Below are 57,671 nucleotides of genomic sequence, written 5' to 3' on the forward strand. Positions count from 1 at the left end.
GCCGAAGCCGCCCGCGCCGCCGCCGGCCGCACGGCCGCGACCGCCGCCGCCGCCGGCCTTGCCGCCATAGGGCTTCTTGCCGCGGCCGTCCGGATTGCGGTGACCGCTGGGGCCGGTTTCCACGCCTTCCGGCACGTACCAGGTGCGGAATGCGGCGGGGTTGCCGTCCGGCAGCGGCTTGGGACCCTTTTCCTTGCGCTGCTTGAACGGCTTGTGCGACTGCTTGGCCGCGGCTTCGCCGCTGACCGTCAGGCCGCCGTGCTTGCGCGGGCCGCCGCGGCCGTTGCGGTCTTCGCGCACGTGATCGAAGCGGCGCAGTTCGCGGCCTTCGTCGGCGGTGTTGTGGCCGCCGACATAGCCGTGCGAGCGCTCGCCGCCGGACAGGTGCACGGTCGACTTGGTGGCCTTGCGCTGGCCGATCACCGGCTGCAGGGTCAGCGCCGACGGAGTGCCGTCTTCCAGTCCGAGTTGGTTGCGCAGGGCCTCGACCTTGTCGGCCGCCAACTCCTGCGAATGGCCGCGCAGCAGTTCGCGCGGCAGCGCGACCTTGCCATAGCGGATGCGCTTGAGGCGGCTGACCTGGCAGCCTTGCGACTCCCACAAGCGGCGTACTTCGCGGTTGCGGCCTTCCTTGACCACGACCCGGAACCAGTCGTGCGAATCGCTGCCGCCGATGCGTTCGATCTCGTCGAACTTGGCCGGGCCGTCGTCGAGGGCGACGCCGCGGGCGAGGCGGTCGACCAGGTTGTCCGGCACGGTTTCCTGGCCTTCCGGCGCGCGCACCCGGCAGACGTACTCGCGCTCGACCTCGAAGGAGGGATGCATCAGCGCATTGGCGAGTTCGCCGTCGGTGGTCAGCAGCAGCAGGCCGGTGGTGTTGATGTCGAGGCGGCCGATCGCGATCCAGCGCGCGCCCTTGAGCGCGGGCAGCGAATCGAAGATGGTCGGGCGGCCTTCGGGGTCTTCGCGGGTGGTGACTTCGCCTTCGGGCTTGTTGTACATCAGCACGCGCGAGGGTTCGGTCAGGGCGCTGGCGACGAAGCCGCGGCCGTCGAGCTCGATCTTGTCGCCGCTTTTGATGCTGACGCCGACTTGGGCGACTTCGCCGTTGACCTTGACCAGGCCGTCGGCGATGCGTTGCTCGAGCGCGCGGCGCGAGCCCAGGCCCGCTTGCGCCAGCACCTTGTGCAGGCGTTCTTCCAGTCGCGGCGCCTCGTTGGCGACGCTGTCGTTGCCGCGCTTGAGGGACAGCTTGCGGCGGGTTTCTTCAGTCATTTCTCTTGCTCCGGCCGGTCGTCTTCGGACTCGGCCTCAAGTTCCGGAACGGTCGTCGTCTCGACGGCGTGTTGGTCTTGCTCGTGATCGTTCGCGTCCGCCGCGCGCTCGCCCGGCGCGGCTTCGGGGTCGTCCGACAGGACGGTGTGTTCGGGGTCTTGCACGGCGTCGGCGGAGTCGCCGGCGGCGTCGGTTCGGTGAATCTGTTCGGCGGCGCCGCCGGCTTCGTGCCCGGCCGCGGCGGGTTCGTCCGCGGCGCTGTCGGCATTGGCCGCGTCCTGCGCGTCGCCGTCGGCATCGTTGCCGGCTTCGCCCTCGGCCGTGGCGATGCCGCCGGCGGCGATCGGCGCGCCGTCGAGCGGCAGCTGCGGCTCGAGTTCGCCGATGTCCTTGATTTCGGACAGCGGCGGCAGGTCGTCCAGGCGCTTGAGGCCGAAGTAATCGAGGAAGGCCTTGGTGGTGCCGAACAGGGCCGGCTTGCCGGGTACGTCGCGGTGGCCGACGACGCGGATCCATTCGCGCTCTTCCAAGGCCTTGATGATGTTGCTGCTGACCGCGACGCCGCGGACCTGCTCGATCTCGCCGCGGGTGATCGGCTGGCGGTAGGCGATCAGGGCCAGGGTTTCCAGGGTGGCGCGGGTGTAGCGGGTCTGGCGCTCGGTCCACAGTCGCGCGACCCAGGCGTGCACGTCGGCCTGGACCTGGAAGCGGAAGCCCGAGGCCACCTCGACCAGCTCCACGCCGCGCCCGGCGCAGCCTTCGCGCAGGGTCTGCAGCGCGGTCTCGACGCTGTCCGGCGGCGGCGGCTGGTCTTCCGGAAACAGCGCATGCAGTTGCGCCAGCGTCAACGGCTGGTTGGCCGCGAGCAGGGCGGCTTCGACGATGCGGGTGACGAGAAGTTGGTCCATTCGGGCCGGGATTCGGGAGTCGGAAGTCGGGATTGGAAAAACGGTGGAACCTTAATGGCGAAGGCGCGCGGCGGGCCGGCCGACGGCGGTCACGAAGCGCTCTCGTCGTTGGCCGCGTCGTCGAACTCGCTGCTGAGCTCGATTTCCTCGGGATCGGTCATCAGTGCCAGCGACTTGACGTAGATCGGCGCCAGCGGTCCGTCCTGGACGATTTCGATCAACTGTTCCTTGGCCAGGGTCAGCAGGCCGAGGAAGGTCACCACCACCCCGAGCCGGCCCTCTTCGGCCGTGAACAGGCTCTCGAAACGGTGGAACACGCCGTCGGCCATGCGCGTGAGCAGCTCGCCCATGCGCTGACGCACGCTGAGGGCATCGCGCTTGATCGCATGCTGGGTGTACAGCTCGGCGCGCTTGAACACGTCGTGCAGGGCCAGCAGCATCTCGCGCAGTTCCACCGGCGGCGGCAGCTTGATCGCGGCCCGGTCCGGCACGAAGGCCTGCACCGGCGCGGTGTCGCGGTCCTGGCGGGGCAGGGTGTCGATGTCCTCGGCCGCCTTCTTGAACCGCTCGTACTCCTGCAGCCGGCGCACCAGCTCGGCGCGGGGGTCTTCCTCGATGCCTTCCTCGTTGGGCGCGCGCGGCAGCAGCATGCGCGATTTGATCTCGGCCAGCATCGCGGCCATGACCAGGTAGTCGGCGGCCAGCTCGAAACGCATCTCGTGCATGGCCTGGATGTAGTCGACGTATTGGCGGGTGATGTCCGCCACCGGAATGTCGAGGATGTCCAGGTTCTGCCGGCGGATCAGGTACAGCAGCAGGTCGAGCGGGCCTTCGAAGGCCTCCAGAATGACTTCGAGCGCGTCCGGCGGGATGTACAGATCCTGCGGGATCTGCAGAACCGGCTGGCCGTGGACCACCGCCAGCGGCATCTCCTGCTGCTGCGGCGGCATCGGCGCTGGCGTGGGTTCGGGCGCGGCGGGCGCGGATTCGTTGGTCATTCGAGGCCGGCCCCTCCGGGCCGTGGGCACTGCAGTTGCGACGAGGCTTGCGGCGCAGGGCCGCATCGGGAGGCCGCCCCGGGTCGTGCGAAGACCGGATCGGGTTCCCTACGGGTGCTACGGACCACTGTAAAAGTCGTGTGCTTTGGCCCGAACGGTCCCGGCCTGCCGGCGCGCGGGGCGACGGTCTCAGGCAGAGGAGGTTGCGGGCGCCGGCCTGTGGGCTGCAACTTGGCATGGCGTACCGGCGCACCGATGGTGTGCGTGGGAGTACGGATGCTGAACGTGGCGACGGGGTGGGGCCGGTCGCGACGGGCCGCTGCAGCTGGCCTTGGGGCAATTGACAGTTAGGGTAAGGGCTGGGGCCGGTACTGTCCAGCGTCCGGCCTGAACGCCGCTGCGTTCGTGCGGGCGCGCCGGGCCAGGCGGGGCGGGGTTTCCCGGGCGAGCCTTACTGCGTTTAGACTGTGCCGCGGGGAATAACCTACGGACCGGTACTGAGATGAAGGAAGTCACCACGCTCGCCCTGGCGCTGGCCGCGGCGCTGAGCCTGGCCGCCTGCGGCCAGGGCTCGACCCCGCAAACCGCGCCGCCGCCCGCCGCCGACACCGCCGCTGCCGCGCCGGCGTCCCCGGAGGTCGCCACGACTCCCGCGCGCATGGTCCTGCCGGCCGAAGCCTGCCAGCGCAGCGAAGACGGTTTCGGCGCCTTCTTCGAGCGCTTCGTCCAGGACCCGGCGGTGCGCGAGGCCTATACCGCCGCGCAACTGCAGATCGGCGACCTGCGCGACCCGGCCAAGCCCATGCAGACCATGCCGCGCGACCAGGCCGGCCCGTTCCGGATCGCCCTGGTCGACAGCCAATGGGTCTACGACGAGCCGGGCAAGGACGCCGATCAGCTCGAACGCATCGACAGCCGGCGCACGCTCGACGGCGACAGCATGCGGGTCGACTACGTGCGCGCCGAGTTCACCCCGGACGACGACGTCGCCAACACCAAGGGCGCGCCCGAAGCCTATGTATTCAAGTACGAACAAGGCTGCTGGCAGCTGAGCCAACAGCTGCGTTGACGCCTGCCGCCGCTGTCGCCGGCAACGGCAGCGGAAGCCCGGAACCACCATCGACAAGGAGAAGTTAGATGCCCAGATATTCGATCGTCGAATCGGTCGGCCGTAATGTGGAACACGTCCACGATTACCAAGACCTCGAACGCCACCACCCCAGCCGCGGCAACGAGCGCGGCCGCGTCTACGGCACGGTCAACGGCGAGCGCGAAGAGTTGCTCGGCAACTACCGCGGCACCCCGACCGTCTCCCGCGACGGCGATTACTACGTCTCCAAGGACTTCGTGCTGCAGGCCGGCGGCTCCAGCTCGGTGGCCGTGCCCGCGGTGGCCAGCGGCTACATCGGCCGGGTCGACCCCAGCGACGGCATCGTCCAGATCTACGACCGTCCGGCCAGCGACCCGAACCGCGAGATGATCGCCCAGTACCGTCACCTGGACCTGCGCAACACCCATCTGCAGGCCGGCGACCGGATCGAGTACGGCCAGTCGGTCGGCATCCAGGGCGGTTTCAACAACGGCAACCCGAGCGCGTTCGGCAAGCACGTCCACATCGACATCAACACCAGCTACCTGCCGCAGATGGAGCGCTATGTGCGCGACATCGACAGCGGCGCGATCACCACCGACCGACGTCCGGCGGCGCAGGACAACCTGACCGGCCGGGCCCAGGTCAGCGACGTGTCCGGCAACGGCCGCAGCGTGCACAACCCCGGCGGCAACGGTTCGCAGCCGCGCCCGAACGCGATGGCCGACGGCGTACTGCGCAAGGACGAGCGCGGCCCGGAGGTGCAGAACCTGCAGGACCGCCTGAACCAGCTCGGCTTCCGCGATGCGGCCGGCCACGCCCTGACCGCCGACGGCAAGTTCGGCCAGCGCACCAAGGAGGCCGTGCAGGCCTTCCAGCGCGCGCACGGCCTGGAAGACGACGGCATCGTCGGCCGCGACACCTTCAACGCGTTGCGCAACGCCCAGCGCGCCGACGCGCCGGCGCGTTCGGCCGACGCCGCGCGCTCGCCGCTGCTGTCCGACGCCAACCACCCCGACAACGCCATGTACCGGCAGGCGGTCACCGGGCTGGAGAAGCTCGGCGGTTTCCGCAATCACCAGGATCTGGAACGCGCCGCGGCGACGCTGACTTACGACGCGCGGGTCAGCGGCATGAACCGGATCGACCATGTCGTGCCCAACGCCAGCGGCACCGGCCTGTTCGCAGTCCAGGGCGAGCCGACCGACCCCAGCCATCGGCGCGCCTTCGCCGACCGCCAACAGGCGGTGCAGCAGACGGTCGAGCAATCGACCCAGAAGCTGCAGCAGGACGTGCCGGCGATGGCGCCGCAGGTCGCCCAGCCGAGCCAGGCGCAGGCGCAGCGGCCGATGACCGCTTGAGGCCCTGAGTTCGTCGCACTCGCGATGAAGCGCGGCCCGCATCGGCGACGATGCGGGCCGTGTCGTTTGGAACAGGGCGGCCCTCACCCCAACCCCTGTCTCACAAGCGGGAGAGGGGCTCAGGCGGCGCGGCGGTCTGTTCCCAGCATGTGGGAGGAGGCTCAGGCGGCGTGGCGGTGGGTTCCCCGCATGCGGGGACGGGCGGCGGACGGCGTAACAGGCTCTTCCCGCGAGCGGGACAGAACTGCGTTCTGCTGCGCCGCCCTTCTACTTGCGGGGGGAGGTGCCCCGAAGGGACGGATGAGGGGGCGCGGCGATGCGCCGCATCCGGCATCGTCGGTCGCGCTTGCGACGCCGTTAGAATGCGGGCCTCACGCCGCTTACGAGGTCGCTGGTCGCCATGTGGTATCTGATCGAGGGTTACGACGTCGCCGATGCGCTGCCCAAGCGCGGCCAGGCGCGCCCGGCGCATCTGGCGCGGCTGGAAGCGCTGCGCGACCAGGGCCGCCTGCTGCTGGCCGGGCCGTGTCCGGCGATCGACGCCGAAGACCCGGGTCCCGCCGGTTTCAGCGGCAGCCTGATCGTGGCCGAGTTCGAATCGCTGCAGGCGGCGCGCGCCTGGGCCGACGCCGACCCGTACGTGGAGGCCGGCGTGTACGCGCGGGTCGAGGTGCGGCCGTTCCGCAAGGTGCTGCCGTGAGCGCCGGGCCGCTGCCGCGCGAGCAGCGCGTCGCTGCGATCCGCGCCGCGATCGAGGCCGCGCTGGCGCCGCAGGCGCTGGAGATCGAAGACGAAAGCCATCGCCACGCCGGTCACGCCGGGGCTCAGGACGGGCGCGGGCATTTCCGCGTCGCGGTGGTCAGCGAGGCTTTCGCCGGACTCAGCCCGATCGCGCGTCATCGCGCGGTCTATGCCGCGGTCGGCGAACTGATGAACACCGATATCCACGCGCTGGCGATCAGCGCGCGCACGCCGGAAGAGGCCGCGCGCTGAGCGCAGCGGTGGCGCGGGGTGCGAAGCTGCGCCCGATTCCGCTAGAAGGGCCGGATGAGCCTGCTTCTGGCGGTCGACGAGTTTGCCGCGGCGCAGCATAATGCCCGTGATCGAGCGCGGCTAACGCGCTCTTTACACTCGCGGCTGAAAACGTTTACAGTCGGCCCACTTTCCCACCGCGAGAGGGGCGGTCCAGGAACGTGGTGAGCGTGACGATCAAAGACGTCGCCCGCGCGGCGCAGGTGTCGGTAGCGACCGTGTCGCGTACCTTGAACGGCCACGGCAACGTCGCCGAAGAGGTGCGCCGGCGGGTGCTCGCCGTGGCCCGCGATCTGCGCTACACGCCCCACGCCGCGGCGCGCAGCCTCAGCAGCCGGCGCACCCAGACCCTGGGCGTGGTCCTGCCGGACCTGCACGGCGAATTCTTCTCCGAACTGGTGCGCGGCGTCGATCAGATCGCGCGCGAACATCGCCTGCACCTGCTGGTGTCGAGCTACCACGGCTGTCCGGAAGAGCAGGTCGCCGCTTTGCGCGCGATGCGCGGCCGGGTCGACGGCCTGCTGGTGATGTCGCCGTACGCGCAGGCGCAAAGCACGGTCGCCGAGGAGCTCGACAGCGCCTTGCCGGTGGTGCTGATCAACTCGCAATGCGCCGTGCCGGGGCCGATGTCGTTGAGCATCGACAATTACGGCGGCGCACAGGCGATGGTCGACTATCTGATCGACTGCGGCCATCGCCGCATCGCCTTCATCGCCGGCCCCGAAGCCAACTACGACGCCCATGAGCGCCTGCGCGGCTATCGCGAAGCGCTGGCGCGACGCTTGCCCAAGGCTGCCGAATGGGTGCTGCCGGGCGAGTTCGACGAAGCTTCCGGGCATCGCGCCGGCTTGGCCTTGCTGGCCGCGCCGCAGCGCCCGGACGCGGTGTTCGCCGCCAACGACATGATGGCCCTGGGGTGTCTGTTCGCCTTCGCCCAGGCCGGGCTGAAAGTGCCCGACGACGTCGCGGTGGCCGGCTTCGACGACATTCCCTTGGCCCGCTATGTGCACCCGACGCTCACGACCATGCGGGTCAATATCGCCGAATTGGGCGCGCGGGCGGCGCGCCTTTTGTTGAGCAAGCTCACCGCCGAACAGGCCTCGCAGGAAGCGGCGCCGGACACCGACGAACCGCGGCAAAGCGAACTGCTGCAGCCGGAACTCATCGTTCGCGAATCGGGCATGCGTCGAGGGGGCGACGGCTGATCCGCGCGGAAAAAAATTTGGCTGCGGCTGTAAGCGATTACATAAAGGCCGCTCCACCGCAACGACTTGCAGTACGTGCTCCTTGGAGGGAGGAAAGCATATGAACCGAAGCACCCCGCGTTACCCGATGCAACGCCCCGGCCGCAGCCTGTTGGCCTGCGCCCTGGCCGGCTGCCTGGCGATGGCCGCGCCGGCCGCGCTGGCGCAAAGCACCGCCGCGACCATCCGCGGCGTGGTCAGCGGCGACGCCGGCCCCGCCGCCAACGCCAGCGTGACCGCGACCAACCTCGCCAGCGGCCTCAGCCGCAAGGTGCAGACCGGCGCCGACGGCAACTACACCCTGGCCGGCCTGCCGCCGGGCGCGTATCGCATCGACGTCGACGCGGGCGGCAAGACCAATTCGCGCAACGTGACCGTCGCGGTCGGCCAGTCGGCCACGCTCAACGTGTCCACCGGCGGTCTCGCCGAGACCGCGCCGGCGGGTGAAGCGACCGAGCTGGACAAGGTCACCGTGACCAGCGAAGCGCTGGCCGAGGTGCGCACCTCGGAGAACGCGACCTACATCAGCACCAAGCAGATCGAATCGCTGCCGCAGGGCACGCGCAACTTCCTTGCCTTCGCCGACACCGTGCCGGGCGTGCAGTTCATCCAGTCCGGCAACGGCTCGACCTCGATCCGCAGCGGCGCGCAGAGTTCCAACGGCGTCAACGTCTACATCGACGGCGTCGGCCAGAAGAACTACGTCCTGCCCGGCGGCGTCAGCGGCCAGGACGACACCCGCGGCAACCCGTTCCCGCAGTCGGCGATCGGCGAGTACAAGGTCATCACCTCCAATTACAAGGCGGAGTTCGATCAGCTCAGCAGCGCTGCGATCACCGCGGTGACGCGCTCGGGCGGCAACGAATTCCACGGCGACTTCTTCTGGGACTACACCTCCGAGAAGTGGCGCTCGCCGACCCCGGCCGAGGAGAAGGCCGGGCGCAAGACCGATTCCAAGGAAGAGCAGTACGGTGTCTCCTTCGGCGGCCCGATCCTGCGCGACCGCGCGCACTTCTTCGTCGCCTACGAGGCCAAGGAGTACAACACGCCGTTCACGATCAAGCCGGGCGAGGGCGTCAGCGCGGCGCAGCTGCCGGCCCAGTTCCAATCGCTGATCGGCGGCGTGAACGCGCCGTTCAAGGAAGACCTGTACTTCGCCAAGATCGACTGGCTGCTCGGCGAGAACCACTATTTCGAGCTGACCGGCAAGTACCGCGACGAGACCGAGATCACCGGCGTCGACGGCATCAGCACCGTGCCGTTCGGTACCGCCAAGGACAACACCGACAAGCGCGTCGACCTGCGCTACCAGTTCACGGGCCAAGGCTGGCTCAACGACGCCCACCTGACCTATGAGGACGCCAGCTACAACCCGCGCGCCAACGCCTTCGGCAACGGCTATGTGCTGACGCGCGCCGACATCGATTCCAACGGCGGCAAGCGCGTGCTCAACGCCGGCCCCGGCGAGAATTTCCAGAACAAGGCGCAGAAGGGCTGGTCGTTGCAGGACGATCTGACGCTCACCGATTTGCAGTGGCACGGCTACCACACGGTGAAGATGGGGGTGAAGTACAAGGTCATCGACATCAGCGCGGCCGAGCAGATCCCCTACAACCCGCAGTTCTTCTACGACATCGACCGCGATCTGGGCGCGCCCTACCTGGTCCGCTTCGGCGCCGGCCTGCCGGGCATCGCCGACGGCAGCGTCGAATCGCGCAACAAGCAGTTCGGCATCTACATCCAGGACGATTGGGAGGTCAACGACAAGCTGACCCTGAACCTGGGCATCCGTTGGGATTACGAGACCAGCGACGTCTACACCGACTATCGCACCCCGGCCGACGTGATCGCCGCACTCGACAGCCAGGACCCGCGCGCGCCCGCCGGGCAGAGCTATCGTCAGACCCTGGCCCGGGGCGGCATCGATCTCAACGACTACATCAGCAACGGCCGCCAGCGCAGCAATTTCAAGGATGCGTTCCAGCCGCGCCTGGGCTTTTCCTATGATCTCAACGCCGACCAGCGCCACGTGATCTACGGCGGCGCCGGCCGAGCCTACGATCGCAATATCTTCAACAACCTGCAGCTGGAAACCACCAAGGGCACGTTCCCGACCTATTCGTTCCGTTTCAACCAGCCCGGCCACGCCTGTACGCCGGGCGTCGGCGACTGTCTGGCCTTCGATCCGCGTTACTTCGATCGTGCGGCGCTGGAAGCCTTGGTCGCGGCCGATCCGAACAATGGCCGCGAAGTGTTCCTGCTCAACAACGATCTGAAGACGCCGTATTCGGATCAGTTCAGCATCGGCATGCGCAACGCGATCACCCTCGGCGAGACCGAATGGCAGACCGACATCGGCCTGTCGCGCATCGTCAGCAAGGACGGCTTCGCCTTCCTGCTCGGCAACCGCCGCCCCGACGGTTCGTTCTATCCGGCGGGCGCCCGTTGGGGCGCGCCGTTCGGCAACGGCATCCCGGGTTTCGGTCGCGCCCTGATTCTGGGCGTCAACGGCATAGAGACCCGGGCCAATTCGCTGCTGGTCAAGGTCGACAAGCCGTATACGCGCGAGTCGGGCTGGGGCGTGACCCTGGCCTACACCCTGACCGATGCCGAGGAGAATCGCGAGAACGGCGAGTCGTTCTCGCTCGATCATCCCAGCCTGTCCGGCTTCGGCTGGCACGACGCCAAGGGCGTGCCGCGCCACCGTTTGGTCGCGACCGGCATCTACGACGGTCCGTGGGGGCTGACGTTCTCGGGCAAGCTGACCCTGGCCAGCCCGACCGGCTACTACTTCGTCAATTGCTCGCAGGCGCCGGCCGGCAACGACGGCCAGTGCTTCACCGATCAGTTCAAGCCCGACGACACGGTCGGCTTCAAACAGCTCGATCTGGCGGTGAGCAAGGAATTCGATACCGGCGCCGGGATCAAGTTCCGCATCCGCGGCGACCTGCTCAACGTCACCAACGAACGCAACTACAACCAGTACGAAACCTACGCCGGTCGCCTGGGCGCGCCGAACGCCAAGTTCGGCGAGCATCAGGACGGCATTATCCTGCCGACGCGGATGTTCAAGCTGTCGATGGGCTTCAGCTGGTAAAACCGCGCGCGCCGGCCGCCGATGCGGCCGGCGTCGCCCGGTCGCGCCGCGCCGTCGCGGCGCGGCCGACTTGGATTCAATCAAAGACACAGGGGTCTTGGGTTTTTCATGCGACGCGTCAAGCCGGCAACACGAGCAGTTTCCTTCGCGATCCTGGGCACGCTGTTGATCGCGCTGGCCGGCTGCAAGAAACCCGAGACCGAGTCGCAGACCCAGCCCATCGTGACCCCGGAGCCGGTGGTGGTGGAGCCGCTGAAGCAGGAGCGGCTGGAGCTGCCGCCGCTGTTCCGCGACATCGAGAAGCGCACCTTCCAGTTCTTCTGGGACACCAGCAACGAGCAGAACGGGCTGACGCCGGACCGTTATCCGTCGCGGCCGTTCGCCAGCATCGCCTCGGTCGGCTTCGCCCTGACTGCGTACCCGATCGGGATCGAGCGCGGCTGGGTCAGCCGCACCCAGGCGGTGGACCGCACCCTGACCACGTTGAAGTTCCTGCGCGACCTGCCCAGCGGCCCGCAGGCCAGCGGCAAAGGCAGCTACAAGGGCTTCTACTACCACTTCCTCGACATGCAGAAGGGCCAGCGCTACGACAGCTGGGTCGAACTGTCGAGCGTGGACACCGGCCTGCTGATGATGGGCGTGCTGTTCGCCCAGTCCTACTACGATCGCGACGACGCTCGCGAGAAGGAAATCCGGGCGATCGCCGACACCCTGTACAAGCGCGTGGACTGGCAGTGGCTGCAGCAGAACAAGCCGCTGATCTCGATGGGCTGGTTCCCCGAGTCGGGCTTCATCAAGCACGACTGGATGGGCTACAACGAGGCCATGCTGCTGTACGTGCTGGCGCTGGGCTCGCCGACCCATGCGGTCGAGCCGGAGGCGTGGACGGTGTGGACGCGCACCTACAACGATGTCTGGGGCGTGTACCAGGGCGAGGAGTTCCTGGCCTTCGGCCCGCTGTTCGGCCACCAGTACAGCCACGTCTGGATCGATTTCCGCGGCATCCAGGACGATTACATGCGCGAACGCGGCATCGACTACTTCGAGAACAGCCGCCGCGCCGCCTACGCCCAGCGCGCTTATGCGATCGCCAACCCGATGAAGTGGGAGGACTACGGCCCGGAGCTATGGGGCCTGACCGCCAGCGACGGCCCGCAGCAAACGCTGCAGGAGTATCGCGGCGAACAGCGCCAGTTCCGCCACTACTCGGCGCGCGGCGCCGGCCTGCGCGAGAACTTCGACGACGGCACCATCGCCCCGACCGCGGCGATCGCCTCGTTGCCGTTCGCGCCGGAGATCGTGATCCCGACCACGGTGTCGATGCACGAGCGCTACGGCGAGTTCATCTATTCCAGCTACGGCTTCCTGGATTCGTTCAACCCCAGCTTCAAGTACGACATCCCGCTCAAGACCGGGCGACTGGTGCCGGACCAGGGCTGGGTGGCCAGCGACTACATCGGCATCGACCAGGGGCCGATCCTCACCATGATCACGAACTACCGCAACGAGTTCGTGTGGAACGTGATGAAGCGCAATCCCTACATCCGCACCGGCCTGCAACGCGCCGGGTTCAAGGGCGGTTGGTTGGAGCCGAAGGACGCCGAGGCGGGCAAGGACGGGGCCAAACCCGGCGACGCCAAGCCGGCGCCTGCGGCCAAGCCCTCCGGCACCATCGACCCGGCCACGGCGCGCGCGCTGGGCGAGGCGGAGTCGCGCGCCAATCGCGGCAACGCGCCGGCGACGCAGAATGCGCCGAAGCCGGAATGAAGACGTGAGCGCGGGCGCGGCAAGCGTCGGGTGGGGGGGCGGTCCGGCGCTCGTCGGGCGACGTGACGCGTCACGCAAAATACGCGCTCCTCTGGCCCGGCTGTTCCGACGGCGAGCAGGCGATGGGCGGGCGGCGTCGGCGACGGGACGGTTGCGCGCGGTTGCGGCGGCGGTTCTGGCGATATTGCTGGGGAGTTGCTCGGCGCGCGAGGACGGGCGCACGGTGGTGAAGTTCTGGGCGATGGGCTTCGAAGGCGAAGTCGTGCAGCGCCTGATTCCCGAGTTCGAACGGCGCAATCCGCAGCTGCGGGTCGAAGTGCAGCAGCTGCCGATCACTGCCGCGCACGAGAAGCTGCTGACCGCGTTCGCCGGCGATTCGCTGCCGGACGTGGGCGCGATCGGCAACACCTGGATCTCCGAATTCGCCTTGCTCGATGCGCTGGAGCCGCTGGATCGTCGCCTGGCCGATACCGCGACCTTGCGCGGCGACGACTATTTCGCCGGCGCCTGGGACACCGGCGTGATCGACGGCCGCACCTATGCGGTGCCGTGGTACGTCGAAACCCGTTTGCCGTATTACCGCAAGGATCTGCTCGCTCAGGCCGGGGTCGAGCGGCCGCCGGCCACCTGGGCCGAATGGCAGCAGGCGATGGCGGCGATCAAGCGCGAGGTCGGGCCGGATCGCTACGCGGTGCTGTTTCCGCTCAACGAGCCCGAGCCCTTGCTCAACTTGGGCATCCAGTCGCCGGACCCGCTGCTGCGCGACAACGGCCGCTACGGCAACTTCCGCAGTCCCGGTTTCAAGCGCGCGCTGGCGTTCTACCGCGAGGCCTTCGACCGCAAGTGGGCGCCGCTGGCCAGCAACACCCAGATCGCCAATGTCTGGAACGAATTCGGCCGCGGCTATTTCAGCTTCTACGTCAACGGCCCCTGGAACATCGCCGAGTTCAGGAAGCGCCTGCCGGCGGAACTGCAGGACCGCTGGATGACCATGCCGCTGCCGGGCGAGCACGGTCCCGGCGCGTCGGTGGCCGGCGGCGCCAGCTTCGTGCTGTTTCGCGGCTCCCAGCGCGCGGACGCGGCCTGGAAACTGATCGCTTATCTGTCCGAACCCGGGGTGCAGGTGCGCTTTCACGGCCTGAGCGGCAATCTGCCGCCGCGGCGGGCCTCCTGGAACGCGCCGGCGCTGCTCGCCGACCCGTACGCGCGCGCGTTCCGCGACCAGCTCGAGCGCGCGCGGCCGACGCCGAAAGTGCCGGAGTGGGAGCGCATCGCGATGGAAATCAAACTGGTCGGCGAGCAATTGGCCAACGGCCGCCTCAGCGTCGACCAGGCCGCGGCCGAGCTCGACCGCCGCGCCGACCGGATCCTGGAGAAGCGGCGCTGGATGCTCGACCATCACACGATCGGCGAAGCGGCCGGGGAGGGCGGATGAAGCCGTCCACCGCCGGCTGGGTGTTCGCCGCGCCCGCCTTGAGCGTGATCGGCGTGTTCTTCGCCGTGCCGGTGCTGGCGGCGCTGGCGCTGAGCCTGACCGATTTCGACATCTATTCCCTGGCGCATATCGAGAACCTGCGCTTCGTCGCGTTCGACAACTATCTCAACCTGCTGCGCAATCCGCTGTTCTGGAGCGCGCTGGGCAACACCTTGTACTTCGTCGCGGTCGGCGTGCCGCTGTCGATCGCCGTGTCGCTGGGCGCGGCCTTGCTGCTGCATTCGCGCCTGGCCTGGTTCAAGCCCTTGTTCCGCACCGCGTTCTTCGCTCCGGTGGTGACCACGGTGGTCGCGGTGGCGGTGATCTGGCGGTATCTGCTGCATACCCGCTACGGCCTGATCAACTGGGGCCTGGCCCAGCTCGGCATCGACCCGGTCGATTGGCTGGGCGATCCGGACTGGGCGATGCCGGCGATCATCCTGTTCGCGGTGTGGAAGAACTTCGGCTACAACATGATCATCTTCCTGGCCGGCCTGCAGGCGATTCCCGAGGACTTGTACGAGGCCGCGCGCATCGACGGCGCCAGCCCGGCGCGGCAGTTCCGCCACATCACCCTGCCGATCCTCGGCCCGGTGCTGCTGATGGTGAGCATCCTGACCCTGGCCGGCTATTTCCAGCTGTTCGCCGAGCCCTACGTGATCACCCAGGGCGGCCCGCTGCAGAGCACGGTCAGCGTGCTGTACCTGATGTACGAAGAAGGCTTCAAGTGGTGGAACCTGGGCAACGCTTCGGCGGTGGCCTTCCTGCTGTTCGTGCTGATGACCGCGACCACCAGCGCGTTGATGTGGATCGCGCGCCGCAAGGGGGTCGAATGAACGATGCGGGCATGCCGGCCTGGCTGGCCCGGGCCATCGTCAACGGCCTGTTGATCGCGCTGGCGGCGCTGAGCGTGGCGCCGCTGCTGTGGATGCTGGCGGTGTCGCTGATGCAGCCGGGCGAGGCCAGCGCGTTTCCGCCGCCGCTGCTGCCGGCGAGCCCGACCCTGCACAACTACGCCGAGCTGTTCTCGCGCATGGGCATGGGCCGCTACCTGCTCAACAGCTTCCTGATCTCGACCCTGGTCACGGCGATCGCGGTGCTGCTGAACACGCTGGCCGGTTACGCCTTCGCCAAACTCGCCTTCGCCGGGCGCGAACGGGTGTTCCGGCTGCTGCTGGCGGCGCTGGTGATCCCGGCCCAGGTGTCGATGATGCCGCTGTTCCTGATGCTCAAGCAGATGGGCCTGATCAACAGCTATGCCGGCGCGGTGGTGCCGGGCATGGCCGGGATCTTCGGCATCTTCCTGGTGCGCCAGTACGCGCGTTCGATTCCCGACGAACTGCTGGAGGCGCCGCGCATCGACGGCGCCGGCGAATGGCGGATCTTCTTCCAGATCGTGTTGCCGGTGCTGCGGCCGATCCTGGTGACCCTGGCGATCTTCAGCTTTCTCGGCGCCTGGAACGATTTCATGTGGCCGCTGATCGTGCTCAGCGACGACAGCCTGCAAACCCTGCCGGTAGCGCTGGCTTCGCTGTCGCGCGAGCACGTGCAGGACAACGAAATGATGATGGCCGGTTCGGTGGTGACCGTGGTGCCGGTGCTGTTGCTGTTCCTGGCGCTGCAGCGTTACTACCTGCAGGGCCTGTTGGTGGGCAGCGTCAAGGGCTGAGGCCGACGCTGCCGCGACCGCGCCGCGTGCGCGAAACATGCCGCGCGGGCCGCGGCCCAGAGGTGCGAACGATGGCGAAACCCTGCAGCGCGGCGGCGGCCGCGCGCCCGGCCGCGGTGCGGCCGCTGCGGATCGGCGCTGCGGCGCTGCTGATCGCGATGTGCTCGCCGCTGCCGGTTTTCGCGCAGGCCGCTTCACGCCTGCTCGACGGCTTCGAATCGGCGGCGCCGTGGACGGTGGTGGCCTCGAACCAGGTCAGCGCGAGTCTGCGCCCGGTCGAGGGTGCCGAAGGGCGCGGCCTGTGCCTGGACTACGACTTCAACGGCGTGTCCGGCTATGCCGGTTTGCAGCGCGAGCTGCCGCTGGAGTATCCGGACAACTACCGTTTCGATGTCCGCCTGCGCGGCGATTCGCCGGACAACGACCTCCAGTTCAAACTGGTCGATGCCAGCGGCGACAACGTGTGGTGGGTCAACAAGCCGCGCTACGCCTATCCCAGGTCGTGGACGCCGGTGACCTACAAGCGACGCCACATCGGCCGCGCCTGGGGGCCGGCGCCCGATCCGCTCCTGCGCCGCAGCGCCAAGCTCGAATTCACCGTCTACAACAGCGTCGGCGGCAAGGGCTCGGTGTGCTTCGACGAACTGCGTTTCCAGGCCCTGCCCAAAGACGACGGCGCGCCGTTGACCGGTGCGGTCTCGGCGACGTCCAGCGCGGCGGGCAGCCGCGCGGCGTTCGCGGCCGACGGCGATCCGGCCACCGCCTGGCGTGCCGGCTTCCAGCCTGCGCCGCATCCGGCGCTGACCCTAGACTTGGGCCGGGTGCGCGAATTCGGCGGCCTGGCGCTGCAATGGGCGGCCGACGGGTTCGCCTCGGATTACCGGATCGAGCTGTCCGACGACGGCAAGCGGTGGCGCGAAGCCTATGCGGTGACCGCCGGCAACGGCGGCACCGATCTGCTGCCGCTGCCGGAGAGCGAGGCGCGCTATCTGCGCCTGCGGCCGCTGCGCGGCAGCGGTCCGGGTTTCGGCCTGGCGGAGATGAGCGTGCAGCCATTGGCGTTCGCGGCGACGCCGAACGACTACGTCCGGCAATGGGCGCAACGCGCGCCGCGCGGCGATTATCCGCGCGGCTTCATCGGCGAGCAGCCGTACTGGACCCTGTTCGGAACCGATGGCGGCGCGGTGCAGAGCCTGATCGGCGAGGACGGCGCGATCGAGCCGAACAAGGGCGGATTCAGCGTCGAACCCTTCCTGCTGACCGACCGCGGCGCGGGCGTTTCGGCGCACGGCCGGCTGCTGACCTGGGCCGATGCCCAGATCGGCCAGAACCTGCAGGACGGTTATCTGCCGATCCCCGGCGTGTCGTGGCAGGCCGATGGCCTGCGCCTGGACATCGTCGCGTTCGCGCCCGAAACCGGCGCCCCCGGCGAGGACCAACGCATCGTCGCCCGCTACCGATTGCGCAACGACGGCGCACAGGCGCGCGATGCGACCCTGGCCTTGGCGCTGCGGCCCTTGCAGGTCAATCCGCCGACCCAGTTCCTCAGCACCACTGGCGGCGTCGGCGCGATCGGCACGATCCAGCTCGATCTGGCGGCGGGCCGGGTGAGCGCGGACGGCCGGCCGGCGCTGCAGTCGCTGAGCCCGGTCGCGGCGGGTTTCGCCACCGCCCTGCACAGCGGCGAGGCGGTCGAACGCCTGCGCTCGCCGGCGCCGTGGCCGGACCAGGACCGGGTCGACGATCCGACCGGGCTGGCGTCGGCGGTGCTGTTGTACCCGATGCGGCTGGCGCCCGGCGAAACCCGCGAGGTCGCGGTGGAGCTGCCCAGGCGTGGCGACGGCTTCTGGCCGCAACGCGATCCGGCGCTGGCGGAGCAATGGCAGCAACGCACGGCGGCGCTGTGGCGCGAGAAGCTCGACAAGGTCCGCTTGCGCGTTCCCAAAGCCGGTCAGCACGTGGTCGACACCTTGCGCACCGGCCTGGCGCACATGCTGATCAGCCGGGTCGGCCCGCGCCTGCAGCCAGGCACGCGCTCTTACGCGCGCGCCTGGGTGCGCGACGGCGCGATGATCGGCGAAGGCCTGCTGCGCATGGGGCGCGAGGACGTGGCCGAGGAATTCCTGCGCTGGTATGCGCCGTACCAGTTCGACAACGGCAAGGTGCCGTGCTGCGTCGACGACCGCGGCAGCGACCCGGTGCCGGAGAACGACAGCCACGGCGAGCTGATCTTCACCGTCGCCGAGGTCTATCGTTACACCCGCGACCGCGCCCTGCTCGAGGCGATGTGGCCGCACGTGGCCGGCGCGGTGCGCTACATGGACGAGTTGCGCCTGAGCGAGCGCACCGAGGCGAACCGCGCGCGCAACCCGGCCTTCTACGGGATGATGCCGGCGTCGATCAGCCACGAAGGCTATTCGGCCAAGCCGATGCATTCGTACTGGGACAATTTCTGGGCGTTGCGCGGCTACAAGGACGCGGTCGACATCGCCCGGTGGCTGGGCAAGGACGAGCAGGCGCGCGCCTTCGCCGCATCGCGCGACGAGTTCCGCGCCGACCTGTACCGTTCGCTGGAAACCGCGGCGCAGGCGCACCGGATCGACTATCTGCCGGGCGCGGCCGAACTCGGCGATTTCGACGCGACCTCCACCACCATCGCGCTGGCGCCGGGCGGCGAGCAAGGGCTGTTGCCCGAGCGCTTGCTGCGCAACACCTTCGAGCGCTACTGGAAGGAGTTCGTCGAACGCCGCGACGGGCGCCGGCAATGGAAGGACTACACCCCGTACGAGCTGCGCACCATCGGCAGTTTCGTCCGCCTGGGCTGGCGCGAGCGCGCGCACGAAGCGCTGGCGTTCTTCTTCAAGGACCAGCAGCCGCGGGCCTGGAACCAGTGGGCGGAAGTGGTGTCGCGCACGCCGCGCACGCCGTTCTTCGTCGGCGATCTGCCGCATGCCTGGGTCGAGTCGGACTATGTGCGCTCGGCGCTGGATCTGTTCGCGTACACGCGCGATCGCGATCATGCGCTGGTGATCGGCGCCGGCGTGCCCGGGCCCTGGCTGGCGGGCGAGGGCGTGTCGGTCGAGGGGTTGCGCACGCCTTACGGCGCGCTGGGCTATCGACTGCGCCGCGACGGCAAGCAACTGCGGCTGAGTCTGGCGTCCGGGCTCGACCTGCCGCCAGGCGGGGCGGTGCTGAAGTGGCCGTATGCCGACGCGCCGGGAGCGACCAGGGTGAATGGAAAGGCCGCAACGTGGAACGGCGACGAATTGAAGCTGGAGCGTGCGCCGGCGGAGGTGGTGGTCGAGGTGCGTTGAGGCGTACGCGCGGTTCCGGCGATAGGTGAGGGCGTCTCAGGGGCCGCACGCGATTTCCGGTTGCGAGGCCACCAGACCGCCACGTTGTTGCCTGCAGGTGCGCGGTCGCGGTTCGCGCCGCTCCTATCCCTTGCGGCGGTGTTCGGTGTCGATCATTGGCGACGGCATCGGGCTCTGCGCGTTCCTTGTCGCGCCTCACGCCGCTCCTGCAGGAGGGCGGCGGCGCTCAGGGGGACCAATGCACGTCGAGCGGATTCGGGCCTTGCAGGCCGATCAGCACCGGCCAGCGTTGCACGTCGCCGCTGGCCAGTGCGTGCAGGAAGGCGTCTCGCTTGCTCTCGCCCTGGATCAGCAGGAACCGCGCCTGCGCCTGGGCCAGGCCGCGCGGGGTCAAGCTGATGCGGCGGCGCCAGTCGCGGGCGCCGGGGCAGCCTTCGGCATCGACCGCGACATAGGCCTGGCGCGAGGCCAGGGCGCGCTCGAGGCCGAGCATATCGGGAAACAATGAGGCGGTGTGGCCGTCCTCGCCCATCCCCAGCACCACCGCGCCGGCCGGTTGCAGCGCGTGCGCATTGGCGGCGGCGACCGCTTCTTCGATGCGCTGTCCGGGCCGGGTCAGTGACTCGAAACGCGCGGCGGCGGCGTTGTCGCGCAGCAGGTGCTGGCGCACCAGCCAGGCGTTGCTGTCCGGATCGCCGGGTTGCAGCCAGCGTTCGTCCACCAGGGCCACGTCGACACGCGCCCAATCCAGCGGCGCGCGCGCCAGGGCGCGGTAGACCGGCGCCGGCGTGGTGCCGCCGGACAGCAGCAACCGTGCGCGCGGCCGCCGTTGCAGCTCGCGCCGCAGCTCGGCGGCGATCGCCACCGCGCAGGCCCAGGTCCAGTGATCGACGCTGCGGTGCTCGTGCCAACGATACGGCGCGGCCACGGTCTGGGCCGGGTCGTGCGGGACGGGCTGGGTGTCCTCGAGCATGGGCGGATCTTCGCACGGCGTTCTTTAAAACGGCGTTTGCGCGAGGGCGCCGGCCAGCGGTCCGGGCGGGCCGCACGAACGTCCGCACCGTCGCCGCCGGAACCGGAAGCGCGCCGTCGTCGCAGTCGCGGCCGCCGCGGCTGGACGGTCCGGCGTGGAGACGAGCGGCCGGGCGGTCAGCCGCGGCCGTTGGGGACCTCGCCGCTCGCCGTTACACCGCCGGCGCCGGTGCGCGTTGCGCCGCCAGTGCTGCGGCGCCGAGCAGACCCGGCTGCGGATGGGTCACCGCCAGGGTCGGGATCCGCGCCATGGTCGGCGAGAACCGGCCCTTGTGTTCGAAGCGTTGGCGGAAGCCGGAGTGGGCCAGCCACGGCATCAGCTTGGGCACCAGGCCGCCGGGCAGGAACACGCCGTCCCAGGCGCCCAGGGTCAGCACCAGGTCGCCGGCGGCGGCGCCGAACACCGCGCAGAACAGATCGATCGCGCGCAGGCAGCGTTCGTCGCCTTCGCGCGCCATCGCGGTGATGTCGGCCGGCTGCAGCGGGCCGGGATCTTCGCCGGCGATCTGGCTCAGCGAGCGATGCAGGTTGACCAGGCCGCTGCCGCTGATCAGGCGTTCGTTGGAGACCCGGCCGAATTCGCCCGACAGGCGTTGCAGCACTTCGATCTCTTCCGGCGTGCCGGGAGCGAAGCTGACATGGCCGCCTTCGGTCTGCAGCGGGTAGTAGCGGCCGTCGCGGCGCAGCAGGCCGCCGACGCCGAGGCCGGTGCCCGGGCCGATGATGGCGTAGGTGCGGTCGCGGTCGTCGTCCCAGCCGTTCCAGCGCGCGCCGCCGATCGGCACCACGTCGGTGGGTTGCAGCAGCGACACCGCCATCGCCTGCGCGGTGAAATCGTTGACCAGGTCGATCCGGCTCAGGCCCAGGGCCTGGCGGGTGCGCTCGGCGGAAATCACCCAAGGGTGGTTGGTGATCCGCGCCTCGTCGCCGTCGACCCGGCCGGCGACCGCGAACACGCCGTGGCTCGGCGTCGCGCCGGTGCGGTCGAGGTAGTGGCGCGCCGCATCGGCCAGCGAGGGAAAGTCGGCGACGGCGAAGATCTGCACGCTGTCCGCGCACAACTGCGGGCGTGCGCCGTCGGTCGTCGACAGGGCGAAGCGGGCGTTGGTGCCGCCGATGTCCGCGAGCAGGGCGCCGCTCATGCGCGACCTCCGCGCTGACCGTTGACCGGGGGCAGGAAGGCCTCGGCTTCGGCCGGGCCCCAGGACCCGGCGGGGTACTCCAGCACCGGCTGGCGGTTGCGGCTCCAGGCCTGTTCGATGCTGTCGATCCACTGCCAGGCCGCTTCGATTTCGTCGTCGCGTACGAACAGGGTCTGGTTGCCGCGCAGCGCGTCCACCAGCAGGCGTTCGTAGGCGATGCGCCGCTGCGGCGAGGTCGACATCGACAGGTCCAGCGACATCGGCCGCAGTTCCAGCGCGCCCCATTCCGGCGCGGCCAGGCTGCCCATCAGGCCCAACTCGATGGTCTCGTCCGGCTGCAGGCGCATGCGCAGGTGGTTGGGGCGCTCGCGGCCGCGCTTGGGGCGGTCGAACAGCCAGTGCGCGACCGGGCGGAACGACACCACCACCTCGGTCGCGCGCTCGGCCAGGCGCTTGCCGGTGACCAGCCGGAACGGCACCCCGGCCCAGCGCCAGTTGTCGATCCAGGTCTGCACTGCGACGAAGGTCTCCACCGGTTCGTCATGGACGAAGCCCTTGACCGCGCGGCCTTCGACCACGCCGGCGCCGTAGCGGCCGCGCACGGTGTGCTGGGCCACGTCGGCTTCGCTCATCGGCCGCAGCGCGCGCAGCACCTTGCGCTTCTCGTCGCGGATGCTGTCGGCGTCCAGCGCCGAGGGCGGTTCCATCGCGATCAGCGCCAGCAACTGCAGCATGTGGTTCTGGACCATGTCGCGCAGCGCACCGTAATGGGCGTAGTAGCCCTCGCGGCCGTCGACGCCGGCGGTCTCGCCGACCAGGATGTCGACCGACTCGATCCAGCGGTGCTGCCACACCGCCTCCAGCAAGGTGTTGCCGAAGCGCAGGGCGAGCAGATTCTGCACCGCCGCCTTGCCCAGGTAGTGGTCGATGCGGAAGATCCGCGACTCGTCCAGGCATGCCTTGAGCGCGGCGTTGATCGCGCGCGCCGAGGCCAGGTCGCGGCCGATCGGCTTTTCCAGCACCAGCCGCGATTCGCCGTCGAGCAGGCCGGCGGCCTTCAGCCCCTGTGCGCAAGGCACGAACAGGTCCGGCGGCGTGGCCAAATAGCTGACGCTGGGGCGGTCGGCGTAGGCCGACAGCGCCTGCGCGATCGCCGCTTCGTCGCGCAGGTCGACCGAGACGTAGGCGATCCGCGCCAGCAGGTCCTCGACCACGCCGGCGTCGTCGGCGACCTCGGCCGCCATGCGGTCGCGCAGCCAGGCGCGGAATTCGTCGTCGCTCAGTTCCTGGCGGCCGACCGCGACGATGCGGAACGTCGTCGGCAGCAGCCGGTCGCGCCACAGATGGATCAGGGACGGAAACAGATAACGCTGGGAGAGATCGCCGGTGGCGCCGAACAACAGCAGGGTGTCGTGCATGGAACGCGCGGACCAAAGGGGGAAGGGGGAACTCGAAGGATCGCGGTGCGCCTTGCGAGGTGCCGCAGGCGCGGGCGCCGGGACGGGGTCAAGCATATCGCCGCCGGGGCGTCGCGCGACATAGCGGCCGATCGCTGCCGCGCGTCGCGCGCCGGGCGCGGCGACGGCGCATTCTTGTCGGCACATCTCGGCGGCGTTCCGCATCGTCGCCGACGATCGCGGCGTGGGAGGCGGGCAGCGCCATGGCGTGGCGGGCTCGGGCCATGCGGAGGGGCCACGAGCATCGGCGACGGCATGAAGCGGCGAGCGGGTTCACGCGCGACCCTGCGTGCGGGTACGGTGGGCGCGGCGGCGGCGAGGGGCGGACATGGAGCGCTCCCAGGATCGCGGCACGCCGTCGGGGCGTGCATGAAAACGGTTACATGGCAGAATAGCCCAGGGCGGCGCCGATTGCACCGCCGCGTTCGTCTTCGTCGGGAGAGTTCATGGCCAAGGTCACCCTGGATCGTCTGCGCAAGGTTTATCCGAACGGTTATGTCGGCGTGGCCGATGCCAGCTTCCAGATCGAAGACGGCGAACTGCTGGTGCTGGTCGGGCCGTCCGGCTGCGGCAAGTCGACCCTGCTGCGCATGGTCGCCGGCCTGGAGACGATCAGCGAAGGCGAACTGCGCATCGGCGAGCGTCGGGTCAACGAGGTGGCGCCGAAGGACCGCGACATCGCCATGGTGTTCCAGAGCTATGCGCTGTACCCGCACATGAGCGTGGCCGAGAACCTCGGCTTCGGCCTCAAGCTGCGCGGCGCGGGCAAGGCCGAGATCGCCGAGCGGGTCGGCGCGGCGGCGGCGATGCTGGAACTGGAGCCGCTGCTGCAACGCAAGCCCGCGGCCCTGTCGGGCGGCCAGCGCCAGCGCGTCGCTCTGGGCCGGGCGCTGGTGCGGCAACCGCAGGTGTTCCTGCTCGACGAGCCGCTGTCCAATCTGGATGCCAAGCTGCGCATGGGCATGCGGGTGGAGATCGCGCGCCTGCATCGCCAGCTCGGCACGACCATGATCTACGTCACTCACGATCAGATCGAGGCCATGACCCTGGGCCATCGCATCGTGGTGATGAAGCAGGGCCACATCCAGCAGATCGACACGCCGATGGCGCTGTACGAGCGGCCGGTGAATCTGTTCGTGGCCACCTTCCTCGGCAGCCCGAAGATGAACACCTTGTCCGGTCGCGTCGACGAGCGCGGCGACGGCTTGGTGTCGAGGGTCGCCGAGGGCATCGAGCTGCCCTTGCCTGCGTCCGGTGCCTTGGCCGATACCCTGCGCGGCTATGTCGGCCGCGAACTGATCGTCGGCCTGCGCCCCGAGCACCTGCGCCCGGCCGCGCCCGGCGCCGCCACCCTGGCGACCCGGGTCGAAGTGGTCGAACCGGTCGGCAACGAAGCCTTCCTCAACCTGCGCTGCGGGCGCGACGAGATCGTCGTGCGCCTGCCGCCCTACGATCTGCCCAAGGTCGGCGACGAATTGCATCTTGCCTACGAGGCCGAGCGCATGCACTTCTTCGACCCGGTCAGCGAGTTGGCTTTGGGGCGGGGGTAGGGAGTGGGGATTGGGGATTGGGGATTGGGGATTGGGGGCGGCGCGAGCCGCGACCGCGAAATGCCTTAGGCCGCCGCTGCATCCCGGGCCCGCGTTGCGCCTCGCTCTTGCAGGAGCGGCCTGCCGCAGGAATCGGCTCCGGTCATAAGCCGCGATCGTGGGTTTGCATGCCGCCGCGCTCCGTTCGCTGCGCGGTCGCGGCTCGCGCCGCTCCCGTCCCCCTGCGGCGGCCGGACGCCCGGAAGGCGGCCCGCGCCGTGCCCGCAGGAGAGGGGAGACGGGCACGACGCAGGCCGCGAAACTGACTCGATTCGCGTCGGAACCGACGCTCAGTAGAACCCCTTGCGCACGCTCAGCCCGACGATGCGCGGGTCCAGGGTGAACACGTTGGTGGTCAGGCCGCTGTCGTCGCTGTTGACGAAGGCGTCGGTGATCGGGGTCTTGTCGAAGGCGTTCTTGACGTACAACTGCACGCTCAGGTCCGACTGCGGCCGGTTCAGGGTCAACGAGAAATTGGCGTTGCTCCACGAGCGCAGGCGGTCGTTGACCGTGTTGTAGACCCGGGCATAGCTCTTGCTCTGGCGGTAGTAGTCGCCGCGCAGGGTGAGGTCCCAGTGCTCGCCGAGCAGGAAGGTGTACTGCGCGCCGAGGTTGAAGGTCAGCCGCGGCGCGTTCGGCAGCTCGTTGCCGCCGAGATCGGCGTAGAAGCCCTGGCCGCCGTTGGGGCCGTCGGTGCGCGGGTCGTAGCTGAAACCCAGCAAGGACTCGTAGAACCCGCCCGGCAGCAGATCGCCGCCGAGGAAGAACCGGGGGCTGCAGAAGTTGTTGAGGATGGTCGGGGCGATGTTGTAATCGCCGGCCACGGCCAGGATGCGCTCGACATAGTCCTTGGGCGCGACGCAGTTGGACGCCTGCTGCAGCCAAGGCCGCACCACCACCCAGTCCGGATTGCCCTGGGTACGGTCCATCACGTCGATCGAGCGTTCGCCGTCGGCGATGCGGGTCTTGAGCCAGCCCAGGTTGGCGTCCAGGCGCAGCCGTTCGGTCGGCTTCCAGGCCAGCTCCAGCTCCAGGCCGTAGGACGTCGCGTCGAAATTCTCGTTGAACGCGCTGCGGTCGACGATCTGCGAGACCTGATAGTCGCGGTAGTCGTAATAGAACGCCGACGCGTTGAACTGCAGTTTGCCGCCGGCGAAGCTGTTCTTGGTGCCGATCTCGAAGGCGTTCACGTACTCCGGTGCGAAGGTCGTGTCGCGGGCAATGAAGCCGAGGAATTCCGGATCGGCGCCGATGCCCGGCGAATTCGTCCCGCCGGCCTTGTAGCCGCGCGCCAGCGAGGCATAGACCAGGGTGTCGTCGGTGAAAGCCAGGTCCGGCTTCCAGTCCAGCACCAGCCGGCCGGTGAACTTGCCCCAGCTCTGGCGCACATCGGGCAGGGCCGGGTAGCCGCTGTTGACCAGGCCGCCGCCGCGCAGCCCCGGCGCCAGCAGCAGTTGGCTCGGCACCGGCGTGGTGATTTTGGTGTCGTCGGTGTAGCGCAGGCCGGCGGTCAGCTTGACCGTGTCCGACAGCTGCCAATAGCCCTCGCCGAACACCGCCCAGGAACGGGTGCGGGCGATGTTGCGGCTGCGGAAGTAGTTGTGGCCCTGGCCGTCGATGCGGTCGATCGGGTTGGGGTCGATGTACACGCACTGCAGGTAGAACGGCAGGCTCGGGTCGAGGTTCTGCGGGCAGTCCATCGGCGGATAGCCGGCGATGCCGCGCAGCGCGTCCTGGTTGTAGAAGCCCTGGGCGAGCAGGGAGAAGATGTTGTTGAAGACGTAGTAGTCCTCGTCGATCTCGAAATCCAGGTAGTTGGCGCCGACGTTGAAGTTGAAGCGACCGTCGAAATCCGACTGCAGGCGCAGTTCCTGCGACCACTGCTTGCTGCGCGCACGGCTGAGATCGACCGCCAGGTAGCCGCTCGAGGGGCCGAGTTGCGGGTCGGTATAGACCCCGCCCGGCGTCAGCGCGAACGCGGGATTGCCCTCGTCGTCGACCGCGTCGCCGGAGTCGCTGAAGATCGGCACCGAGGCGAAGCGGCCGTAGTCCTGGGTCGAGTAATAGTCGTCCTTGGAGTACGCGCTTTGCGAGACCAGGCTCAGGCCGTTGCCGAGGTCGAAGTCGAAATTGAGCTGCACCACGTCGTTCTCGGCCTTGAAGCGCGGGTCGTAGGTGGTCGCGATCTCGCGCAGGTCGCGCGACTGGCGGACGTCGCCGAACGGGTCGATCGGCGCGGTCACGCCGCCGCGCAAGGCGTAGACGAAGTCGCTGAAGTCCGGCAGCCAGCCGAGCTTGACGAAACCCGGCGCGACCAGCATCTGCGGCAGGCTGGCGCCGTTGGGCGTGCCGAAAGCGCCCTCGTCGTAGAGCGAGCCGGGCAGGCAGGCCTGGCTGAGGTATTCGCGATAGAACGGCGCATCGGTCGCGGTCGCGCCGACCCGTTCCGGGCCGGGGTCGCGATGGCACAGCTGCTTGCCGGTGCGCGAGCGCCGGTCGTCCTCTTCGAAATGCTCCCAGACCAGGCTGGCGCGTACGCGCTCGTTCGGCGTCCACAGCGCCGAGCCGCGCGCCGACCACAGGTCGCGGTCGTTGACGTCGCGACGGGTGACGGTGTTGTAGTCGTAGCCGTCGCGACGGGTCCAGGCGCCGGCCAGGCGGAACGCCAGCGTATCGCCGGCCGGCAGGTTGACCATGCCGGCGACGCGGCGGCTGTCGTAGTTGCCGATCTCGCCCTTGAGATTGGCCTCGACACCGTCGAGGCTGGGCAGGCTGGGAATCATGTTGACCACGCCGCCGGTGGCGTTGCGGCCGTACAAGGTGCCCTGCGGGCCGCGCAGCACTTCGATCCGGTCGACGTCGAAATACTCCTGCTCGAACAGTCGATTGCGGATCAGCGGCGTGCTGTTGAAACTCACCGCCACACCGGGGTCGGTGGTCACCGACAAGGCCTTGGTGCCGACGCCGCGGATGGAGAAGTTGTAGCTGGCGAAGTTGCTCTTGGAGAACGTCACGTTCGGAGTCGCCCGCAACAGCTCGGCGCCGCCTTCGATCTTGAGCTCGTCCAGCGATTGGGCGCTGAACACCGACAAGGCGATCGGCACGTCCTGGATGCGTTCGGCGCGTTTCTGCGCGGTGACGATGACCGCGTCCAGGGTGGTGGCGTCGGCGCTCGCGGTTTGGCCGGGCGGCGCCGCCTCCGGCGCGGGCGCGGCGCCCTGCTGGGCGGCGGCCTGCATCGCCAGGCCGGACAGCAGCGCCAGCAGCAGGGCGCGCCGCCGTGGCATCGGACGGAAGCGTGGATGGGTTGACGGCATCGGGTATCCCCTCGTGGATGTGGCGAATGGCGTTGCGCGCGGCGCGCCCGGACGCGACCGGCCTGCGCGCAAGGCGTGCGGCGAACGGACGACGGATGGACGACGGATGCGGCCGCGGGCCTTCCCCTGGAGCGGCTGCGGCGGCCGCGGGCGGCTGCGCAAGGTCCGGAGCCTTGCGCAACCGCGCAGGCTTACGGCCAGACGATGCCGACGGTCGGCCAGGTGCTCAGCGTGCCGCTGACCCGGCAATTGCCGGGCAGCACGGTGTCGAAGGTGAACACGCCGCCGACCAGGGTGCCGCGGACCGTGCCCTGGCAAGCGATCAGGCCCAGAGCGACCACGCGTACGTTGCGCAACTCACCGGTGGTGGGCGAGGTGGGTACCAACTGCCAGGTGTTCTGGCCCTTGATGACGCTGCAGATCAGCGAGCTGCCGACGAAGGTCGAGGCCGGGCCGTTGATGGTGCCGTTGCCGAAAGCGTCGATGCTGCCGTAGAAGGTCGACGTGCAGGGGCCGCCGACGCCGCCGGGACCGGTGAGGTTGGTCGGGCCGCTGGCGCTGAAGCCGCTGTTGACCGGGGTGAGCGACGCCGCCGACGCCGTAGTGGCGACGAACGCGGCGACGCCGATCAGGGAGCCCAACACGAAAGTTCGGATTGCGGGCATGAGCTAGTCTCCAAACAGGCTGGAAGGGGAGGTGCAAAGCACCGTGTCGCCGCGAGCGCTGTGCCGCGACGGGTCAGGACGGCCGCGCCGCGACGCATGCGGCGGAGGCTGGGGGCGGACCGCCGGGAGCGTCGCGATGCCCGCGTGGCATCGCCCGGTGATCCGCAGGCGCCGGTCCTGGGCCGACGCTATTCGCTGGTCTTTACCGCCGCGGAGGCGGAGCGCGTCCCGGCGGGATCACGCCTCCACCACCTCGACCGCCCACGGCGGCAGGATGCCCGAGGGTTTGCGCGCCGCGGCCTGCGCATCGGCGGCCTGGGCCGCGGCGTCGGCGAGCAGCACCACGCGCTCGACCTTGCCGATCTGTTCGGCGTTGCCGAACGGCTCGGTCAGGGTCGGCGAGATGAAGGTGATCAAGCGCGCCAGCATCAACGAGTCGCTGACTTCCTCGCCCATGCACAGCGCGGCGATCAGCTCGTCCATGTTCTCGCCGGCCAGTACGCCGGCCAGCGCCTTCAGGCACAGGTGCAGGCGCATGCCCAGTTCGTTGCGTGACAGGTACGGCAGCGCGCGGGCGAAGGCTTCGAAGTAACGGCCGAAGATCGGCTGGTAATGCTCGCGCAGGTAGCCGCGGATGAACGGCGAGGGGTCGCTGTAGACGCGGCCGAGCAGGCGCACGAAGGCCGGACCGTTGGCGCTGTTGCGGCCCATGCGCAGCGCCGGAACGAACAGCGCGCTGAGCACGGCGTGCGCGTCCATCGATTCGGCGCCGTAGCGTTGTTCGCAAGCGTCCAGCAGGCGCAGGCGCTCCTGGTTGAGGCGGTCGAAGCGTTCCTGCAGCAACTCCTGGACCAGCGCCTCCTTGCTGCCGAAGTGGTAGTTGACCGCGGCCAGGTTGGTCACGGCGCGGCCGGTGATCTGGCGCATCGACATGGCCTCGTAGCCGTGTTCGATGAACAAAGCCTCGGCCGCCTCGAGCAGGCGGGCCTTGGTATTGCCGGGCAGCAGCGGTCGTGTGTTCATCGGCGCTCGGAGGCTGGACGCGGCGGCGCCCGTGGGCGGGGCGGTCGGACGCGCGTTTTGGGCGGCATTGAAGGAACGTTTGAAGGGGCGATTTGAAGGTCGGCTCGATTGGATGTTTGAGTACGGGTTTCAAACGGCTGTTCCAACGCACGTCGCCGTATGTGGCACAGCGCCCGACGGTGAAATCGCGCCGGCGCGCACTGTCTGGCGCGGCCGCCGCGGCGAATGTCGGAATTTGCTACGCATAACGCAGAATCGGGCGCGAACGCCGTCCGTTTTTTTCTCGACACGGCCCGGATCTTGCTGCTGCGCAACGCGCGGCTGCGGTCGCGCAGGCTGGCGGCGGTGCGGTACGTCGATACGCCCTGTGCTCGATCCGTACAGTGGGCGGGGCCGGGCAGGGAGTGATAACGTTCAGCTTCCAGGAGGGACCCCGATGGATCGTCTGCCCGCGACCGGCCGCCGCACCGCAGCCGCGCCCCGGACCGCCGCGCAGACGCGCCGTGCCGCCCGGGCCGCGGCCGCTGCGCTGGTCCTATTCGCCGCCACAGGATGTCAAACCGCCATGTCCACGTCCGCCGCTTCCAGCTCCGCCGCCTCGGCCGCCGCCGGCACTTCGGCCGAATGGCCGCTGCGCTTCCAGCGCCATCGCTTCGGCGCCTACTGCTTCGACACCTGGGGCTGCCAGATCGTCTACAACGGCTTCCCGCACGGGCGCTCCGAACCCGAGACCTTGAGTCCGTCCGCCGCGTCCTATGGCGACGATCTGCGCCAGCGGATGAAGGGCGGGCACTTGGACATCCGTAATTTCCCCGGTCCGGCCGAGGTGCGCTGGCGCTCCAAGGACAAGACCGAGCACGAGGCCCGGATCGACATCGCCGAGATCTTCCGCGACCAGCTGGTGCGGCACGAGGTCGCGCGCGAGGACATCGCCGAGGGCGCCAGCATCGGCGAGCCGGAGATCATCCTGGAGGTCGACGACCGCACCATCAACGTCTACAGCCGCTGCTTCATTCCGCTGAAGCGGCCGATGGACCCGGGCAATCCGCACAGCGACTACCGCGCCGATCTGATCAAGGTATTCAGCCGCAGCTACTGACCGCCCGTTCGGGCCGCAGGACTAAGGAGAGTTTGCGATGGGCGGTGGAAAGCATCCGGACGGGGTCGAGACCTATCCCGCCGACCGGCACGACCTGGACAGTTACCGCGAGGCCAGCGCCGAACTGGCGCGGCTGCAGGCGCCGTTGCTGCTGGATTCGAACAACCCGCATGCGCGTTTGTTCGTGGCCGCGTTCGACGGCACCGGCAACAGCATGTACAAAGACGACCCCAAGAACCACACCAACGTCGCCAACGTGGTCCAGCAGCTGGAAGCCGGCCTGCACCGCAACGTCGGCTTCGGCTACGTCGAAGGCCCCGGCACCCAGGACGGCTGGTTCGCCAGCACCCGCGACATGGCCACCGGCCGCACGTTCGAGCCGCGCGTCGAGCGGATGTACCAACAGTTCGCCGAACAGTCCAAGCAGTGGCTGCGCGAGGACCCGCAGGCGCAGATCAGCGTCGCCGGGATCGGCTTCAGCCGCGGCGCCGAGCAGGAAGCGGCGTTCGCGCGCCTGGTCCACGAGCGCGGCATCCAGGATCCCAGCGGCGCGCAGTATCGCTACGACAGCGCCCGCAACATCGTCGGGGTCGAGTACACCAAGCCGCCGTTGGTGCCGCCCGGGCAGGTGGCCCAGGCCGTGGGACTGTTCGATCCGGTCGGCACCGGCGAGCCGCGCCTGCACGACCGGCGCCTGCCGCCGTCGGTGGTGTCGGGGTTCCAGATCACCGCCGAGGACGAGCGCCGCGACCATTTCAAGTCGACCAGCCTGCTGCGGCCCGGCTTCACCGAGGACTCGCGCTTTCTCAACGTCACCGTCGGCGGCGCGCACAGCAACATCGGCGGCAGCTACGAGCTCAACGGCTTGTCGATCCGCAGCGGCAACCTGATGACCGATTACCTCAACAGCCTCAGCGACCGGCCGCTGCTGGACAAGCGGGTGGAACCGGACGATCCCTCGCTCAACGTGGTCCATCGCTCGGACAAACATCAGTTCTTCTACACCACCCGCAGCTTCCGCGACGGCGAACGCGACCGCATCGATCTGGTCGCGAGCAAGCAGCAGCAAAAAGACGGTTCGGTGGCCGATCCCTACCGCAAGGAGCCGATCGATCCCGAACTGGACGCCCGCTTCGAGCGCCGCGGCGTGCCGATCGGCGCCGCGCCGGTGCGCTTGGGCGCGCTCGACGCCGGCCAGCCCATTCAAGTGCAAGGCGGGCCGGCGCAGGGCGGCCGTGGGCCGGGCGGCGACGAGGTCGAGCGCAGTTTCGATCGCATGGTCGAGGCCGCGCGCAACCGCGACAGCGCCGGCTTCCGCGCCGCGACCCAGGACTACGCCCAGTCCGAATCCGGCCAGGCCTGGTTGCAGGGCGGGCGCGAGCAGTACCGGCAGCAGCAGGAACAGCAGCGCCAGCAACAGGATCAGAACCCGGCGCGCGCGGCCGAACGACCGCCGCTGCAGGAGGCTCCGCCGGCGCAACAGGCTCAGCCGCCGGCACCGACCCAGCAACTTCCGCAATCCCCGTCGCCGCCCGCGCCGCGCCTGCCGGGAATGTAAAGAACGCGCTTCACCCACGGTGGTCCGAAGCGCGTTTTCCGGCGCACGCTTTTAAAGGCATGCCTTTGAAGCCACGCTACTCAACGGCACGTTTTTTCCAGAACACGATTTCAAGAGCACGCTTACGGAGATCCTCGTGCAGGACGCGCAAGACCTGAAACGCCTCGCCGCCGACCTGGCGGTTTTCGCCCAGCATCTGCAGGAACAGAGCGAACGTGCGGTCCAGCACGTCGACCGCAGCGCCGACGAGCTGCAACGCACCGCCCAGGGCATGGGCGCCGGCGCCGAACTGCTGGCGCAGCAGATCGCCCAGGCGGTGCGCGCCCAGGCCCAGGAAGCCATCGGCCGCGGCGCCGAACAGACCTTCGCTCCGATCGGCGCGCAACTGCGCGAAAGCGCCGAGACCGCCCAGCGCGCGGCGCAGGCGATCGAGGAACAGCGCAAGTCGCTGCAGCGTTCGCAGCAGCATCTGCTGTACAAGGGCGTGATCGCGCTGCTGGTCGGCTCGGTGCTGGCGGTCGGCGCCAGCGCGTACTTCGCCCGCAAGTCGATGCGCGAGATCGAGCGCGCCAAGTTCGGCGCCGACATCCTCGAGGCCTCGCGCACCGGCACGCTGACCCGCTGCGACGGCAAGCTGTGCGCGCGGGTCGGCAAGCGCTGGGGCACGAAGGGCGAGTACGTGTTGCTGGAAGAGTAAGCCCGCGCCGTCTGCCGTCTGCCGTCGCCTGCGGTCGCGGGCACGACGGCGGCGGAAGGCGCCGGAAACCTTGGCTGCCGTCATCCCCGCGAACGCGGGCTGCGGGGCTCATCGCGGCGCGACTCCAGCGCCCCCGGCCGCCGCTTTCGCGGGCACGACGGGCCCGGAAGCCGGCGGCGGCAAAGACCCAGCCTTCGTTCACGCCGCCGCCGCGACCGCGGCTTCGGCGCGCCGGCTGTGCCGCTTGAGCAAGGCGATCGCCAACAGCAACAGCGCCATCGGCAGCAGCGACAGGTAGAACGCGGTGCCGCCGCCGAGGCGGGCGAACAACTGGCCGGTGAGGAACGAGCCGGTGGTGCCGCCGAGCGCGGAGAACACCACGATCAGGCCGGTCATCGCCGCATGCCGCGACTTCGGCAGCGAACTCAGTACCACCGAGTTGATCGCCGGATAGATCGGCGCCATGAACAGGCCGATCAGCGGGAACACGTAGGCCGCCAGCGGCGCGTGCGCCCAGGTCATGGACGGGTTGGGCCGGGCGTCTGCGGCCAGCGGCAGAGCCATCACCACCAGCGCGGCCATCGCCGCCACGCAGGTCATCAGCAGCCAGTGCCACGGCACCCGGCGCAGGGCCAGGCCGGCGCCGAGCCGGCCCAGCGCCAGCGATACGGCGAAGATGCTCGCCGCCTGCACGCTCATGGTGGTCGGCAAGTGCAGGATTTCGCGGTTGAAGGTCGGCAGCCAGGTGCCTACGCTCTGTTCGATCAAGACATACAGGAAGGCCGAGGCCAGGAACACCGCGACCAGCGGCTGGGCGACCAAGCGGAACATGTCGAGGAAGGACTCGCCGGCGGCATGGCCGTCGCGCGCGGCCCGCTCGTCCAGGCGCGAGCCGGCCAGCAGCAGCACGATCGCCGCGCACAGCGCCGCCAACAGCCAGTACACCCGCAGCCAGACCGGATCGCCGGGCGACTGCGGATCGATGAACCAGGCGAAGATCCAATAGCCGGCGAGCACGCCGACCATGAACCAGCCTTCGATGATGCTGGTCAGGCTGGCGTGCTGCTGCTTGCCCTCGGTCAACAGGCCGATCGAGGAGTACACCGAAACCTTGACCAGGGCGAAGGCCACGCCGGTCGCGGCGAACAGCAGCTTGGTCATCCAGAACGAAGCCAGCAGCGGCATCAGCGCGCAGGCGGCCCCGACCAGGGCCAGCCCGAGCATCATCGCCCGGCGGTAGCCCAGGCGCGGCATCAGGGCGGCGGTCAGGAACGAGACGACCGCGATCGGCAGGTCCTTGAAGGCTTCCAGGATGCTGGCCTGGCTCTTGTCGATGCCGAAGCCCTGGATCGACTGCAGGATCACCGTGCCGACGCTGTTGAGCAGGATCCCGAACACCATGTAGGTGAGGATCATCGCCAGGATCGTGCGGCCTCGGTTCATGCGGGCGTGGCTCCGGTGGGCGCTCCGGCGCGGGGCCGGATCAAGCGAATAAAAGACCGTTCGCGGCGGCTTGCCAAGTGCGGACGCCGGAGAGAGGGGCAGGGCGACTGCCGCGAGCTCCAGCCGCCGCCAACGGTGAGGTCAGGGCGGGGTCCCGGGGCCGCGTGGCGCGGTCCCGGGCCGGGCCGCGCCGCCGGGCGGCGGCGCGGGCACCGGATCACCAGCGGTAGGCGGCGGAGAACAGGTAGGAGCGCCCGGCGATCGGACGGCCCATGAACACGCCGCCGGTGGCCGCGCCGGGCACGCGCACGTTGCCTTCGGTCAGGCCCAACTCGTTGGTGACGTTGCTGCCGGTGAAGGCGAACTCCCAGTTTTCGCCGACGTGCAGGTTCGCGCCGATGTCGAGCGTGTCGTAGGAGGGCAGCTTCTGGGTGTTGGCCAGGTCGGCGTAACGGTCGCCGATGCGCGAGTAGGTGGCGAAGATCTTCAGGTCGCCGAACGGCAGGGTCCAGTAGTAGCTGGGGGTGAAGCGGAACTGCTGCTTGGGCTGGCGCATCACCTGGTTGCCGGTGAACTCGCGGTAGTTCTCGTACTGCGCGTCCAGCCAGATCCCGGTCAGGGTCAGTTCCAGGCCGCCGATCGGACGCACCGCACCTTCCACTTCCACGCCGTAGGCGCGCGAGTCGCCGACGGTGGTGAAGTTGGTGCCGTCGTCGAGGAAGGCCTGGAACGGGGAGTTGGTGAACTTGTTGTAGAACGCGGTCAGGTACAGGTCGTAGACGTTGTTGCCGGACTTGAAGCCGAGCTCGTACTGGTCGATTTCCTGGGTCTTGGTGTTGCCGTCGCGCAGGTTGTCGAACGCCGGCAGCTTGTAGCCCGAGTTGGCGCGGGCGAACACGCTGCTGGTGTCGTTGAGCTTGTAGTTCAGGCCCAGGGTCCAGGAGAAGTGATGATCGTTCTGGTCGATGCGCCGGCTGGTCGGCAGCGAGATCGAAGTGGCGTTGTCGTACAGCGTGTTCGGATTGCCGTCCAGGTCGACCGTGGCGGTGTCGTGCACGGTCCCGTCGACCTGCTGCCATTCGTAGCGCACGCCGCCGTCCAGGCGCAGGCGTTCGTTGATCTGCCACTCGTCGGCCAGGAACACCGCGGTGTTCTGGCCGTCGTAGTCGCCGCGCAGGGAGAAGAACGAAGTGCCGACGAAGCCGTCGCGGGTGACCTGGCGGCCGTCGGCCAGGCGCAGGTCGATCCGCCGCGCGTTGTTCTGCGCGGTCAGCAGCATGTTGTTGCCGAGATACCAGGTGTCCTTGGACGAGTAGCGCGCGTAGTAGACGCCGGCGGTGAAGGTATTGCCCTCGAACAGGTCGCGGCTGAAGCGCAGATCGTTGGTGAACGACTCCAGCTCCTTGTCGACCACCCAGAAGCCGGCGGTCAGCACCTGCTGGTTGGGATCGACCGCGCCGCCGCCGTTGACGTAGGTGGCGGTGCCGGCGCTGCCGAAGCCGGCGATGTAGTCGGCCATGCGCCGGGGGCTGGCGCCGGTGAACAGGCCGTTGGTCGGGGCGCTGCCGCTGACGTAGTTGACCCGGTCGCTGATGGTCCAGTCGCCGACGTAGAAATCCATCGAGGCGCCGAACACGTCGAGGTTGATGCCGCGGCCCTCGGCCAAGTCGCGGCGGATGCGGGTGCCGGGGCCGGTGGGGATGTCGACGTGGCGGAAGTCGTTGCCGAGCAGGGTGCCGGTTTGCGCGTCCAGGCCCGGGAAGCTCGACAAGCTGCTGCCGTTGTTGCGCGACAGCAGCGGAATCGGGGTGAAGAAGGCGTTCTTGTCGTTGGTGTGGCGGGCGTAGACCGTGACCTCGCCGCTGTCCCAGCTGTGGGTCAGGGTGGCGCTGAGCTGGCCGCCCTTGTCGGCCGGGAACTGCGTGTCGCGCACGCCGTCGGTGACGCGGTAGAAACCGCCGACGCTGTAGTACCAGCCTTCGCCGAGCTTGCCGCTGTTGAACAGATCGACGCGGCGGAAGTTGTCGCTGCCCAGGCCGATGCGCACGCTGCCGGCCGGCTCTTCGCCGCCCTTCTTCTGGATGAAGTTGACCGTCGCGCCGGGCTGGCCGTTGGAGAAGATCGGGCTCGGGCCGCCGCGCAGCACTTCCATGCGCTCGACCGTGTCGTCCATCCGGAACAGGGTCGAATTCTCCAGGAACGACAGGGTCGGCGGCGGATACAGCGGCGCGCCGTCCATCTGCACGGTTACGAACGGCGCGTCGCCTTCGGAGGGCATGCCGCGCACGAAGATGTTGGCGCCGGTGCTGCCGCCGGCCGATTCGGCCCACACGCCGGGCACGACCTTGAGCGCGTCGGCGGTGCTCAGCGGCACCGCTTCCTGGATCTGCTCCAGCGAGGCGGTGGTGATCGAGAAACTGGCGTCGCGCTTGCGCAGGCCCTTGAAGCGCGCGGTGCCGCTGACCACGATCGCGTCGAGGGTGGTGGCCGACTCCTTGCCGTCGGCGGTCGCGGCGGCCGGCGCGGCGGGCTGCTGGGCCGCGCTTTCCTGGGCCAGGACGGCGCCCGGGGCCAGCGCGGCGGCGATCGCCGCGGACAGGGCGTAGCGGATCAGGCGAGCTTGCTTGGACGATGCGCGTTGCATGGTGTTCTCCCCACTCATCTGAAGTTCTCTTGCTCGGATTGCGGTTGGCGGTCGGGTCTGCCGCGGCGGTGCATGCCGCGCGCGGTCAGGGCGAAACGAAGGCGTCCAGATCGAAGCCGGCGATCGCGTCGAGGCAGGCGTCGGCGCCGGACAGGGCGGCCGGGGCGCCGATGCCGACTGCGGCCATGCCGGCGCGCTTGATCGCGATCACGCCGGCGGCGGCGTCCTCGATGCCGATGCATTGCGCCGGAGGCACGGCGAGGGCGGCGGCGACGTCGAGGAAAATGTCGGGTTCGGGCTTGGCGCGGGCGATGCGCGCGGCATCGGCGATGTAGTCGAAACGCCGGCCGATGCCGAGCCGTTCCAGCAGGGCGGCGGCATTGCGGCTGGCCGAGGCCAGGCCGAGCTTGAGGCCGCGGGCGCGCGCCTGTTCGAGCAGGCGCTCGACGCCCGGGAACAGATCGGCCGGAGTAACGGCGGCGATCGCCTCGACGTAGTAAGCGTTCTTGCGCTCGGCCAGGGCCTGCTTGGCTTCGGCGCTGAGCACTCGTCCGGCGTGGCGCAGGATGATCTCCAGCGAGGCCATCCGGTCGACGCCCTTGAGCTGTTCGTTGACGTGCCGGTCGAACGGCAGGCCCTCTTCGTCGGCCATGCGCTTCCAGGCGCGGTAATGGGTCTGGGCGGTGTCGGTCAGGACCCCGTCGAGATCGAAGATCAGCGCTTGCGCGGGACGCGGGAAGCTCTGCCGCACCGGGCCGCCCGGCGCCGCCAGGGGCGCGCGCTGCGGTTCGTCGACGCGCAATCCGATGCGCCGGCCCGCGTGCTCGATGCTCAGCGGCGCGCCGTCGAGCAGGCGGTACTCCACGCCGTCGCGATCGATCTTCAGGCGCAGGCGCCGGCCGCGCCAGCGCAGGCCGAAGCCGTAGCCGCGCCAGCCGGCGGGCAGGGTGGGGGCGAAGCTCAACTGTCCGTCGTGGCTGCGCAGCCCGGCGAAACCGGCGCTCAGGCCCAGCCAGGTGCCGGCCAACGCCGCCATGTGCACGCCGTGGTCGGTGTTGCCGTGCAGATCGTCGAGGTCGACGCGCAGGTTGTCGTTGAAAAAGCGTTCGGCCTGCGCGGGGTGGCCGACTTCGCTGGCGAGAATGCCGAACACCGATGCCGACAGGGTCGAGTCGTGGGTGGTGACGGCTTCGTAGTAGTCGTAGCTGCGGCGCTTGATGTCGGCGGGAATGCCGTGGCCGGCCAGGACCAGGGCCATGACCACGTCGGCCTGTTTGCAGATTTGGTGCCGGTACAGGCTCAGTGGGTGGAAATCCAGCAACAGCGGGCGATGCTCGCCCTCGCGGCGCGGGAACGGCCAGCGCGGCTTGCTCAGGAAAGTGTCGTCCTGGGCGTAGATGCCCAAGGCCGGGTCGTAGTGCAGGAACATGGTCTCGCCGGCGCGCCGCCACAGCGCCGGCTCGTGCGCCTGCACGCCCAGCCGCGCGGCCAGCGCCTGCGCCTGGTGGGGGCGCCGTTCCTGCAACAGCTCCCAGACCTGCGCGGCGCGCAGCAGATGCTGCTGGGCCATGCGGTTGGTGTAGAAGTTGTTGTCGACCAGGGCGGTGTACTCGTCCGGGCCGGTGACGCCGTGGATGCAGAACGCGCCGCCGCGGCGGGCGTCGAAATGGCCGACCTGCGGCCAGATGCGCGCGGTTTCGAACAGGATCTCGGCGCCGCTTTCGAGCAGGAAGTCGAGGTCTTCGGTGGCGTCGAAGTACAGGCCGATCGCGTACGCGACCGCGGCGTTGATGTGGTAGGCGGCCGAGCCCGAGGGATAGTGCGCCGAGCATTCGCCGCCGGTGATGGTGCGCCAGGGGAACAGGGCGCCGTGCGGGTGGTTCATCTCGCGCGCGTGCCGGCGCGCCGGCTCCAGCGCCGCGTAGCGCGCGTGCAGCATGGCGCGCGCGACGTCCGGCGCGGTGTAGACCATCACCGGCAGCATGAAGGCCTCGGTGTCCCAGAAATAATGGCCTTCGTAGCCCTCGCCGGTCAGGCCCTTGGCCGCGGTGCCGTTGACGCCGTCGCGGCCGGCCGACTGCAGCAGGTGGAACAGATTGAAGCGCAGCGCCTGCTCGGCCGCGGCGTCGCCGTCGATCGACAGTTCGGCGCCGCGCCAAAAGTGCGCCAGCGCCGCGGACTGGCGCGCGGCGAGCGCGTCGAAACCGAGCGCGGCCGCCTGTTCCAGCGCGCTTTGCGCGCGCTGCACCAGCCCGGCCTCGTCGTTGTGGCTGAGGTAGGCGACGAACTTCTCCAGGCCGACGCTTTGCCCGGGTTGCAACTGCGCTTCGTAGCGTTGCCGGACGGCGTCGCCCTCGACGCCGGCCTGCGCCGCGTGGAGTCCGGCGGCGATGCGGTGGCCTTGCGCGCAGACCACGCGCAGATTGCTGCGCCGGGTGGATTGCAGGACGTGCGCGCCGTGTGCGTCGGCGTGCGCCGACAGCAGTTGCAAACCTTCCGCCGACGCCACGCCGATGCGCGGGTCGTCGCCTTGCTCGGCGGCCTGATGGCCGCATTCGATCGCCGAGACCAGGCTCAACGGGCCGCTGTAGTCGATCGATTCGACCCGATAGCGGATCGCCAGCAAGTCCACGCCGTCGTGGCCGCTGTCGAACGGCAGCACGCGTTCGGCATGGATCTGCAGGGTCTGGCCCTGCGGCGTGCGCAGGCGCAGGCGGCGCGCGCTGCGGCCGTGGCGCAGGTCGAGGCTGCGTTCGAAGTCCAGCCACTGCGCCCGGTCCGGCTCCAGGCGCTGGGCGCCGAGCCAGACCGCAATGCGCTGGCCGTCGGCGACCGGCAGGCGGGTGTCGGTGTGGCGGGCGAAACCGGGGAAGCGCTCGTGGTAGTGGATCGGGTGCTTCTCGTAGACCGCAGCCAGGAAGCTGCCGTCGCTGCCGCCGGCGGCCTCTTCGAAGCCGCCGCGCACGCCCAGGGAACCGTTGGCGAGCGCGAACAGGGTTTCGTCGCGACGACGCCGGGCCGGGTCGAATCCGCGCTGCTGCAACAGCCAGGCATCGGCGACGACATCGGGGGAGGGCGACTGGGTTTGAGGCTGGGTCACGCGGGGCGGGTCCTGGAGCGGCGTTGCGCGGACCCTAGGGATCGACTGTTATCGATGTCAAGTTATCGATAACAGTCTTGCGATTCAATGTGCTCTCGACGGCTGCTCGGCGACCGCTTTCAGGGCCGTCCGGACGTTGTGCGAACGAATCGGATCAATTGCTTAGCCGTATGTTGCGGCGCGTCATGCGCGAGCCTGCGAACGCCTTGCGCGCGTTGCGTCGCAACATGACGCTGCGCACGTCCTGCGCGATGCGTCACGATGTGCGCGCACCGCGACAGCGCTCGGCGGCATCGCGGATACGACGGAGTCAGGTGACCCGCGCGACCAGATGGGTCGGCAGGATTTCCGATTGCGCCGGGCGGCCTTCGATCAGGGCCAGGATCTTGCGCGCCAGCAACACGCCGGCGTCGACGAAGTTCTGATGGATCGAGGTCAGCGGCGGCAGGTAGGTCGCGCCCAGGGGGGTGTCGTCGTAACCGATCACCGACACGTCCTCGGGCACGCGTCGGCCGCGTTCGATCAAGGCCCGGATCGCGCCGATCGCGAGCAGATCGCTGGCGGCGAACAGCGCGTCGAACTGCGGGTGCTGGTCGAGCAGGGCATGCACGGCCTGAGCGCCGGCGCTGACGGTGAAATGGCCCACCACCGGGGTCAGCGGTTCGATGCCGTGTCCGGCCAGGGTCGAGCGGAAGCCGTCCAGGCGCTCGGCGAACTCGCCGTGGGCGCTGTCGCCGAGGAATACCGGCCGGCGTCGGCCCAGGGCCAGGAAGCGTTCGGCGGCGAGTTTGCCGCCGCGCTGGTTGTCGCTGCCGACCACGATCTGCGATTCGTGCCGGCTGACCGCGCCCCATACCACCATCGGCCGACCCCAGCGCCGCACTTCGTGCATCGCATCCTCGTGCGCGCCCTGGCCGAGCAGGATCACCCCGTCGGCGGCCTGCACGCTGGGCAGGGAACCGCCCTGCAGCGAGGTCAGCAGCACGCTGTAGCCGGCCGAGGTCAGTTCCTGGCTGATGCCGCCGAGCAAATCCAGCGGGTAGGAGCCGGACATCTGCCGTTCGACGGTCGGTTTCATTTCCACCACCACCGCCACGGTCATGCTGCGGCGCAGGCGCAGGTTGCGCGCGCTGATGTTGAACTGATAGCCCTGTTGTTCGGCCAGTTCCTTGATCCGGGCGCGGGTCTCCGGGTTGACCAGCGGACTGTCGCGCAGGGCGCGCGACACCGTGATCGCCGAAACCCCGGCCAGCTCGGCCAGGTCGGCCATGGTCAGGGGGGCGCCGGTTTTGCGGGGCGGCTGGGAGGCGCGCGGTCGGCTCATGCGGGGCGGCGGGCTCGGTTCGGTAGAAGTGGGGGCGGCTCGGGCGGAGCACGCTTGACTGTTTATCACGCCCGGCGGCCGGTCTTGCCAACCGCGGTCGCCGCCGACCCGATTGGGCAAGGCCGGGCCTTGGCCGGCCGCGGCGGCGCCGCCGGCACGGCGATCGGCGGCGGACCGCGCTGCGCCGTTGTCGACGGCGGGCTCGGCCGGGGTTCGCTATACTCGCGAAGAAGCGCGGTCGCCACCGTGTGCGGCCCAGTGGATTCAATCACTTGGCTTAGCTATCTAACCTAATTTCACGGCTGCGCCCCCGGGCGCGCCAGAGGCCACACCGCCGCATGCGTCTCTCCACGATCAAGCTGTCCGGTTTCAAGTCCTTCGTCGATCCGACCACGCTGCACCTGCCCACCAACATGACCGGCGTGGTCGGTCCGAACGGGTGCGGCAAGTCGAACATCATCGACGCGGTGCGCTGGGTGATGGGCGAAAGCTCGGCCAGCCGCCTGCGCGGCGACTCGCTGACCGACGTGATCTTCGCCGGTTCCTCGGCGCGCAAGCCGGTGTCGCAGGCGATGGTCGAGCTGATCTTCGACAACTCCGACCACACCATCACCGGCGAATACGCCGCGTTCAACGAGATCTCGGTCAAGCGCACGGTCAGCCGCGACGGCAGCAACCAGTACTACCTCAACGGCGCCAAATGCCGGCGTCGCGATATCACCGACCTGTTCCTCGGCACCGGCCTGGGCCCGCGCAGCTACTCGATCATCGAGCAGGGCATGATCAGCCAGGTCATCGAGGCCAAGCCGGAAGAGTTGCGCGTGTACCTGGAGGAGGCCGCCGGCATCTCCAAGTACAAGGAGCGCCGCCGCGAGACCGAAACCCGCATCCGCCACACCCGCGAAAACCTCGACCGCCTCAACGACCTGCGCGAAGAGGTCGGCAAGCAGCTCGAACACCTGCGCCGTCAGGCGCGCCAGGCCGAGCAGTACCAGGCGATCCAGGCCGAGCGCAAGATCAAGGACGTGGAGTGGAAGGCGCTGGAATACCGCGCCCTGGACCAGAAGCTGCAGGCCCAGCGGGAGAAGCTGTCGCAGCAGGAAACCCGGCTGCAGCAGCTGATCGCCGAGCAGCGCGAGGCCGAGCGCGAGCTGGAGACCGGCCGGGTCCGGCGCGAAGAGGCCGCCGAGGCCTTGAACAAGGCCCAGGCCGCCAGCTACGAGGTCGGCGGCGCGCTGGCCCGGATCGAACAGCAGATCCAGCATCAGCGCGAACTCTCCAGCCGCCTGCACAAGGCGCGCGACGAGGCGATGGCGCAATTGGCCGAGATCGGCGAGCACATCGGCAACGACCAGGCCCGCCTGGACGTGCTGCTGGCCGCGGTCGCCGACGCCGAACCGCGCATCGAGGCGCTGCGCGAGGACGACGAGGCGCGCCAGGAGGCCCTGCGCGACGCCGAGGCCCGGCTCAACGACTGGCAGCAGCGCTGGGACGCGCACAGCCGGGAACAATCCGAATCCGCGCGCGCGGCCGACGTCGAGCGCACCCGCATCGAAGGCCTGGACCGGCAGATCCTCGACGCCGACCGCCGGCGCGAATCGCTGACCGCCGAGCGCACCGGCCTGGACGTCAACGCCCTGGCCGACGCGTTCGAACAATTGCAGAGCCAGCACGAACTGCAGAAAGAATCGCTGGACAGCCTCAGCGAGGAACTGGAAACGCGCAAGAGCGCGGTGGCCGATCTGCAGGAACAGCAGCGGGCGACCCAGAACCAGCTCGCCGAGGTACGCAAGCAGGCGCAGACCTCGCGCGGCCGCCTGTCCTCGCTGGAGACCTTGCAGCACGCGGCATTGGGCCAGGAGCAGGGCGCGGCCCTGGCCTGGCTGAAGGCGCGCGGGCTGGATTCGGCGCAGCGCGTCGGCGAGACCCTGAGCGTCGAGGCGGGCTGGGAAAACGCGGTCGAAAGCGCGCTCGGCCAGCTCATCGAAGGCGTGCTGGTCGAAGCCCCGGAAACCCTGGTCGACGCGATCGGCGAACTCGGCGAAGGCCGCCTGACCCTGGTCTCGCCCGAGCGCGACGACGCGACGTATGCGCCGACTTCGCTGGCGGCCAAGGTGCAGGGCCCGGCCGCGATCCGCCGCCTGCTGTCGCGCCTGCACGGCGCCGACGACCTGGCCGCGGCGCGCGCGCTGCAGGCCACGCTCGGCGCCGAAGAAACCGTCATCACCCGCAACGGCGAGCGCCTCGGCGCCGGCTGGGTGCGGGTGCTGCGCTCCGGTGCGGCCAAGCAGGGCGCGCTGTTGCGCGAGCGCGAGATCCAGACCCTGCGGGTCGAGATCGAGACCCTGCAGGAGCGCGAACGCGAACTGGAACAAAACCAGATCCAGCTGCGCGACCGTTCGCTGGCCGCCGAGCAGCATCGCGAAGACGCCCAGCGCAGCCTGTACATGGCCCATCGCGGGGTGTCCGAACTGGCCGGCCAGTTGCAGAGCCACCAGGGCCGGCTGGACTCGGCGCGCACCCGGATCGAAAAGATCGACGCCGACCTGGAGCAGTTGCTGATCGCGCTGGACGCCGCGCGCGAGCAGTCGCGCGAGGCGCGGCTGCGCCAGGAGACCGCGGTCGAGCGCATGGGCGAGCTGGAGGACGCGCGCCTGCGCTTGGAGTCGGAGCGCCGCAGCCTGACCGATGCCCGCGAGGCCGCGCGCAACGCCGCGCGCGAGTCGCGCGACGCGGCGCACGCGCTGATGCTCAGCCTGGAGACCCAGCGCGCGCAGATCGCCGGCCTCAGCCAGACCCTGGAGCGCATGGGCGGCCAGCGCGGCCAGCTCGATTCGCGCCTGAGCGAACTGTCCGCCCAGCTCGACGACGGCGACCAGCCGGTGGTCGCGCTGGAGGAACAGCGCCAGGTCGCGCTGGAGCAGCGGGTGATCGCCGAGCAGGACCTGACCGCCGCGCGCACCGCGCTGGACGGCATCGACAACGACCTGCGCAAGTTCGAGCAGACCCGCCAGCAGCGCGACGAACAGGCGCTGCAGCAGCGCGAAGCGATCGGCCAGCGCCGGCTGGAACAGCAGGCCCTGGTCCTCAAGGCCGAGACCCTGACCACGGCGATCGCCGAGGCCGGCGCGGTGCTGGAGGACGTGGTCAACGGTCTGGACGAAAACGCCGACGCGTCGACTTGGGAGCGCACGGTCGCCGAATTGGACAACAAGCTGCGCCGGCTGGAACCGGTCAACCTGGCGGCGATCGCCGAGCATGCCGAGGCGGCGCAGCGCAAGGAGTATCTGGATGCCCAGCACGGCGACCTGACCACCGCGCTGGACACCCTGGAAGAAGCGATCCGCAAGATCGACCGCGAGACCCGCGGCCGCTTCAAGGACACCTTCGATCGGGTCAATTCGGGCGTGCAGGAACTGTATCCGCGCCTGTTCGGCGGCGGCCACGCCTATCTGGAACTGACCGGCGAAGACCTGCTCGACACCGGCGTGTCGATCATGGCGCGGCCGCCGGGCAAGCGCGTGTCCAACATCTCGCTGCTGTCCGGCGGCGAGAAGGCGATGACCGCCGTGGCGCTGGTGTTCGCGATCTTCCGCTTGAACCCGGCGCCGTTCTGTCTGCTCGACGAAGTCGACGCGCCGCTCGACGAAGCCAACGTCGGTCGCCTGGCGACGATGGTCAACGAGATGAGCGAACAGGTACAGTTCCTGTTCGTCACCCACAACAAGGCGACGATGGAAGTGGCCAGCCAGTTGTCCGGCGTCACCATGCGCGAGCCCGGCGTGAGCCGCCTGGTCTCGGTCGACCTGGCCGAAGCGGCGCGCCTGGCGGGCGCGGCCTGAGGCCGGCGGGCGTTGCGCGGCAGCGCCCGGATGGACCGTCCATCGTTCGATCCCTCACCGTTCAAACCGAATCGACGCAGTCGCAGCGGAACCCCGGTCCAGCGCGGCGCCGCCCAGGCGCCCGGCCCGAGCCCCGCTAACGACGCCAGCAGCACAAGGAGCCTCCGATGTCCGACCTGACCCTGATGCGCATCGGCATCTTCATCGCCGGCCTGATCCTGATCGGCGCGATCCTGTTCTTCGGCCGCCCGCGCAAGCCGGGGCAGGGCAAGCGCATCGCCCGCGAAGACGAAGCGCGCGCGGGCAAGGCCCCGCGCCAGGAGCCGACCCTGGGCGAGCAGCTCGAAAACGAACTCGGCCAGAACGCCGGCGTGGCCGGCGAGGCCACCACCCAGGCCGAGCTGGAACTGTTCGACCGCACCCTGGAAGGCGGCGCCAACAGCGAGCTCGGCCGCCGGGTCAGCGACGAGTTCGACAAGATCGTCACCCTGTACCTGGCCGCGCGCGCCGGGCAGAAGCTGCACGGCCCCGACATCGTGGTCGCGGCGGAAAAGGCCGGCCTCGTCTACGGCCACATGGGCGTCTACCACCGCCTGGTCGAAGGCCATCCCGAGCGCGGTCCGGTGTTCAGCGTCGCCAACATCATGAAGCCGGGCAGCTTCGACATGTCGGCGATCCAATCGCTGGAAACCCCGGCGATCGCCTTCTTCCTGACCCTGCCGGCGCCGGTGCCGGCGCTGGACGCATGGGAGACCATGTTGCCGACCGCGCAGCGCATGGCCGAACTGCTCGACGGCGTGGTCCTGGACGAACAGCGCAACGCCCTGGGCCGCCAGCGCATCGCCCACCTGCGCGACGAGCTGCGCGCCTACGACCGCCAACGCGAAGCCCCGCCGCTGAGCAAGCCGACCCGCTGGTAAGCGCCGCATCGCACGAGCGGCCCATCCCCTTGGTAGGAGCGGCTTTGTAGGAGCGGCTTTGTAGGAGCGGCGTAAGCCGCGACCGCCGACGCGACGCCCGCCAGCGCCACGCCCAAGCCCGGACCTCCGGGCTTCTGCATTTCCGGCGTCCGGCGTCGTTTCCCTGCACGGCAAGGGGCGTTCGTCGCCTCGTGGCCTTGCCCGGCATCGCACCGCTGCGACTGTCGCGGCCCGCGTCGCCCTTGCAAGCGCCGCGCGGCGGTCTCGTCAATGCCCGGCCGTTCGCTCGCAGCGCCGGCCGCCGAAGCCGATGCCGCGCTCTTCCCAACCGGGCAAGGAGCTCCAGCCCGTTCCCGGGTCCGGTCGCGCGCTCCGCGACGCCCGCCATCCACAATTGCGCGTTTCCCGTTCAAAATGCCCTCCGCCCCGCCGCACACGCCGTGCCAGGACGCCGACCCGTGACCACGAAGAACTCCGCGGACTCCGCCGCGCAACGCGTCGCCGCGCTGCGCGCCCAGCTCGAAGACGCCAACTACCGCTACTACGTCCTCGACGACCCGACCCTGGCCGACGCCGACTACGACCGTCTGCTGCGCGAGCTGGAGGCGCTGGAGGCCGCGCATCCCGAGCTGGCCTCGGCCGACTCGCCGACCCAGCGCGTCGGCAGCACGCCCGCGGGCCACTTCGAGGAGGTCCGTCACGCGGTGCCGATGCTGTCGCTGGGCAACGCCTTCAGCGACGAGGAAGTGGCCGACTTCGTGCGCAAGATCGTCGAACGCCTGGACGTCGAGGCGCCGTCGTTCTCGGTCGAGCCCAAGCTCGACGGCCTGGCGATCAGCCTGCGCTACGAGGACGGCCACTTCGTCCAGGGCGCGACGCGCGGCGACGGCGCCACCGGCGAAGACGTCACCGCCAACCTGCGCACGGTCAAGGCGATTCCGATGCGGCTGCGCGGCGAAGGCTGGCCGCCGGTGCTGGAGGTGCGCGGCGAGGTCTACATGCCGCTGGCCGCGTTCAAGGCCTACAACGAAAAAGCGCTGCGCGACGGCGGCAAGGTGTTGGCCAACCCGCGCAACGGCGCCGCCGGTTCGCTGCGCCAGCTCGATCCGCGCATCACCGCGCAGCGGCCGCTGGCGTTCTACGCCTATGCCGTCGGCGTGGTCGAGGGCTACGAACTGCCGCCGACCCATTCGGCGACGTTGCAGCAGCTGCGCGAATGGGGCTTCCCGGTCAGCGCCGAGAGCGGCGTGGTCGCCGGCACCGAAGGCCTGCTCGGCTATTACCGGCGGATGGGCGCCAGGCGCGACTCGCTGCCGTTCGACATCGACGGCGTGGTCTACAAGCTCGACGACTACGCCGGCCAGCGCGAGATGGGGTTCGTCTCGCGCGCGCCGCGCTGGGCCATCGCGCACAAGTTCCCGGCCCAGGAACAGTCGACGGTACTGGAAGGCATCGACATCCAGATCGGCCGCACCGGCGCGGCGACCCCGGTCGCGCGGCTGCAACCGGTGCAGGTCGCCGGCGTGGTGGTGACCAACGCCACCCTGCACAACGCCGACCAGATCGCCCGCCTCGACGTGCGCATCGGCGACACGGTGATCGTGCGCCGCGCCGGCGACGTGATTCCGGAAATCGTCCGGGTGGTGCCCGAGTGCCGCAACCCGCACGCGCCGGAATGGCGCATGCCGCAGGTCTGTCCGGTGTGCGGTTCGGAGATCGTGCGCGAAGAGGGCGAAGCGGTGTGGCGCTGCTCGGGCGAGCTGACCTGCGCCGCGCAGCGCAAGGAGGCGATCCGCCATTTCGCCTCGCGCCGGGCGATGGACATCGAAGGCTTGGGCGAACGGTTTATCGACCTATTCGTCGAAACCGAGGTCGTGAAATCTCCGGCCGATATCTATGCGCTTACTCTGGACGACCTGATCCTGGTCAAGCTTGTGCTCGACGCCAGTCCTTCTACTGTCGAGATGTCGTTGCGCATGCACTTGTCGGCGAATCAGAACGAGGAGGCTGCAAAACTCTTCGAAGCTCCCTCGGCGTTTCGGCCCGAGGTGTTGGTCGATGCCGATAGTAACGACTGGCGTACGGATGGGCGTCAGTACGTCATTAGAATAGTGCGTGATCGTGCAGTTCGCTTCGAGTGGAATAGGAAGAAGATCGCGACCAAGTGGGCCGAAAACCTAGTCGAGGCCATCGACCACAGCCGCCGCACCACCCTGGAGCGGTTCCTGTTCGCGCTCGGCATCCAGCACGTGGGCGAGAGCACGGCCAAGGCGCTGGCGCTGTGGTTCGGCGATCTGGAACTGATCCGGCGCCTGCCGTGGCCGCTGTTCAAGCGCGTGCCGGACATCGGCGGCGAAGTCGCGCGTTCGCTGGGCCATTTCTTCGACCAGCCCGGCAACCAGCAAGTGATCGACGACCTGCTCGCGCGCAAGGTCGAGATCGGCGACGCCCACGCGCCCTCGCCGAAGCTGCGCGAAGGCCTCAACCTGGCGACGCTGCTGGTCGACATGGAGATCCCCAAGGTCACCAAAATCCGTGCCGACCAGCTCGCGACTGCGTTCGGCGATGCGCAGAAACTGCTGGATGCCCCGGAACACGCCTACATCACCGCCGGCCTGCCGGCCGACAGCGCGCAAGCGCTGGCCTCGTGGCTGAGCGTGGACGAGAACGCGCAGTTGCTGATCGGCGTCGGCGAGGCGCTGGCGCAGCTGGACGCGTTGACACCCGCCGCATCGACCGCCGCGGCCGGACCGCTGGACGGCCAGACCGCGGTGCTGACCGGCACCCTGTCCGCGCTGACCCGCGACGAGGCCAAGGCGCGCCTGGAGGCGCTCGGCGCCAAGGTCGCCGGCAGCGTATCCAAGAAGACCGCGTTCGTGGTCGCCGGCGAGGCCGCCGGTTCCAAGCTCGACAAGGCCCAGGAGCTGGGCGTCGAAGTCTGGGACGAAGCGCGCCTGCTGGCCTTCCTGGCCGAACACGAATGAGCGCGGCCGGCACGCCGTGGCGGCCGTCGGCTTCGTTCGAGGCCTTGCGCCTGCGCGCGCGGCTCAACGCCGCGGTGCGCGGTTTCTTCGCCGAACGCGGGGTGACCGAAGTCGAGACCCCGGTGATGTCGGTGGCCGGCAACACCGATCCCAACATCGCCTCGTTCTCGCTGCAGTTCAGCGGCCGCACCGATGGCGCGCCGCGCATCCGCTGGCTGCGCACTTCGCCGGAGTTTCCGCTCAAGCGGCTGCTCGCGGCCGGGTTCGGGGATTGCTACGAACTCGGGCGGGTGTTCCGCGACGGCGAGGCCGGCGGCCGGCACAACCCCGAATTCACCATGCTGGAGTGGTACCGGGTCGGCTGGGACCATCGCCGGCTGATCGGCGAAACCGCCGACCTGGTGCGCACCGCGCTGGCCCTGGTCGGTCGCGAAGCGCCCCTGGACACGATCCGCTACCGCGATCTGTACCGCGACCGGCTCGGGCTGGACCCGTTCGTCGCCGACGAAGGGCAACTGCGCGCCGCATTGGGCGAGGTGGTCATCGATCCGCAGGGGCTGACCCGCGACGACTGGCTCGACTTGCTGATGACCCACCGCCTGCAGCCGGGTTTCGCCGCCGACCGCATGCTCGCCGTATGCGACTACCCGGCTTCGCAATGTGCCTTGGCGCGGCTGCGCGACGACGGCGACGGCCATCCGGTCGCCGAGCGTTTCGAGCTTTACCTGGGGCCGCTGGAAGTCGCCAACGGCTACCACGAGCTGGCCGACGCGGCCGAGCAGGGCGCCCGTTTCGATCGCGACCGCGCCCTGCGCGGCGAGCGCGGCGAGTCGGCGCCGCCGCGCGATCAGGCCTTGCTCGACGCGCTGGCGGCGGGGTTTCCGGATTGCGCCGGGGTCGCGCTCGGCGTCGACCGGCTGCTGATGGCGATGCTCGGCACCGGCCGCATCGCCGATGCGCTGGCGTTCGACTTCACGCGTGCTTGATGGCGATGAACCCCCCTGAACCGTGCAGCTTCACGTTGCGGGCCGACGCCGCGTTTTGATTGCAAGTTAATGCGACGCGGTTAGAGTGATCGCATTGGGTCTGGGGGGCCATGCATGCGTAGTTTGACAGCCGCGATCCACCTGCTGGCGTTCGCGGGCGTGGCCTGCGCGGTCGGCGTGGCGCGTGCCGAACCGGTCGGAGAGCGCCTGTACGGCGGGCGCCTGTTGCGCTGCGCCTCCAGCGGCGAGGAAGTGGTGCGTTGCCCGGCCGATACCCGCGAAGGCGTGCGGCTGATCCGCCGCACGTCCGGCAAACCCTGCGTCGAAGGCACCAGTTGGGGCGCCGATCGCGGTGGCGTCTGGGTGACCCAGGGCTGCGCGGCCGACTTCGTGCTGGGCAAGGGCGGCCGCGGCCGCGACAGCACCTCCGGCGCGCGGGTGATCAAGTGCGAATCGCGCGGCGGGCGCTGGAACCATTGTCCGGCGCGCATCGTCGACGGCGTCGCCCTGGCCCAGCAATTGTCCAAGCAGCCTTGCCTGCGCAACCAGACCTGGGGCGCGGACGAGCAGGGCATCTGGGTTGCCGGCGGCTGCCGCGCCGAGTTCCGCCTGATCGGCGGCGAAGCGGCGGCGGTTGCGGTACCCGCAGCGCCGGAGCCGCCGCGCAAAGCCTTGCTGCGCTGCGAATCGCAGGACCGCCGCGCACGCCGCTGCGAGGGCGATACCGGCCTCGGCGTGCGCTTGGTCAAGCAGCTGTCCAATTCGGAATGCATCGAGGGCCGCAGCTGGGGCTACGACGCCCACGGGGTCTGGGTCGAGGACGGCTGCCGCGCCGAGTTCGAGCTGGACTACCGCCGCGGCGGCGGCTGAGCGATAGCCGCGCCGGTACTGTGGTCCGGCCTCCGGCTCTGCGACCGACGGCGCATGGCGCAGTGCGCCATTGGCGGCACACTAGGCGCTGAGTGAACGGGGCCGCAACGCGCCGACTTCGCGCATCGCCGGTCCCCCAAATCTTGAGCTGACGTTAAGCGGGTTCAGCTAGAGTCCTCGGCACATTGACAAGGAGCACGCACATGTCCGCACGCATCGTTTCCGGATTCGGTCTGTTGATCGGCCTCGGCTTGGCCGCCGGCGTGGCCCAGGCCGCGCCGCAGTACGACGACTACTACGGCAATGACGGCACTTTCCGCTGCGAATCCGACGGCAACCGGCAGCAGCGCTGCGACGCCGACACGCGCGGCGGGGTGCAGCTGGTACGCCAGCTGTCCAAGTCGTCCTGCATCCAGGGCCGCACCTGGGGCTACGACCGCTACGGCGTGTGGGTGACCGACGGTTGCCGCGCCGAATTCGCTTCCGGTCGCGGCGGCGGCTGGAACGGCGGTGGCGGCGGCTGGGGCGGTGGCGGTGGCGGCGACGTCGTGCGCTGCGAATCCGACAGCGGCCGTACCCGCAGCTGCAGCATCTCCGGCAACCGCGCGCGCCTGCAGCGCCAGTTGTCGAATTCGCCGTGCATCGAGGGCCAGACCTGGGGCTCGCGCCCGGGCCAGGTCTGGGTCAGCGGCGGTTGCCGCGGCGAATTCGTCGCCGGCCGCGGCGGCGGCTGGAACGGCGGTGGCGGCGGTTGGGGCGGCGGCGGCGGCGGTTGGGGCGGCGGCGGTCAGGAGATCAGCTGCGAGTCGAACAACAACCGCCAGAACCGCTGCAACATGACCGTGCGCCGCGATGTGCGCCTGCTGCGCCAGAACTCGGGTTCGCCGTGCGTGGAAGGCCAGACCTGGGGCTGGGACCGCAACGGCGTGTGGGTCTCCAACGGTTGCCGCGGCCGCTTCATGGTCAACTGATCGGGCCCGACCGATTAGGCCCAACCGATCGGGCCTGACACGAGCGACCCGCGACGCCTCCGCTGCCGCGCAGCGGAGGCGTCGCCGTTTCCGGCGGCCGCGTTCTCCTGTCTCCCGCCAGCCTGTGCGCCCTCACGGCCTGCACGCTCATGGCCGGCGACACGCATCCGCTAAACTATCCCCATGAACGACGCCATCGACTTCGACCGCTACGACCGCATCCGCCCGATCCGCTGGACCGGCGACGCCCTGGAACTGCTCGATCAGCGCAAGCTGCCGTTCGCCGTCGAGTACGTGCGCTGCGAGGACAGCGATGCGGTCGCCGCCGCGATCCACGCCCTGACCGTGCGCGGCGCGCCGGCGATCGGCATCGCCGCGGCCTGGGGCACGGTGCTGGCGGCGCGGTCGGTCGAGGCGTCCGACGGCGCCGCGGCGCTGGCGCAGATCGAGCCGGCGATGCAGCGGCTCAATGCCGCCCGCCCGACCGCGGTCAACCTGGCCTGGGCGCTGGCGCGCATGCGCCGGGTGCTGGCGCCGGCCGGCGCCGATTGGCGCGAGGTGTTGAGCCGCGAAGCCCAGGCCATCGCCGACGAAGACCTGGCCGCGAACCGGCGCATGGGGGCGCTCGGCGCGGCGCTGATCGCGCCCGGCAGCGGCGTGCTGACCCATTGCAACACCGGCTCGCTGGCCACCGCCGGCTTCGGCACCGCGCTCGGCGTGATCCGCGCCGGCGTCGCCCAGGGCCGCATCCAACAGGTGTTCGCCGGCGAGACCCGGCCCTGGCTGCAGGGCGCGCGGTTGACCGTGTGGGAGCTGGAACAGGACGGCATCGCCCCGACCCTGATCGCCGACGCCGCCGCTTCGCACCTGATGAAGAGCGGCAAGGTGGGCTGGGTGATCGTCGGCGCCGACCGCATCTGCGCCAACGGCGACACCGCCAACAAGATCGGCACCTACCAGCTGGCGATCGCCGCCCGCCACCACGGGGTCAAGTTCATGGTCGCCGCGCCCTCGTCAACGGTGGACATGGCCACCGCCAGCGGCGATGCGATCGAGATCGAAGAGCGCGATCCGGGCGAGCTGTTCGCGGTCGGCGGCCAGCGCACCGCGGCCGAGCGCATCGGGGCCTGGAACCCGGTATTCGACGTCACCCCGCACGAGCTGATCGACGCCATCGTCACCGAGCGCGGCGTGATCGAACGCCCGGATGCGGCGGCGATGAAAGCGGCGTTCGGCTGAGCCCGTGCGGCTGTCGGGACCGCCTGTGGGCTGGTCGGGCCCGCAGGCGCGCGGCCGCCGGTTTCGAATTCGCGCCTGGATATCGCCCTGACATCCCGCCTTCGCGGGGCGGACGGCCGATCGGGAATGCCGCGAACTTCCAGGCCGTCATGCCCGCGCACGCGGCGCTATCTCCCGGCCCGTCCTCCTGGCGAAGGTGAGGGTGCGGCGGCTTCGAAATCCCGCCTCGATTAGCCCTGGATGCGCGGCTGCGCGGAAGTCGGACGCCGGGCCCGCATCCGCGGCCATGACAGCGTGGAGTTCGCTCGCGACTCTTGCGGCCGTCATCCCCGCAAGGGCGGGGCGGAGACGTCAGCGCCCTACGTCGGCAAAGCCCTGGATGGGTGTCCCGGTCGGCACGCGGAGATTTCGGGGGGGCGTGCTCCGGCATGCCTCCACGACGTTTCCGGCAGCCCTGGGGCGGCACCGCGCGTGCGGTTCGGCCCGGGCCGCATCGGCCCTCGCGGGCTCCCGCATGGGCCGCTTTTCGCCGCTTTCGCCGCGATGCTGCAACGCAGCTGAAAATAACGCTCAAGTGATTGTTTCTGCGTGGGAATCGCGGCCCTGTGCGAGCGCATTTCGTGCTATGATTTCCTGTCTCTTTGATGCCGCCCCGAGCGAGCTGCAGGACAGGCCCGCCGGGGTACTGTTTTCGGCTTCCAGCGCGGCGTTCCGACCGGAACGCCGAGGCCCGCGCGGGGCGGTCGAACCACCGCCCGCAACGGAACCCTGATGGCCGAACTCGCCAAGGAAATCATCCAGGTCAATCTCGAAGACGAGATGCGCCGCAGCTACCTCGATTACGCCATGAGCGTGATCGTGGGCCGCGCGCTCCCCGACGTGCGAGACGGCCTCAAGCCGGTGCATCGTCGCGTGCTGTACGCGATGAACGAACTCGGTACGCACGCCAACAAGCCGCACTTCAAGTCGGCGCGTATCGTCGGCGACGTGATCGGTAAGTACCACCCGCACGGCGACCAGTCGGTGTACGACACCCTGGTGCGCATGGCGCAGCCGTTCTCGCTGCGCTACCTGCTGGTCGATGGCCAAGGCAACTTCGGTTCGGTCGACGGCGACGACGCGGCGGCGATGCGTTACACCGAGGCGCGCATGACGCGCCTGACCCACGAGCTGCTGGCCGATATCGACAAGGAAACCGTCGATTTCCAGCCCAACTACGACGAAAAGGAACTCGAGCCCACGGTCCTGCCGACCCGGGTGCCGAACCTGCTGGTCAACGGCTCGGCCGGCATCGCGGTCGGCATGGCGACCAATATCCCGCCGCACAACCTGGTCGAGGTGGTCAACGCCACCATCGCCCTGATCGACGAGCCGGAGATCGACGTCGACGGCCTGATGGCGCACATCCCGGGGCCGGACTTCCCCACCGCCGGCATCATCAACGGCACCGCCGGGATCGTGGCGGCCTACCGCACCGGCCGCGGCCGCGTGCGCATGCGCGCCCGCGCCGAGATCGAGGTCAACCAGGACACCGGCCGCGAGGCGATCGTCGTCACCGAGATCCCCTACCAGGTCAACAAGGCCCGCCTGATCGAGAAGATCGCCGAGCTGGTCAAGGAGAAAAGGCTCGAAGGCATCAGCGAGCTGCGCGACGAGTCCGACAAGGACGGCATGCGCATCTTCATCGAGATCAAGCGCGGCGAGTCGGCCGAAGTGGTGCTCAACAACCTCTATCAGCAGACGCAGATGGAGTCGGTGTTCGGCATCAACATGGTCGCCCTGGTCGACGGCCGCCCGCAGCTGCTGACCCTGAAGCAGGTGCTGGAAGCCTTCGTCCGCCACCGCCGCGAGGTAGTGACCCGCCGCACCATCTTCGAACTGCGCAAGGCGCGCCAGCGCGCGCACATCTTGGAAGGCCTGACGGTCGCGCTCGCCAACATCGACGAGATGATCGAGCTGATCAAGACCTCGGCGAACCCGAACGAAGCGCGCGAGCGCATGCTGGCCAAGACCTGGGAACCGGGCCTGGTCGGCGCCTTGTTGGCCGCTGCCGGTTCGGAGGCCTCGCGTCCGGAAGACCTGCCGCCGGGCGTCGGTTTCGCCGACGGCCGCTACCAGCTCACCGAAGTCCAGGCCAACCAGATCCTGGAAATGCGCCTGCACCGCCTGACCGGCCTGGAGCAGGAAAAGCTGACCGAGGAATACCGCCAGCTGCTCGACGCGATCCGCGGCCTGATCGAGATCCTCGAGCACCCGGACGTGCTGCTCGACGTCATCCGCACCGAGCTGCGCAACCTCAAGGAAGAGTTCGGCGACGAGCGCCGCAGCGAGATCCGCGCCAGCGAGGAAGACCTCGACATCCTCGACCTGATCGCGCCGGAAGACGTGGTCGTGACCCTGTCCCACGCCGGCTACGCCAAGCGCCAGCCGGTCAGCGCCTATCGCGCGCAGAAGCGCGGCGGCAAGGGCCGCAACGCCGCCGCGACCAAGGACGAGGACTTCATCGACAAGCTGTGGCTGGTCAACACCCACGACACCCTGCTGACCTTCACCAGCACCGGCCGGGTGTTCTGGCTGCCGGTGCACCAGCTGCCGGAGGCCGGCCCGAACGCGCGCGGTCGCCCGATCATCAACTGGCTGGCGCTGGAGGCCGGCGAGCAGGTGCAGGCGGTGCTGCCGGTGCGCAGCTACGACGAAGACCATTTCGTGTTCTTCGCCACCCGCAACGGCCGGGTCAAGAAGACCCCGCTGACCGAGTTCGCGTTCAAGCTCGCGCGCGGCAAGATCGCGATCAACCTCGACGAGGGCGATGCCCTGGTCGACGTCGCCCTGACCGACGGCAACCGCGACGTGATGCTGTTCGCGTCCAACGGCCGCGCCTCGCGCTTCTCCGAATCGACCGTGCGGCCGATGGGCCGCACCGCCGGCGGCGTGCGCGGCATGCGCCTGCTCGCGGCCAGCGAGTCCGAGGCCGACGATGCGGTGGTGCCCGAGGGCGATGCCGACGCGGCCGACGTCCCGAACGACACCGGCACGGTGGTGGTGAGCCTGGTGGTGGTCGACGGCGACGGCGACATCCTGACCGCCAGCGAGCGCGGTTACGGCAAGCGCACGGCGATCGAGGAGTACCCGCGCAAGGGTCGCGGCACCCAGGGCGTGATCGCGTTGAAGACCACCGAGCGCAACGGCGCTCTGGTCGGTGCGATCCAGCTCAGCGATCACCACGAGGTGCTGATGATCTCCGACGGCGGCACCCTGGTGCGCACCCGCGCCGCCGAGATCTCGCAGGTCGGGCGCAACACCCAGGGCGTGACCCTGATGCGCTTGTCCGAAGGCGAGAGCCTGCAGACCATCGAACGCGTCGACGCCTCGCTGGACGAGAGCGAGGACGGCGGCGAGGGCGAAGCGGCGGTGGCGGTCGGCGAAGCCGCGCCCGACGCGGCGGGCTCGCCGGTGCCGGAGGCCTGATCGCCCGGTCGCCGGGCGCGATCGCGAAAAACGCCGCCTTCGGGCGGCGTTTTTCGTTGCGGGCCGGCTCTTGTAGGAGCGGCGCGAGCCGCGACCGTCGAAGCGGTTTACGTGAGCGTCGCTTGCGGAGGTCGTCCATACGGCGTCGATCATCTGCGCCGTCCTGGCTTCGGACGCCGCGCTTGCCTACATCGCTTCGGCGGTCGCGGCTCACGCCGCTCCTACAGTCGGGGGCTGCCCCGATTGCGGCGGCCGGCGGTGCGGTGCTAGCGTGCCCGCGACTTTCCGCCACGGAACTACTTCATGAACAAGCTCGCGCTTTGTCTCGTAACCCCGTTCGCGCTCGCCGCCGGCGCCGCCACCGCCGCGCCGACGACCTACGAGATCGACCCCAGCCACACCTATCCGAGCTTCGAAGCCGATCACATGGGCGTGTCGGTGTGGCGCGGCAAGTTCAACAAGTCCAAGGGCAGCGTGGTCCTGGACAAGCAGGCCGGTACCGGCACGGTCGAGATTGTGATCGATACCGCCAGCATCGATTTCGGCTTCGATGCCATGAACGAACATGCCAACAAGCCGGACTTGTTCGACACCGCCAAGTTTCCGACCGCGACCTACAAGGGCAAGCTGGCCGAGTTCCGCGACGGAGCACCGACCAGGGTGGTGGGCGAACTGACCCTGCTCGGCGTGACCAAGCCGCTGGAACTGAAGATCAACACGTTCAAGTGCATCCCGCACCCGATGTTCAAGCGCGAGCTGTGCGGCGCCGACGCCAGCGCGCAGTTCCAGCGCGACCAGTTCGGCATGGACGCGGGCAAGGACTACGGTTTCGACATGAGCGTGAATCTGCGCATTCAGGTCGAGGCGGTGGCCAAAGCCGACGCCAAGGCCGAGGTAAAGACCGGCGAATGAGCCGCGATCCGCGTATTCAGCGAACGCCGCCGCGTGGGCGGCGTTTTGCTTTGCGGGCCACCGCGGGCTGTCGAATTCCGGGTGCCCGGCTCGTCGTGGCAATGAGCCGCTCCGACGGCGCTCCGCTGTGCCGCAGTTCGCGGCCGGCGTATGCGCACGG

Annotated in this window: 37 protein-coding genes; 24 read left to right on the forward strand and 13 right to left on the reverse strand. The window is 69.4% G+C overall.

All coding sequences use genetic code 11. The features are described 5' to 3' along the window. The 3 genes from rluB to TX83_RS10205 form a co-directional block, all read right to left on the reverse strand. A partial coding sequence (gene rluB / locus TX83_RS10195; RefSeq protein ID WP_064747841.1) for a 23S rRNA pseudouridine(2605) synthase RluB occupies nt 1–1,275 on the reverse strand: 1,275 nt, incomplete at its 3' end. Next, entirely contained in the window at nt 1,272–2,183 is a 912-nt protein-coding gene (gene scpB / locus TX83_RS10200; RefSeq protein WP_064747842.1) for an SMC-Scp complex subunit ScpB, read from the reverse strand. The genes scpB and rluB, both read right to left, overlap by 4 nt. 89 nt (nt 2,184–2,272) lie before the next feature. Then, nucleotides 2,273–3,181, reverse strand: coding sequence for a segregation and condensation protein A (locus TX83_RS10205; protein WP_064747843.1), 909 nt, complete (start codon nt 3,179–3,181; stop codon nt 2,273–2,275). A gap of 502 nt (nt 3,182–3,683) precedes the next feature. Between TX83_RS10205 and TX83_RS10210 the strand changes: the two genes are divergently transcribed. The 11 genes from TX83_RS10210 (at nt 3,684) to TX83_RS10260 (ending at nt 19,229) form a co-directional block, all read left to right on the forward strand. Continuing rightward, a complete protein-coding gene (locus tag TX83_RS10210) occupies nt 3,684–4,250 on the forward strand; it encodes a hypothetical protein (RefSeq protein WP_064747844.1) in 567 nt (188 codons plus the stop codon). 68 nt (nt 4,251–4,318) lie between these two features. Then, the gene (locus TX83_RS10215) at nt 4,319–5,632 is read left to right on the forward strand and encodes a peptidoglycan-binding domain-containing protein (RefSeq protein WP_064747845.1); all 1,314 of its coding nucleotides are present in this window, start codon (nt 4,319–4,321) and stop codon (nt 5,630–5,632) included. Between the two features lie 400 nt (nt 5,633–6,032). Continuing rightward, on the forward strand, nt 6,033–6,332 hold the full coding sequence (locus tag TX83_RS10220; RefSeq protein ID WP_064747846.1) for a YciI family protein: 300 nt from the start codon (nt 6,033–6,035) through the stop codon (nt 6,330–6,332). Continuing rightward, nucleotides 6,329–6,625 (forward strand): BolA family protein, encoded by a 297-nt coding sequence (locus TX83_RS10225; protein ID WP_261370100.1) that lies wholly within the window; start codon nt 6,329–6,331, stop codon nt 6,623–6,625. The genes TX83_RS10220 and TX83_RS10225 overlap by 4 nt, the downstream gene beginning before the upstream one ends. A gap of 203 nt (nt 6,626–6,828) precedes the next feature. After that, nucleotides 6,829–7,869: a LacI family DNA-binding transcriptional regulator gene (locus TX83_RS10230; RefSeq protein WP_261370101.1), complete on the forward strand. Its 1,041-nt coding sequence runs from the start codon at nt 6,829–6,831 to the stop codon at nt 7,867–7,869. Between the two features lie 100 nt (nt 7,870–7,969). After that, nucleotides 7,970–11,005 (forward strand): TonB-dependent receptor, encoded by a 3,036-nt coding sequence (locus TX83_RS10235; RefSeq protein ID WP_079248156.1) that lies wholly within the window; start codon nt 7,970–7,972, stop codon nt 11,003–11,005. A gap of 219 nt (nt 11,006–11,224) precedes the next feature. Continuing rightward, nucleotides 11,225–12,772: a glucoamylase family protein gene (locus tag TX83_RS10240; protein WP_428992556.1), complete on the forward strand. Its 1,548-nt coding sequence runs from the start codon at nt 11,225–11,227 to the stop codon at nt 12,770–12,772. Nucleotides 12,773–12,995: 223 nt separating this feature from the next. After that, a complete protein-coding gene (locus TX83_RS10245; protein ID WP_425606006.1) occupies nt 12,996–14,207 on the forward strand; it encodes a sugar ABC transporter substrate-binding protein in 1,212 nt (403 codons plus the stop codon). Beyond that, nucleotides 14,204–15,082: a carbohydrate ABC transporter permease gene (locus TX83_RS10250; RefSeq protein WP_064747849.1), complete on the forward strand. Its 879-nt coding sequence runs from the start codon at nt 14,204–14,206 to the stop codon at nt 15,080–15,082. Before TX83_RS10245 ends, TX83_RS10250 begins: the two co-directional genes overlap by 4 nt. Next, a complete protein-coding gene (locus tag TX83_RS10255; protein WP_261370102.1) occupies nt 15,079–15,915 on the forward strand; it encodes a carbohydrate ABC transporter permease in 837 nt (278 codons plus the stop codon). The genes TX83_RS10250 and TX83_RS10255 overlap by 4 nt, the downstream gene beginning before the upstream one ends. A 158-nt stretch (nt 15,916–16,073) precedes the next feature. Next, nucleotides 16,074–19,229 carry a discoidin domain-containing protein gene (locus TX83_RS10260; RefSeq protein WP_064747891.1) on the forward strand — a complete coding sequence of 1,052 codons (3,156 nt, stop codon included), beginning with the start codon at nt 16,074–16,076 and terminating at the stop codon, nt 19,227–19,229. 226 nt (nt 19,230–19,455) lie between these two features. On the opposite strand, the gene pgl is transcribed toward TX83_RS10260, so the two are convergent. The 3 genes from pgl to zwf all read right to left on the reverse strand — a co-directional run bounded on the left by pgl (nt 19,456) and on the right by zwf (nt 22,917). After that, nucleotides 19,456–20,202 (reverse strand): 6-phosphogluconolactonase, encoded by a 747-nt coding sequence (gene pgl / locus TX83_RS10265; protein WP_079248158.1) that lies wholly within the window; start codon nt 20,200–20,202, stop codon nt 19,456–19,458. A 211-nt stretch (nt 20,203–20,413) separates the two neighbouring features. Further along, entirely contained in the window at nt 20,414–21,403 is a 990-nt protein-coding gene (gene glk / locus TX83_RS10270; protein WP_064747850.1) for a glucokinase, read from the reverse strand. Then, the gene (zwf, locus tag TX83_RS10275; RefSeq protein WP_425606005.1) at nt 21,400–22,917 is read right to left on the reverse strand and encodes a glucose-6-phosphate dehydrogenase; all 1,518 of its coding nucleotides are present in this window, start codon (nt 22,915–22,917) and stop codon (nt 21,400–21,402) included. The genes glk and zwf overlap by 4 nt, the downstream gene beginning before the upstream one ends. Nucleotides 22,918–23,306: 389 nt before the next feature. On the opposite strand from zwf, the gene TX83_RS10280 reads away from it, so the two are divergent. Beyond that, nucleotides 23,307–24,410: an ABC transporter ATP-binding protein gene (locus TX83_RS10280; protein ID WP_064747852.1), complete on the forward strand. Its 1,104-nt coding sequence runs from the start codon at nt 23,307–23,309 to the stop codon at nt 24,408–24,410. 329 nt (nt 24,411–24,739) lie between these two features. On the opposite strand, the gene TX83_RS10285 is transcribed toward TX83_RS10280, so the two are convergent. From TX83_RS10285 to TX83_RS10295, 3 genes are all read right to left on the reverse strand, one after another. Beyond that, nucleotides 24,740–27,766, reverse strand: coding sequence for a TonB-dependent receptor (locus tag TX83_RS10285; RefSeq protein WP_222423753.1), 3,027 nt, complete (start codon nt 27,764–27,766; stop codon nt 24,740–24,742). Nucleotides 27,767–27,957: 191 nt separating this feature from the next. Continuing rightward, complete coding sequence (locus tag TX83_RS10290; protein ID WP_141233460.1) at nt 27,958–28,431, reverse strand: hypothetical protein; 474 nt, start codon at nt 28,429–28,431, stop codon at nt 27,958–27,960. Nucleotides 28,432–28,668: 237 nt separating this feature from the next. Continuing rightward, the gene (locus TX83_RS10295; protein ID WP_064747854.1) at nt 28,669–29,454 is read right to left on the reverse strand and encodes a TetR/AcrR family transcriptional regulator; all 786 of its coding nucleotides are present in this window, start codon (nt 29,452–29,454) and stop codon (nt 28,669–28,671) included. A 565-nt stretch (nt 29,455–30,019) separates the two neighbouring features. Here TX83_RS10295 and TX83_RS10300 point away from each other — a divergent pair. The 3 genes from TX83_RS10300 to TX83_RS10310 all read left to right on the forward strand — a co-directional run bounded on the left by TX83_RS10300 (nt 30,020) and on the right by TX83_RS10310 (nt 32,808). Further along, nucleotides 30,020–30,553 (forward strand): hypothetical protein, encoded by a 534-nt coding sequence (locus tag TX83_RS10300; RefSeq protein ID WP_064747855.1) that lies wholly within the window; start codon nt 30,020–30,022, stop codon nt 30,551–30,553. 37 nt (nt 30,554–30,590) lie between these two features. Beyond that, nucleotides 30,591–32,111, forward strand: a complete 1,521-nt coding sequence (locus TX83_RS10305; protein ID WP_075575099.1) for a T6SS phospholipase effector Tle1-like catalytic domain-containing protein — start codon at nt 30,591–30,593, stop codon at nt 32,109–32,111. 136 nt (nt 32,112–32,247) lie between these two features. Continuing rightward, nucleotides 32,248–32,808 carry a hypothetical protein gene (locus tag TX83_RS10310; protein WP_064747856.1) on the forward strand — a complete coding sequence of 187 codons (561 nt, stop codon included), beginning with the start codon at nt 32,248–32,250 and terminating at the stop codon, nt 32,806–32,808. Nucleotides 32,809–33,006: 198 nt separating this feature from the next. On the opposite strand, the gene TX83_RS10315 is transcribed toward TX83_RS10310, so the two are convergent. The 4 genes from TX83_RS10315 to TX83_RS10330 all read right to left on the reverse strand — a co-directional run bounded on the left by TX83_RS10315 (nt 33,007) and on the right by TX83_RS10330 (nt 41,319). Next, nucleotides 33,007–34,251 carry an MFS transporter gene (locus TX83_RS10315; protein ID WP_064747857.1) on the reverse strand — a complete coding sequence of 415 codons (1,245 nt, stop codon included), beginning with the start codon at nt 34,249–34,251 and terminating at the stop codon, nt 33,007–33,009. Between the two features lie 217 nt (nt 34,252–34,468). Continuing rightward, nucleotides 34,469–36,895, reverse strand: a complete 2,427-nt coding sequence (locus TX83_RS10320) for a TonB-dependent receptor (protein ID WP_064747858.1) — start codon at nt 36,893–36,895, stop codon at nt 34,469–34,471. A gap of 85 nt (nt 36,896–36,980) precedes the next feature. After that, nucleotides 36,981–39,995 (reverse strand): beta-phosphoglucomutase, encoded by a 3,015-nt coding sequence (gene pgmB, locus TX83_RS10325; protein ID WP_064747859.1) that lies wholly within the window; start codon nt 39,993–39,995, stop codon nt 36,981–36,983. A gap of 310 nt (nt 39,996–40,305) precedes the next feature. Further along, nucleotides 40,306–41,319 carry a LacI family DNA-binding transcriptional regulator gene (locus TX83_RS10330; RefSeq protein WP_064747860.1) on the reverse strand — a complete coding sequence of 338 codons (1,014 nt, stop codon included), beginning with the start codon at nt 41,317–41,319 and terminating at the stop codon, nt 40,306–40,308. A 338-nt stretch (nt 41,320–41,657) separates the two neighbouring features. Between TX83_RS10330 and smc the strand changes: the two genes are divergently transcribed. The 9 genes from smc to TX83_RS10375 all read left to right on the forward strand — a co-directional run bounded on the left by smc (nt 41,658) and on the right by TX83_RS10375 (nt 57,511). Next, the gene (smc, locus tag TX83_RS10335; protein ID WP_064747861.1) at nt 41,658–45,161 is read left to right on the forward strand and encodes a chromosome segregation protein SMC; all 3,504 of its coding nucleotides are present in this window, start codon (nt 41,658–41,660) and stop codon (nt 45,159–45,161) included. A gap of 167 nt (nt 45,162–45,328) precedes the next feature. Next, a complete protein-coding gene (gene zipA, locus TX83_RS10340) occupies nt 45,329–46,081 on the forward strand; it encodes a cell division protein ZipA (RefSeq protein ID WP_064747862.1) in 753 nt (250 codons plus the stop codon). A gap of 458 nt (nt 46,082–46,539) precedes the next feature. Beyond that, nucleotides 46,540–49,065, forward strand: coding sequence for an NAD-dependent DNA ligase LigA (ligA, locus tag TX83_RS10345; RefSeq protein WP_064747863.1), 2,526 nt, complete (start codon nt 46,540–46,542; stop codon nt 49,063–49,065). Beyond that, nucleotides 49,062–50,051 carry an EF-P lysine aminoacylase EpmA gene (gene epmA / locus TX83_RS10350; RefSeq protein WP_064747864.1) on the forward strand — a complete coding sequence of 330 codons (990 nt, stop codon included), beginning with the start codon at nt 49,062–49,064 and terminating at the stop codon, nt 50,049–50,051. Before ligA ends, epmA begins: the two co-directional genes overlap by 4 nt. 114 nt (nt 50,052–50,165) lie before the next feature. Continuing rightward, nucleotides 50,166–50,921, forward strand: coding sequence for a DUF3011 domain-containing protein (locus TX83_RS10355; protein WP_079248160.1), 756 nt, complete (start codon nt 50,166–50,168; stop codon nt 50,919–50,921). A 203-nt stretch (nt 50,922–51,124) separates the two neighbouring features. Beyond that, nucleotides 51,125–51,892, forward strand: a complete 768-nt coding sequence (locus TX83_RS10360; protein WP_064747866.1) for a DUF3011 domain-containing protein — start codon at nt 51,125–51,127, stop codon at nt 51,890–51,892. Nucleotides 51,893–52,075: 183 nt separating this feature from the next. Continuing rightward, nucleotides 52,076–53,131: an S-methyl-5-thioribose-1-phosphate isomerase gene (gene mtnA, locus TX83_RS10365; RefSeq protein ID WP_064747867.1), complete on the forward strand. Its 1,056-nt coding sequence runs from the start codon at nt 52,076–52,078 to the stop codon at nt 53,129–53,131. 771 nt (nt 53,132–53,902) lie between these two features. Further along, a complete protein-coding gene (gene gyrA, locus TX83_RS10370) occupies nt 53,903–56,599 on the forward strand; it encodes a DNA gyrase subunit A (protein WP_064747868.1) in 2,697 nt (898 codons plus the stop codon). Between the two features lie 303 nt (nt 56,600–56,902). Beyond that, nucleotides 56,903–57,511, forward strand: a complete 609-nt coding sequence (locus TX83_RS10375) for a YceI family protein (protein WP_064747869.1) — start codon at nt 56,903–56,905, stop codon at nt 57,509–57,511. Nucleotides 57,512–57,671 lie beyond the last annotated feature (160 nt).

Origin of the sequence: Lysobacter antibioticus HS124, from assembly GCF_000336385.2 — a bacterium.
Classification (GTDB): Bacteria; Pseudomonadota; Gammaproteobacteria; order Xanthomonadales; family Xanthomonadaceae; genus Lysobacter; species Lysobacter firmicutimachus.

Bases quoted from the DNA above. Each gene is read 5' to 3' on its own strand.
- scpB (WP_064747842.1), bottom strand. From the start codon at position 2,183: ATGGACCAACTTCTCGTCACCCGCATCGTCGAAGCCGCCCTGCTCGCG.
- TX83_RS10205 (WP_064747843.1), bottom strand. From the start codon at position 3,181: ATGACCAACGAATCCGCGCCCGCCGCGCCCGAACCCACGCCAGCGCCG.
- TX83_RS10210 (WP_064747844.1), top strand. From the start codon at position 3,684: ATGAAGGAAGTCACCACGCTCGCCCTGGCGCTGGCCGCGGCGCTGAGC.
- TX83_RS10215 (WP_064747845.1), top strand. From the start codon at position 4,319: ATGCCCAGATATTCGATCGTCGAATCGGTCGGCCGTAATGTGGAACAC.
- TX83_RS10220 (WP_064747846.1), top strand. From the start codon at position 6,033: ATGTGGTATCTGATCGAGGGTTACGACGTCGCCGATGCGCTGCCCAAG.
- TX83_RS10235 (WP_079248156.1), top strand. From the start codon at position 7,970: ATGAACCGAAGCACCCCGCGTTACCCGATGCAACGCCCCGGCCGCAGC.
- TX83_RS10250 (WP_064747849.1), top strand. From the start codon at position 14,204: ATGAAGCCGTCCACCGCCGGCTGGGTGTTCGCCGCGCCCGCCTTGAGC.
- TX83_RS10255 (WP_261370102.1), top strand. From the start codon at position 15,079: ATGAACGATGCGGGCATGCCGGCCTGGCTGGCCCGGGCCATCGTCAAC.
- TX83_RS10260 (WP_064747891.1), top strand. From the start codon at position 16,074: ATGTGCTCGCCGCTGCCGGTTTTCGCGCAGGCCGCTTCACGCCTGCTC.
- pgl (WP_079248158.1), bottom strand. From the start codon at position 20,202: ATGCTCGAGGACACCCAGCCCGTCCCGCACGACCCGGCCCAGACCGTG.
- glk (WP_064747850.1), bottom strand. From the start codon at position 21,403: ATGAGCGGCGCCCTGCTCGCGGACATCGGCGGCACCAACGCCCGCTTC.
- zwf (WP_425606005.1), bottom strand. From the start codon at position 22,917: ATGCTTGACCCCGTCCCGGCGCCCGCGCCTGCGGCACCTCGCAAGGCG.
- TX83_RS10280 (WP_064747852.1), top strand. From the start codon at position 23,307: ATGGCCAAGGTCACCCTGGATCGTCTGCGCAAGGTTTATCCGAACGGT.
- TX83_RS10285 (WP_222423753.1), bottom strand. From the start codon at position 27,766: ATGCCGTCAACCCATCCACGCTTCCGTCCGATGCCACGGCGGCGCGCC.
- TX83_RS10290 (WP_141233460.1), bottom strand. From the start codon at position 28,431: ATGCCCGCAATCCGAACTTTCGTGTTGGGCTCCCTGATCGGCGTCGCC.
- TX83_RS10295 (WP_064747854.1), bottom strand. From the start codon at position 29,454: ATGAACACACGACCGCTGCTGCCCGGCAATACCAAGGCCCGCCTGCTC.
- TX83_RS10300 (WP_064747855.1), top strand. From the start codon at position 30,020: ATGTCCACGTCCGCCGCTTCCAGCTCCGCCGCCTCGGCCGCCGCCGGC.
- TX83_RS10305 (WP_075575099.1), top strand. From the start codon at position 30,591: ATGGGCGGTGGAAAGCATCCGGACGGGGTCGAGACCTATCCCGCCGAC.
- TX83_RS10315 (WP_064747857.1), bottom strand. From the start codon at position 34,251: ATGAACCGAGGCCGCACGATCCTGGCGATGATCCTCACCTACATGGTG.
- TX83_RS10320 (WP_064747858.1), bottom strand. From the start codon at position 36,895: ATGCAACGCGCATCGTCCAAGCAAGCTCGCCTGATCCGCTACGCCCTG.
- TX83_RS10330 (WP_064747860.1), bottom strand. From the start codon at position 41,319: ATGAGCCGACCGCGCGCCTCCCAGCCGCCCCGCAAAACCGGCGCCCCC.
- smc (WP_064747861.1), top strand. From the start codon at position 41,658: ATGCGTCTCTCCACGATCAAGCTGTCCGGTTTCAAGTCCTTCGTCGAT.
- zipA (WP_064747862.1), top strand. From the start codon at position 45,329: ATGTCCGACCTGACCCTGATGCGCATCGGCATCTTCATCGCCGGCCTG.
- epmA (WP_064747864.1), top strand. From the start codon at position 49,062: ATGAGCGCGGCCGGCACGCCGTGGCGGCCGTCGGCTTCGTTCGAGGCC.
- TX83_RS10355 (WP_079248160.1), top strand. From the start codon at position 50,166: ATGCGTAGTTTGACAGCCGCGATCCACCTGCTGGCGTTCGCGGGCGTG.
- TX83_RS10360 (WP_064747866.1), top strand. From the start codon at position 51,125: ATGTCCGCACGCATCGTTTCCGGATTCGGTCTGTTGATCGGCCTCGGC.
- mtnA (WP_064747867.1), top strand. From the start codon at position 52,076: ATGAACGACGCCATCGACTTCGACCGCTACGACCGCATCCGCCCGATC.
- gyrA (WP_064747868.1), top strand. From the start codon at position 53,903: ATGGCCGAACTCGCCAAGGAAATCATCCAGGTCAATCTCGAAGACGAG.
- TX83_RS10375 (WP_064747869.1), top strand. From the start codon at position 56,903: ATGAACAAGCTCGCGCTTTGTCTCGTAACCCCGTTCGCGCTCGCCGCC.